Source organism: Planotetraspora phitsanulokensis (genome assembly GCF_016863295.1).
Taxonomy (GTDB): Bacteria; Actinomycetota; Actinomycetes; order Streptosporangiales; family Streptosporangiaceae; genus Planotetraspora; species Planotetraspora phitsanulokensis.
This window is the reverse complement of the sequence record NZ_BOOP01000008.1, coordinates 398,794-441,258: the sequence shown is the minus strand read 5'-3', so window position 1 is coordinate 441,258 and position 42,465 is coordinate 398,794. Positions and strand designations below refer to the sequence as shown.

35 protein-coding genes and 1 tRNA gene (1 of these 36 only partly in view) are annotated in these 42,465 nt (G+C 70.7%); 13 read left to right on the top strand and 23 right to left on the bottom strand.

The features are described from left to right. Nucleotides 1-529: 529 nt before the first annotated feature. Entirely contained in the window at nucleotides 530-931 is a 402-nt protein-coding gene (locus Pph01_RS11910) for a hypothetical protein (RefSeq protein WP_204073072.1), read from the top strand. 79 nt (nucleotides 932-1,010) lie between these two features. On the opposite strand, the gene Pph01_RS11905 is transcribed toward Pph01_RS11910, so the two are convergent. Continuing rightward, the gene (locus Pph01_RS11905; RefSeq protein WP_204073071.1) at nucleotides 1,011-2,606 is read right to left on the bottom strand and encodes an ABC transporter substrate-binding protein; all 1,596 of its coding nucleotides are present in this window, start codon (nucleotides 2,604-2,606) and stop codon (nucleotides 1,011-1,013) included. Nucleotides 2,607-2,789: 183 nt separating this feature from the next. On the opposite strand from Pph01_RS11905, the gene Pph01_RS11900 reads away from it, so the two are divergent. Beyond that, a complete protein-coding gene (locus tag Pph01_RS11900; protein ID WP_204073070.1) occupies nucleotides 2,790-4,799 on the top strand; it encodes a sensor histidine kinase in 2,010 nt (669 codons plus the stop codon). Further along, nucleotides 4,796-5,170 (top strand): DUF742 domain-containing protein, encoded by a 375-nt coding sequence (locus Pph01_RS11895; protein WP_204073069.1) that lies wholly within the window; start codon nucleotides 4,796-4,798, stop codon nucleotides 5,168-5,170. The genes Pph01_RS11900 and Pph01_RS11895 overlap by 4 nt, the downstream gene beginning before the upstream one ends. 109 nt (nucleotides 5,171-5,279) lie before the next feature. Here Pph01_RS11895 and Pph01_RS11890 read toward each other — a convergent pair whose 3' ends face one another. From Pph01_RS11890 to Pph01_RS11820, 15 genes are all read right to left on the bottom strand, one after another. Continuing rightward, nucleotides 5,280-6,998, bottom strand: coding sequence for a hydantoinase B/oxoprolinase family protein (locus tag Pph01_RS11890; RefSeq protein ID WP_204073068.1), 1,719 nt, complete (start codon nucleotides 6,996-6,998; stop codon nucleotides 5,280-5,282). Then, nucleotides 6,995-8,998 carry a hydantoinase/oxoprolinase family protein gene (locus Pph01_RS11885; RefSeq protein WP_204073067.1) on the bottom strand — a complete coding sequence of 668 codons (2,004 nt, stop codon included), beginning with the start codon at nucleotides 8,996-8,998 and terminating at the stop codon, nucleotides 6,995-6,997. The genes Pph01_RS11890 and Pph01_RS11885 overlap by 4 nt, the downstream gene beginning before the upstream one ends. Nucleotides 8,999-9,041: 43 nt before the next feature. Then, nucleotides 9,042-10,460, bottom strand: a complete 1,419-nt coding sequence (locus Pph01_RS11880) for a PucR family transcriptional regulator (RefSeq protein ID WP_204073066.1) — start codon at nucleotides 10,458-10,460, stop codon at nucleotides 9,042-9,044. Then, nucleotides 10,444-11,406: an ABC transporter ATP-binding protein gene (locus Pph01_RS11875; RefSeq protein ID WP_204073065.1), complete on the bottom strand. Its 963-nt coding sequence runs from the start codon at nucleotides 11,404-11,406 to the stop codon at nucleotides 10,444-10,446. The genes Pph01_RS11880 and Pph01_RS11875 overlap by 17 nt, the downstream gene beginning before the upstream one ends. Then, nucleotides 11,403-12,191, bottom strand: a complete 789-nt coding sequence (locus Pph01_RS11870) for an ATP-binding cassette domain-containing protein (RefSeq protein ID WP_204073064.1) — start codon at nucleotides 12,189-12,191, stop codon at nucleotides 11,403-11,405. Before Pph01_RS11870 ends, Pph01_RS11875 begins: the two co-directional genes overlap by 4 nt. After that, on the bottom strand, nucleotides 12,188-13,066 hold the full coding sequence (locus Pph01_RS11865) for an ABC transporter permease (RefSeq protein ID WP_239116619.1): 879 nt from the start codon (nucleotides 13,064-13,066) through the stop codon (nucleotides 12,188-12,190). The genes Pph01_RS11870 and Pph01_RS11865 overlap by 4 nt, the downstream gene beginning before the upstream one ends. Continuing rightward, on the bottom strand, nucleotides 13,063-14,079 hold the full coding sequence (locus Pph01_RS11860) for an ABC transporter permease (protein WP_204073063.1): 1,017 nt from the start codon (nucleotides 14,077-14,079) through the stop codon (nucleotides 13,063-13,065). The genes Pph01_RS11865 and Pph01_RS11860 overlap by 4 nt, the downstream gene beginning before the upstream one ends. A gap of 3 nt (nucleotides 14,080-14,082) precedes the next feature. Beyond that, nucleotides 14,083-15,699 (bottom strand): ABC transporter substrate-binding protein, encoded by a 1,617-nt coding sequence (locus Pph01_RS11855; RefSeq protein WP_204073062.1) that lies wholly within the window; start codon nucleotides 15,697-15,699, stop codon nucleotides 14,083-14,085. Nucleotides 15,700-15,728: 29 nt separating this feature from the next. After that, nucleotides 15,729-17,282 (bottom strand): hydantoinase/oxoprolinase N-terminal domain-containing protein, encoded by a 1,554-nt coding sequence (locus Pph01_RS11850; RefSeq protein WP_204073061.1) that lies wholly within the window; start codon nucleotides 17,280-17,282, stop codon nucleotides 15,729-15,731. Then, a complete protein-coding gene (locus Pph01_RS11845; protein WP_204073060.1) occupies nucleotides 17,279-18,349 on the bottom strand; it encodes an S-methyl thiohydantoin desulfurase family protein in 1,071 nt (356 codons plus the stop codon). The genes Pph01_RS11850 and Pph01_RS11845 overlap by 4 nt, the downstream gene beginning before the upstream one ends. Nucleotides 18,350-18,500: 151 nt before the next feature. Further along, a tRNA-Met gene (locus tag Pph01_RS11840) sits at nucleotides 18,501-18,574 on the bottom strand. A 49-nt stretch (nucleotides 18,575-18,623) separates the two neighbouring features. After that, the gene (locus Pph01_RS11835; protein ID WP_239116618.1) at nucleotides 18,624-21,536 is read right to left on the bottom strand and encodes a UPF0182 family membrane protein; all 2,913 of its coding nucleotides are present in this window, start codon (nucleotides 21,534-21,536) and stop codon (nucleotides 18,624-18,626) included. Between the two features lie 129 nt (nucleotides 21,537-21,665). Beyond that, nucleotides 21,666-22,712, bottom strand: a complete 1,047-nt coding sequence (locus Pph01_RS11830) for a YlbL family protein (protein ID WP_204073058.1) — start codon at nucleotides 22,710-22,712, stop codon at nucleotides 21,666-21,668. A gap of 28 nt (nucleotides 22,713-22,740) precedes the next feature. Then, nucleotides 22,741-23,166 (bottom strand): molybdenum cofactor biosynthesis protein MoaE, encoded by a 426-nt coding sequence (locus Pph01_RS11825; RefSeq protein ID WP_204073057.1) that lies wholly within the window; start codon nucleotides 23,164-23,166, stop codon nucleotides 22,741-22,743. A gap of 444 nt (nucleotides 23,167-23,610) precedes the next feature. Next, on the bottom strand, nucleotides 23,611-24,681 hold the full coding sequence (locus Pph01_RS11820) for an NAD-dependent epimerase/dehydratase family protein (RefSeq protein WP_239116617.1): 1,071 nt from the start codon (nucleotides 24,679-24,681) through the stop codon (nucleotides 23,611-23,613). Between the two features lie 82 nt (nucleotides 24,682-24,763). On the opposite strand from Pph01_RS11820, the gene Pph01_RS11815 reads away from it, so the two are divergent. From Pph01_RS11815 to Pph01_RS11805, 3 genes are all read left to right on the top strand, one after another. Then, nucleotides 24,764-26,074, top strand: a complete 1,311-nt coding sequence (locus Pph01_RS11815; RefSeq protein ID WP_373315651.1) for a zinc-dependent metalloprotease — start codon at nucleotides 24,764-24,766, stop codon at nucleotides 26,072-26,074. A 38-nt stretch (nucleotides 26,075-26,112) separates the two neighbouring features. After that, a complete protein-coding gene (locus Pph01_RS11810) occupies nucleotides 26,113-26,658 on the top strand; it encodes an NUDIX hydrolase (protein ID WP_204073055.1) in 546 nt (181 codons plus the stop codon). Nucleotides 26,659-26,728: 70 nt separating this feature from the next. After that, nucleotides 26,729-27,733 (top strand): endonuclease/exonuclease/phosphatase family protein, encoded by a 1,005-nt coding sequence (locus tag Pph01_RS11805; RefSeq protein ID WP_204073054.1) that lies wholly within the window; start codon nucleotides 26,729-26,731, stop codon nucleotides 27,731-27,733. On the opposite strand, the gene Pph01_RS11800 is transcribed toward Pph01_RS11805, so the two are convergent. Together Pph01_RS11800 and Pph01_RS11795 are read right to left on the bottom strand one after the other, a co-directional pair. Then, entirely contained in the window at nucleotides 27,726-28,301 is a 576-nt protein-coding gene (locus Pph01_RS11800) for a glycosyltransferase family protein (RefSeq protein WP_204073053.1), read from the bottom strand. The two genes, Pph01_RS11805 and Pph01_RS11800, sit on opposite strands and share 8 nt — an antisense overlap. Continuing rightward, nucleotides 28,298-28,813: a M48 metallopeptidase family protein gene (locus tag Pph01_RS11795; RefSeq protein WP_204073052.1), complete on the bottom strand. Its 516-nt coding sequence runs from the start codon at nucleotides 28,811-28,813 to the stop codon at nucleotides 28,298-28,300. The genes Pph01_RS11800 and Pph01_RS11795 overlap by 4 nt, the downstream gene beginning before the upstream one ends. Before the next feature lie 199 nt (nucleotides 28,814-29,012). On the opposite strand from Pph01_RS11795, the gene Pph01_RS11790 reads away from it, so the two are divergent. Beyond that, nucleotides 29,013-30,077, top strand: coding sequence for a ThiF family adenylyltransferase (locus Pph01_RS11790; protein WP_204073051.1), 1,065 nt, complete (start codon nucleotides 29,013-29,015; stop codon nucleotides 30,075-30,077). 20 nt (nucleotides 30,078-30,097) lie between these two features. Then, entirely contained in the window at nucleotides 30,098-31,417 is a 1,320-nt protein-coding gene (locus Pph01_RS11785; RefSeq protein WP_425570100.1) for an ABC1 kinase family protein, read from the top strand. A 440-nt stretch (nucleotides 31,418-31,857) separates the two neighbouring features. On the opposite strand, the gene Pph01_RS11780 is transcribed toward Pph01_RS11785, so the two are convergent. The 4 genes from Pph01_RS11780 to Pph01_RS11765 form a co-directional block, all read right to left on the bottom strand. Beyond that, nucleotides 31,858-32,121, bottom strand: coding sequence for a WhiB family transcriptional regulator (locus Pph01_RS11780; protein ID WP_203953879.1), 264 nt, complete (start codon nucleotides 32,119-32,121; stop codon nucleotides 31,858-31,860). Between the two features lie 120 nt (nucleotides 32,122-32,241). Then, on the bottom strand, nucleotides 32,242-32,532 hold the full coding sequence (locus Pph01_RS11775; RefSeq protein ID WP_204073049.1) for a hypothetical protein: 291 nt from the start codon (nucleotides 32,530-32,532) through the stop codon (nucleotides 32,242-32,244). A gap of 136 nt (nucleotides 32,533-32,668) precedes the next feature. Next, complete coding sequence (locus Pph01_RS11770; protein ID WP_204073048.1) at nucleotides 32,669-33,553, bottom strand: acyl-CoA thioesterase; 885 nt, start codon at nucleotides 33,551-33,553, stop codon at nucleotides 32,669-32,671. A gap of 26 nt (nucleotides 33,554-33,579) precedes the next feature. Continuing rightward, on the bottom strand, nucleotides 33,580-35,628 hold the full coding sequence (locus Pph01_RS11765) for an ATP-dependent DNA helicase UvrD2 (RefSeq protein ID WP_239116616.1): 2,049 nt from the start codon (nucleotides 35,626-35,628) through the stop codon (nucleotides 33,580-33,582). A gap of 114 nt (nucleotides 35,629-35,742) precedes the next feature. On the opposite strand from Pph01_RS11765, the gene Pph01_RS11760 reads away from it, so the two are divergent. Beyond that, entirely contained in the window at nucleotides 35,743-36,729 is a 987-nt protein-coding gene (locus tag Pph01_RS11760; protein ID WP_239116615.1) for an alpha/beta hydrolase, read from the top strand. A gap of 99 nt (nucleotides 36,730-36,828) precedes the next feature. Beyond that, a complete protein-coding gene (locus tag Pph01_RS11755) occupies nucleotides 36,829-37,068 on the top strand; it encodes a mycoredoxin (protein WP_204073047.1) in 240 nt (79 codons plus the stop codon). Nucleotides 37,069-37,071: 3 nt separating this feature from the next. Here Pph01_RS11755 and nudC read toward each other — a convergent pair whose 3' ends face one another. Then, nucleotides 37,072-37,974 carry an NAD(+) diphosphatase gene (nudC, locus tag Pph01_RS11750; protein WP_204073046.1) on the bottom strand — a complete coding sequence of 301 codons (903 nt, stop codon included), beginning with the start codon at nucleotides 37,972-37,974 and terminating at the stop codon, nucleotides 37,072-37,074. Nucleotides 37,975-38,097: 123 nt separating this feature from the next. On the opposite strand from nudC, the gene Pph01_RS11745 reads away from it, so the two are divergent. The 3 genes from Pph01_RS11745 to Pph01_RS11735 form a co-directional block, all read left to right on the top strand. Continuing rightward, nucleotides 38,098-39,321: an ATP-grasp domain-containing protein gene (locus tag Pph01_RS11745; protein WP_239116614.1), complete on the top strand. Its 1,224-nt coding sequence runs from the start codon at nucleotides 38,098-38,100 to the stop codon at nucleotides 39,319-39,321. Between the two features lie 5 nt (nucleotides 39,322-39,326). Next, complete coding sequence (locus tag Pph01_RS11740; protein WP_204073107.1) at nucleotides 39,327-40,925, top strand: IucA/IucC family protein; 1,599 nt, start codon at nucleotides 39,327-39,329, stop codon at nucleotides 40,923-40,925. Nucleotides 40,926-41,054: 129 nt separating this feature from the next. Continuing rightward, nucleotides 41,055-42,465: the 5' portion of an IucA/IucC family protein gene (locus Pph01_RS11735; protein ID WP_204073045.1), read on the top strand. It continues 314 nt past the right edge of the window; only the first 1,411 of its 1,725 coding nucleotides appear in the window; the start codon lies at nucleotides 41,055-41,057; its stop codon lies beyond the right edge, outside the window.

The following is a 42,465-nucleotide window of genomic DNA, read 5'->3' as shown; positions in this document are numbered from 1 at the left end:
GGAGTCACCGGCACCAGCCGGACGCACCCACAACACAACCACCGAAATGATCAGAAGGGGAGCGCCGAACCACGCCGACGACCACAAGATTAGCAGCCCTTGAGACCACCTTGATCCGATACGAGAGCACCCATCCGCATTGGGACGCTGTCCCCGGAGTTGCCCGCGATCGCTCGCTGTCGTCCTGCGACCGGCGGGCACTCGCGCGCACCCCTCTGAACCACCCCGGAAAGCCGTTCAAAGATGCAGGCTTCCAGGGACAACCGGATCGTTCTTTCAAGCATCTAAGTAGCGCGACGGCGAGCACGCCGGCGACGCGCAACGGATCGGGGAGAGGGACGGGCATGAGGGTCGAGGTGTCCACAACAGCGGGTTCGCTCGGGAGGGCCGCGCCCCGAAGCGAAGTCCCGGCCCCCGCGCAACCGGATGTCAAGTCGCCCGCAATCGCCTCGCGCTACGAAGAGGATGCGGGAGTCTTCACACGGCGGCAGCCAAGCCGCCTCTGCTCCCGCCGGTGGAGGTGGCCATCATGACGCGCTCGGAGTTCGACGACATTCGCGCACACATCGCGGCCGAGGACCCACGTTCGGGGGGTCTGCTGGAAATCGCCCGGGAGCTGCTCGACGACCTCGAGCAGGCGCGCATGCGCGAGTCGCTTCTGCGCACCTACTACTTAGGGTTGCTCACCGCCGCCCGCGCGACCGTGGCCGCGGACATGGCCGGCGACTCGTCACCGATGACGTTCCTGGAGCACGAGCTCGGCAAGCACGGGCAGATGCCGTCCGGCGAGCAGATCGAGCGAATCCTCTCGGACGCGCGCACCGCCCAGGCTCTCCTGGCCTGCCTCGGTGAGCCGGCCGCACCCCGGCGCTCCGTTCCGGCCCGCCTCGGCGGCCGCTGCGTGGGCGTCGCGCGCAAGCTGCGGGGCTGAGCGGGCTCAAGGCCTCCGAGGAGGCGCCAGGGGAACGACGGGGCCGGACCGGCCCCGTCCTCAGGGGGACAAGACCGGGTCATCCGCCAGGGATGAGGTCGTGCACGAACACCACGTTGGGATACGCCGGGTTGTCGGTGTATCCCTGGACGTTGCCGAGGTACGCCCGCTGGTAGTTCGACACCCAGGGAACCGCGACGACCGCGTTCTGGTCGATGAGCGTCCGCTGGAGTTCGAAGTACGCCTTCTCCGCGGCGGAACGATCCGTGGCCACGAGTGACGGCAGCTTGTCGATCTGGCTGTCCAGGGCCTTGCTCTTCAAGTAGGTGAGGTTGAACGACACCGGCTCGCCACTGTGGAAGACGTTGAGGAACCACGAGTACGCGTCGGCGTAGTCCGGCCACCAGTACATGACGAAGATGTCCTGGCGCTTGGTGGGATCCTTCGACTTGCCCTGGTCCCACTGCGCGTTCCACTGCATCGCCAGGGCGTTCACGTGGACGTTGAGCTGCCCGAGCGTCTGGGTGAGCTGGTCGACGAGCACCTGCTCGTCGTCGTCGCCCTGCGCGTAGGTCAGCGTCAGCTGGAGTTGCTTGCCGCCGGGTCCGTAGCCCGCCTGCTGGAGCAGTGCGGTCGCGCCGGGGATGTCCTGCTTGGGAGCGACCTTGCTGGAGTGACCGAGCAGACCCTCGGGCACCAGCCCGTTCGCGGTGGCTCCGGCGCCCTTGAGCGCCGTGATGAGGCCGTCGTAGTCGATCGCCTTCTGCACCGCCTGCCGGAGCCGTATGTCCTTGAGCGGACCCGACGCGGAGTTGAGGAGCACGAGCATGTTCTGGAATGAGGGGACCTGCAGCGTGCGCACTCCGGCCGTCATCTCGGCCTTGTGGTACAGGGCCGGGTTGAGCCGCTGCACGAAGCTCACCTCACCGCGCAGCAACTGCTGCCACGCCGTGTTGAGGTTGGGCGTGACGCGGAACTCGATGTTCTTGTAGTGCGCGCCGTCCCAGCCGCCCCAGTACCCCTCGAATGCGCGCAACGTGAGTTCGGTGCGCTGGCCCTTCTTCCACGTCCCGACCGTGTACGGCCCCGAGCCCGCGTCCTTGCCCTGCTGAAACCACTTCGTGAGGTCCCCCGAGCCGGCGGCCGCGGTGTCGTAGATGTAGGCGGAGTAGTCCGCCGAGGCGATCAGGTCGAGCGGGGCCGGGTACTTGAGCGTGAACTCGACCGTGAGCGGGTCCCGGACCGTGATGTTCTGCACGCAGTCCCAGATGTAGGCCGCGCCGCCCGCGAGCCGCTTGGTCCTCTCGATGGACGCCTTCACCGAGGCGGCGTCCACCGGCCTGCCGGTGTGGAACTTCACGCCGTCGCGCAGTGTGAAGGTCCAGGTCTTACCGTCCGACGACGATGTCCACCGGGTCGCGAGACGCGCTCCGGCGCGCTTGGTCACCGGGTTGTAGACCGTCAGCGAGTCGTAGACGTTCTGCATCGCGATCACCTCGTTGGAGTACGAGGTCGCGGGGTCCCAGTCGGTGATGACGTCCAGGTTGGACACGTAGACGAAGTTCGAGTCCTGGGGACTGGTGGTGGTTCCGGCGATGGTCTCGGCCACCGTTCCCCCACCGCAGCCGGTCAGGGCCAAGACGGCCACGAGGCCCAGGACGAGCAGACGGCGCATGCGGCGTGTGGTCCTTTCCACCATGAGCTACCATGATCGAAACTACCGCATGATCACGATTACCAACGATATTTCCTGACATCCCATCGCAGAACTCTCATTTGAAACATAGCGCTGATAATCTCTCCCCCTGTCTCACAAGAGATCAGCGGAAGCTCATCATCCCCATCGGGACGAGGTGCCATGAGTCCCCGTAGGCGTGACCGGTCGATCAGGTTCAGGCTCATCGGCCTGCTCGTGGTACCGCTCCTCTCGCTGGTGGCCCTGTGGGCCGTCACGGCCGGTGTCACCATCGGCGACAGTCTCCGGCTGCGGACCTACAACACCCTGTGGTCCACGCTCCGCCAGCCCGCCGACAAGCTGATCGTCGAACTCCAGCGGGAGCGGCTCGACTCCGCCCGCTATCTCGGGTCGGCCAATCACGCGGGCCGCTCCGACATGGAGGCGCAGCGGTTGCGCACCAACGCCGCCCGCGACTCGGTCCGGCGGCTCGCGCTCTCGGACTCCTCGCGCTCCGCGACGACGCCGGCCATGCGCGCCCAGGTGGACGAGATGCTGGGCGGACTGGGCCAGCTGGACGAGATCCGGGCGGAGATCGACGAGGGTCTGTCCGACCGCCTGCGTGCGATCGAGACCTACAACCTCGTCTCCGACTCGATCTACCGGATGCACTACAGCCTGGCGCTGATCGACGACATCCCGATCTACCAGCAGTCCCGCGTGGTCATCTCGCTCGGATACGCCAAGGAGCTGCTGACCCGAGAGCAGGCGATCGCCTCCGCCGCCGCTGCCTCCGGCACGATGACCGTCGAGGAGCGCAAGCTGTTCACCCAGCTCGTCGGCAACCGGCGCTTCCTCATCGACCAGGCCCTCCCCGAGCTGGACGAGGGCCTGCGGCAGATGAACGTCAACCTGATCACCACCCCGCTCTACCAGCGGCTCCGCCTGCAGGAAGAGAAGATCATCGCCGGCGGCGCACTCGGCCCCCGGACGGAACAGGTCTGGCAGACCACCTCCGACGACATCGCCGCGTCGTTCCAGCAGGCGCAGACGGACGCCGGCGCCAAGCTCACCGAGCGTGCGGCGCCCATCGCCGACTCGATCCTCACCCGAGCTGTCGTCGTAGGCGGCCTCGGACTGCTCGCGGTGATCGCCTCGATCCTCATCTCGATGCGCCTCGGCTCCCGCATCGCGCGTGAGCTGGCCACCCTGCGGCAGGCCGCGCTCGACCTCGCCAACGTACGGCTGCCGCGCGTGCTGGAGAAGCTCAAGAAGGGCGAGGACGTCGACATCGCCACCGAGGCTCCGCCGATGCCGGCCATCGGCGAGACCGCGGAGATCCAGGACGTCGGCCACGCCTTCTCGACCGTGCAGCAGACCGCCGTCGAGGCCGCGGTCGGGCAGGCCAAGCTCCAGAGGGGCGTCGGGCAGGTCTTCCTCAACCTGGCCAGGCGCAGCCAGACGCTGCTGCACCGGCAGCGCACCCAACTCGACGGCATGCAGCGCCGCACGACCGAGCCGGAGACCCTCGAGGACCTGTTCCGCCTCGACCACCTGACGACTCGCATGCGCCGCCACGCGGAAGGCCTGATCATCTTGTCGGGCTCGGTCCCCGGCCGGGCCTGGCGCAAGCCGGTCCCCCTGTACGACGTCGTACGCGGCGCGGCCGCCGAGGTCGAGGACTACGCGCGGGTGACCGTGTTCCCGATGGAGGAGCACCGGCTCGACGGCACGGTCGTGGCCGACGCCATCCACCTCATCGCCGAACTGATCGAGAACGCGACGATCTTCTCGCCGCCGCACACGTCGGTCTCGGTCCGCGGAGAGCTCGTGGGCAACGGCTTCGTGGTGGAGATCGAGGACCGCGGCCTGGGCATGACCCCCGAGCGGCTGGACGAGCTCAACGAGCGCCTGGCCAACCCGCCGGAGTTCGATCTCGCCGACACCGACCGGATGGGCCTGTTCGTGGTCTCCAGACTCGCCGCACGACGCGAGATCTCCGTGACGCTCCGGCCCTCGCCGTACGGGGGGACGACGGCGATCGTGCTCCTCCCGACGACGCTGATCGACTCTCCGAAGGATCCCGACCTCGCGCGCCTGGCGAATGACGAGGTCACGCCGGAGGACATCATTCTTGCCTCGCTGAGCCGGGGAACCCAAGACAACCAGGAGCCCGGCGAGGAGAGGTCATGACCGAGCGCACCCACCACGACCAGTGGCTGGACGAGGAGGCGGGGCCGCTCGTCCCTGCGTACGCCCTGACCCGCGGGCGAGTGCTGCCCGCGAACAAGGCGATCGACCTGGTTGCCATCGTGACCGCCACGGGCGGGCCGACCCCGGTCAGCCTCGGCCCGGAGCAGTGGATGATCCTCAGCCTCTGCGCCCGGGCGACCCCTCTGGCGGACATCGCGGCGGCGATCGACCTTCCCCTGGGCGTCGTGCGCGTGCTCGTCGGCGACCTGCACGAGCAGGGACTGGTCCAGGTGCGCCCGCCTGCGAGCGTTTCCCAGTTGCCGAGCGCGAGCATCCTGACCGAGGTGATCCACGGGCTTCGCGCCCTGTGACCCGGACGGCCGCGCGACCCGCTGGAAAAACACGGCACTGAAGACACGGCGCTGAAGACCGCTCGAAGGGGCCCACGCCATCAGTGGCGCCGGCCCCTCTGTCGCAGAACTAGAACGCGTGGGGGTAGTGCCGCCTCGCGTGCTCTTCGGTGATGTAGCCCTCCCGCAGATCAGTCTGGACGGCCTCGGGGTCCCGCTCGGACGGCGGGCCGTACCCGCCGCCCGACCCGGTGCGCAGATGCACGACCGCGTCCTTGGGCAGGAAGATCCGGGTCTTCAGGGAGAAGTCCTCCTCGCGCCCGTCGGGGTATTCGACGGTGAGCCGGTTGGGCCGTCCCGTCAGGCCGCCGGACAGGCCCCACGGCTCCAGGGCCGTCCTGGCCAGACCAGCGGTCAGGTACTGGTCCTCGAGCACGCGGAAGGACAGGTCCAGCCCCAGCCCGCCCCGGTAGGTCCCGGGGCCGCCCGAGTCCTCCGCCAGGGCGAGCCGCTCGATCCGCCAGGGGTTGCGTGCCTCCCAGATCTCGGCGGGCGTCAGGCGGGTGGCCGACTCGGAGATGTACATCAGCGCGCTGGCGCCGTCCGCGGTCGGTGAGGCGCCCTGCCCGACCGGGTGCGGCGCCCCGTCGGCCCAGGGTTCGCCGGTCGCCTCCCTGTTGCCCCACCACACCAGGGCGTTGATGTCGCCACCGCTCGCCGCCGGCACCGATCCGGGCACGGCGTCGGCCAGCGCGCGGATGATGAGCTCGATGGCGTGGTCGGACGGGATCCCGTACATGAAGCAGGGGGCCGGCCGTACGGGATGGAAGAGCGAGCCCCGCCTCGTGATCAGCTCGAGCGGCCGGAAGTGCCCTTCGTTGGGCTGCTCGCCCGAACCCGCGAGGAAGGCCACGGCGATCCGGACGGCTGCCACCGTCGAGGGGAGCGGGCAGTTGACCGGGCCGCCCACCTGGTCGGGGCTGTCGGTGAGGTCGACGGTCACCGACGAGCCGCTGATCGACACCTGGACGCCGAAGCGGATCGGCAGGCCGTTCACCCCGTCGGAGTCGATCGTGCTCTCCGCCGTGTAGACGCCGTCGGGCAGCTGCTCGAACCAGCCGCGCACCAGCGCCTCGCCGTGGGCGTACATGCGGGCCACGCATCGGCGGAAGGTGTCCAGGCCGTAGCGGCGCACGAGCGCGGCGAGCGCCTCGGCCCCCGTCCTTGCCCCGGCGACCATGGCGTTGATGTCCCCGATGACCATCTCCGGCATCCGGCTGTTGGCCAGGATCATCCGGTAGACGTCACTCACCAGGCGCCCTGCGTCGTAGAGCTTGACGCCGGGGAAGATGGTGCCCTCCTGGTGCACGTCGACGGTGTCGGTGCAGTAAGGGTCCTTGCCGCCGATGTCGAGCCAGTGCGCCTTGATCACCGCGTAGCCGACGAGGACCTCCCCCTCGCCCGCGAAGACCGGCACGACCATCGCGGCGTCCTGCGGGTGCGAGCCGGTCCCGTAGGGGTCGTTGTACAGGATCACGTCACCCGGGCTCAGGGCTCCCGCCCCGCCGACGGCCTCCACCGCCTCCTGCACGCAGAAGCCCAGCGTGCCCATGAACGCGGGCAGGGTCGGCGCCTGGGAGAGCATGCACAGGTCGACGTCGTAGAACGCGACGGCGAAGTCCAGCGCCTCGTAGATGATCGGCGAGAACGCGGTGCGGATCAGCGACTGCTTCATCTGCTCGGCGGCGGCGTTGAGCCCCTGGCGGATGATCTCCGTGGTCACCGGGTCGGCTCCGTCGCCGAGCCCGGGGTTCACCTCGGTGTAGCGGGTGCGGACGATGCTCGTCATCGGTCGCCGTCCTTCCGTGTGATCAGCAGACAGCCGCTGGGATGCGCCTCCGCGGTGAAGCCCGCGTCCACATAGGTCGTCGCGGTGGGTTCCACCACCAGGAGCGGGCCCTCCGCGGGCCCGGAGAATCCCTCTCTCGGCACGACCTGGGCGTCGGTCCAGGCGCGCCGGCTGAACGACCACAGCCGGGTCGTCGCCCCGGTGGACGCGCCCGACGGCGGCGCGGGCACCAGCGGGCGCGCCGCGTCGAGCACGATCCTCGTGGTCGCCCTGACGGTGACCACCTCCAGCGGGTCGGGCAGCTGGTGGCCGAACGTTCGGCGGTAGGCCTCGGAGAACCGGTCCGCGACGGCCGCGACGTCGTCCTCGCCCAGGCGCAGGGGGATCGTCAGCGTGTGCTCCTGGCCGCGGTGGCGCAGGTCCAGGTCGACTTCCCGTACGGCTCCCGCGGTGGAGAGCCGTTCGAACAGCGCGCCGGCCATCGCCTCGATCGCCGGCAGCGCCTCCTCGTCGAGGGGCCGGACCATTGTCCGGGCCGCAGAGCGCACGATGTCGGCCTGGACAAGCCCGACGGCCGAGAAGTTGCCCGCGTTCGGCGGGACCACGACCGTGTCGACGTCGAGTTCGACCGCGAGGAGGCAGCCGAACAGCGGGCCCGCGCCGCCGAAGGCCACGATGGCCGCGCCGCGCGGGTCGACGCCCCGTTCGACCGTCACGCCGCGCACCGCCTGGGCCATGTTCGCCGCGGCGATCCTGATGACACCCTCGGCCACGCCGTCGGTGCCGGCGATCCCCGTCGGCTCCGCCAGCGGCGCAAGGACCTCGGCGGCCTTCTCCGGGGAAAGGGAGATCCCGCCGGAGATGTGACCCGCGGTGATCATGCCGAGGTGCAGGGCGGCGTCGGTGACCGTCGGCTCCGTGCCGCCGCGCAGGTACGACGCGGGGCCGGGCACGGCGCCCGCGCTGCGCGGGCCAACGCGGAGCAGGCCGCCCGCGTCGGCGACCGCGACGGACCCGCCGCCCGCGCCCACCGACCGGACGTCGACCCAGGGGCTCTGCAGCGGAAGCCCGACGACCTCGCCCTGGAACAGCAGGGGAAGCCTGCCGTCCTCGATCAGGGCAGTGTCGAAGCTGGTGCCGCCGACGTCGGCGGCAACGGCCGTGCGGAGGCCGAGGGTCTGCGACAGCCTCGCGGTGGCGACAGCCCCGGCGACCGGTCCCGACAGGATGGTCTCGAACGGCCGCGCGGCCGCCTCCGCGAGGGTGAGCGCGCCGCCGCCCGACCTGGTCACGAGAAGTTCGCCGGCGAATCCGCGCTCGCGCAGTTCACGCTCGAGATTGTGCAGGTAGGGGCCCATCCGATGGCGGACGAAGGCGTCCACGACCGTGGTGCACGTCCGCTCGTACTCCCGGTACTCCCCCGACACGTCGTGCGACAGCGAGATCGGCCCGTCGAACCCCGCCTCGCGGAGCAGCTCGCCCGCCAGCACCTCGTGGGCCGGGTTGGCGTAGGAGTTCATCAACACGATCGCCACGGCGTCGACTCCCTCGGCCGCGAACAGCCGGGCCGCCTGCCGTACGCTCTCGGGATCGAGCTCCCGGACCACCGTGCCGTCCGCGGCGACGCGCTCGGCGGCTTCGGCCCGCAGGCGTCGCGGGACGAGGGGCGGGGGCGGCGTCCAGAACAGGTCATAGGGGTCGTCGCGGTCGCCGCGCCGGAGCTCCAGCACGTCGCGGAACCCTGCCGTGGTGATCAGACCCACCGTCGCGCCGCGGCGTTCGAGCAGCGCGTTCAGGCCGACGGTGGTTCCGTGGACGAAGTGGCCGCTGCGGGCCAGAAGTTCGGGAGGCACCGCCGCGTCCACCGCGGCCAGCACTCCGAGCTCGGGCGCGGCCGGCGTGGTGGGCTGCTTGGCCACCCTGATCTCGCCTGTCGCCGCGTCGTGAAGCACGAGGTCCGTGAAGGTTCCGCCGACGTCCACTCCGATGACCGTTGCCATGACTGGCAACGTAGGACCACGGTGAGGCCCCGTCGATGTGGCCTCACAACGACGAGACGGCGTCCGTTGTGCCGGGGAGACATTCCCGATCGAGAACGACGTGGCAGGCCACGTGGAGCGCGAACCGGGTCTGCGCGTCCGACAGGTCGGCGCCGAGCGCCTCACTGATGCGCCTGATCCGGTGGGCCACCGCGTTCGGGTGCAGATTGAGCAGCTCGGCGGCCCTGGTCCGCGATCCCCAGCTGTCCAGGTACGCCTTGAGAGTGGGCACCGCGTGATCCGCGAGCACGCCGAGGCCGTCCAGGGGGGCCAGCATGTCCCGCGCGGCGACCAGCGCGCTGTCGCTGCCGCCCAGCTCCGCGAGGATCGCGTGGACCCCCAGCCGGTCGAATCGCGCCGCTTCGCCCGCGGCCGCCCGGGCGGCCGCCGCCCTCGCCTGCGACGCCGTACGGCGCAGCCCGTCCGGGCCGGGCTGGCAGGTGCCGATCCCGGCGGTCAGCCGGGGCCAGGCGTCGGCCGGCAGGTCGCCGGTGGTCCGCTCGTCCGTCGTCAGGAGAACGAGGATGCCGTCCTGCCAGCGGGTGACGACCGGAGCCCCGGCGAGGTCCTCGTCCCAGGACGCCGTGGCCACCGCTCTGCGCACCCGCCGGGTCACGGCCTCGGCAGGGCCTGCGGGGGACGCGGGATCACGCAGGAAGACCGCCACGTGCCAGCCTTCCACCGGAACGCCCTCGTGCCGCGCGCGGCGGCCGGCCGTCCGGACCTCCTTCACCCCGGCGCGCAACAGGGTGAGCACCGCCTGCTCGCGGGCGCCCTCGGCGGCGCGCGCGGACGCGCGGACGCGGCCGAGGGTGGTGGCGACGACTCCCGCGACGATGGCGGCGGCGGGGTCCTCCCCGTCCCAGCACACGTAGCCGTCAGGGCGGCCGTCGACCCGGATCACCGCGGAGTTGGCGGACGGCCCGGCGACCTCCGCCACGCCGTACACCACGCCTATCGCTCCCGACGCCGCCCGGAGGATGTCGTCCTCCCCGGCCCCCTCGATGGCGCCGAGCCCTTCGATCGCGTCACGGGTGCGTCGCAGCAGGAGGCTGGGGTCGGCTCGCAGCACCGCGCTGAGCCCGAGGACGGTCTCCGAGAGCGGCTGGTCGGAGGCGCCCGCCAGCAGCGCGACTCCGGCCCTGCGCGCCGCGCCGACGATGTCCGGCGAGGTGCCCGACGGGCCGGGCACCACGATCGCGGCCAGTTCCCTGCGGCCGGCGACGGTCAGCGCCTCGAGGACGCCCGCTCCGTGCATGGCGTGGCGGGACAGGATGGCGAGCGCCCCCCGTGCGGCCGACTCCAGTTCGCGCATCTCGTCGACCAGGATGACGCTCTCGACCGGCCGGGCGTCCCAGGGGCCCGCGACGAGCGTCAGGCGCCGACCCGCGGGCGTCCGAAGCAGGTCACTTACGTGGTGCATGGGGGACCTCACCTTCGGCCAGCACGTCCTCGGCGCGATGACATGCCACCATACGCCCCTGTACGTCCCGGATCTGCGGTGCCTCCTTCCCACACACGTCCACGGCGAACGGGCACCGCAACCGGAACGGGCAACCCGACTCGGCCGGCGTCGCCTCGGTCCGCCCTGCCGGGCGGGGCGGCTCCCCGCCCAGCCGCGGGACGGCGTCGCGCAACGCCAGGGTGTACGGGTGGGCGGGACGGGTGAGCAGGTCCGTCGTCGGACCCGACTCCACCACCCTGCCGGCGAACAACACGTGCGACGTACGGCAGAGCCGATCGACGACGCCGAGGTTGTGCGTGATGAGCAGGTACCCGAGGCCGTGCTCCGCCGCGAGCCGCTCCAGAAGGTCGAGGATCCTCGCCTGGACGGTCACGTCGAGCGCGCTCGTCGGCTCGTCGAGCACGAGCAGGCGGGGCTCAACGGCCAGGGCGCGGGCGATCGCGACCCGCTGCCGCTGGCCGCCCGACATCTGGTGGGGCTTGCGCGCGGTCAGGGCCGGATCGAGGCCGACGTCGGTCAGGAGTTCGGCCACCTTCGCGCGGCGGTCGGCCTTCGTCATCCGGTGGTGCGTCGTCAGCGCCTCGCCGATCGACGCCTCCACGGTCATCCGGGGATCGAGCGCCTCGCTGCCGTCCTGGAAGACGGGCTGCACGTCGCTGCGGAACCGGGCCCGCTCCTTGCGGTCGAGCGACGTCAGGTCGCGCGAGCCGTACGTGATCGTGCCGGAGCGCGGGCGCAGCAGGCCCAGCAGGGCGCGGGCGAGCGTGGTCTTGCCCGAGCCGCTCTCGCCGATGAGGCCGATCCCGCCCTCGCCGATCGACAGGCTGACATCGTGGACGACGGCCGTGTGCCCGTAGGCCAGGGTGACCGCCTCGGCGCCCAGCACGGCGGGCCGCTCGCTCATGTCTCCTCCTCGCCCTGCCGCTCACCGGCGTGACCGGGGAGCCGGGGAACCGCCGCGATCAGCTCGCGCGTGTAGGCGTCACTCGGCCGGCTGAAGACGGCGTCGGCGTGGCCGCTCTCCACCACGGCGCCCTCCTTCATGACCACGACCCGGTCCGCGATCGTGGAGACGAGGGCCAGGTCGTGGGAGACGAACAGCACGGCGAGGCCGCGCTCGTCGCGCAGCCGCCGCAGCACGGCGACGACCTCGGCCTGCACGGTCACGTCGAGCGCGCTCGTCGGCTCGTCGGCCAGGATCACCTCGGCGCCGAGCGCCAGTGCCAGCGCGATGGCGAACCGTTGCGCCTGCCCTCCGGACACCTGGTGCGGATAGCGCCGGAGGATGAGGGGATCGAGCAGCACCGCCGCGACCGCCTCCTCCGCCCGGCGTCGCGCCTCGCCGCCCTTGACCCCGTGCCGGGCGAGCGCGCGGCGCATCAGCGTGCCGAGCCGCATCGTGGGGTTGAGCGCGGCCTGGGGGCTCTGCATGACGAGCGCGGCCCGCGAGCCGCGGATCCGCAGGAGGTCGGCGGGTGCGGCCGTGAGCACGTCGACGTCTCCGACACGGACCTCTCCGGAGACGGCCGCGCCCTCCACCAGGCCGAGCGTGGCGAGCAGCGTCGTCGTCTTGCCCGACCCGCTCTCACCGACGATGGCCACGCACTCTCCGGCGGCCACGTCGAGTTCGGGGACGGACGCGATCACCCGGTCGCCGATTCTGACGGCGAGGTTCCTGATCCTGATCATCGCGCCAGCCTCGCCCTCAGCCCCTCGCCGAGCACGTTGAAGGCGAAGGCCGTGATGAGGATGGCCACGCCGGGACAGGTGACGACCCACCAGTCGGTGGTGAACAGCGACTGGCCCTGCTGGACCATGAGCCCCCATTCGGAGGTCGGCTCGTGGGCGCCCAGGCCCAGATAGGACAGGGCGGCCGCGGTGAGGATGACGCCGCCGCCGTCGAGCGACAACTGCACGAGGACGGGCGTCAGGGAGTTCGGCAGGACGTGCCGGAAGACGATGACCGGCGCCGGGACCCCCAGGCAGCGTGCGGAGTCGACGAACCCGCGGGTGGACACCGAGGCCGCCACCGAGGCGGTGAGCCTGGCGTACCACGGCCACCAGGTGACGGAGATGGCCACGATCACCGTCGTGACACTCGGCTGGAGCACCACGGCGAGGGCGAGCGAGAGCAGCAGCGCGGGGAACGCGAGGAAGACGTCGGTGACGCGCATGATCACGTCGCGCACCCAGCCCCCGGCGTATCCCGCCACGACGCCGAGGACGACCCCGACCACGCCGGCGATCACCAGCACGGCCACCGCGATCAGCAGCGACGTCCGCGCGCCGTACAGGACCCGGCTGAGCACGTCGCGGCCGACCTGGTCGGTCCCGAACCAGTGCGCTCCGCTCGGCGGCAGCAGCGCCTCCAGCGGGTGCGTGGCCGAGCCGCCGTCGTCCGGGTACGGCGCGATCAGCGGGGCCAGCAGCGCGGCGAGCACGATGACCGCGAGCAGCACCGCGCCCACGGTGGCCAGCCGGTCCATCCCCGCGAGGCCGCGCAGTGCCGTACGGCGAAGCTGCGGCTGGAGCGTTGGAGCCCCGGCCGGGCCTGAGATGGTCATCGTGACCTCACCCTCGGGTCGATCACGCCCTGGACCAGGTCCACGGCCAGGTTGGCGACGACGTACAGGATCGCGACCAGCAGGGTGACCCCGGCGATCGACGGGGTGTCCAGCGAGCGGATGGAGTCGGCGGCGTAGCGGCCGAGCCCCGGCCAGTTGAACACGGCCTCGACGAGGAAGCCGTTCACGATCGAGTACGCGAAGACGAGGGCGATGAGCGACAACACCGGGTTCAGCGCCGGGCGAAGGGCGAAGCGGGTGAGCACCGAGGTCTCGCCGAAGCCGAGGGCGCGTTCGAGCCGGGCGTGGTCGCGGGACGACTCCTCGATCAGGGCGGCACGGGTCATCTGGGCGATGACGCCGGACGGGTAGGCCGCGATCACCAGAGCGGGCAGCACGAGGTGCGCGAGTGTGCTGCCCAGGATCGGCCAGTTGCCGGTGAACAGCGCGTCCACGGCGGTGATGTTCGTGTAGACGTGCAGGGGGCTCGTGTTGTCGAGGTTCGCGTCGTACTCCCCCGCGACCGGGAACCAGCCCAGGCCGCTGGCGAAGAGGGTCTGCAGGGCGAGGGCGAGCCAGAACACGGGCACGGAGACGGCCAGCATCGAGGAGACCCGAATCGAAAGATCCGGAAATTTCCCCTTATAGCGGGCGGCTGCGACCCCCAGTGGGATTCCCACCACGATGGCGACGACCAGCGCGGCGCCGACCAGCTCCAAGGACGCGGGGAACGCCTGGAACAGGTCGTCGCGGACCGGCTGCCGGGTGTGCAGGCTCACACCCCAGTCCCCGCCGAGCAGGTCGCGCACGTAGTTCCAGAGCTGGACCGGCAGCGAGTCGTCCAGCCCGAACCGAGCGCGCGCCGCGGCGAGCTCCGCCGGAGACGCCCTCGGCCCCGCGTACGCCACGGCCGGATCCCCGGGGACCAGCCGCATGATGACGAACGTGAGGATGACCACACCGGCCACGACCAGGACAGCCTGGCCGAGCCGGCGGGTCAGATAACGGAGCATGCCTCAGGCACCGGGCTTGAGGTCGTAGACGAACACCACGTTGGGGTAGGCGGGGTTGTCCGCGTACCCCTGGACCGACTTGGCGTAGGCCCGCTGGTAGTTCTGCACGTACGGCACCGCCACCGCGGCCTGCTCGCCGATGATCTTCGTCTGGAGGTCGGCGTACGCCTGCTCCGCTCCCGCCTTGTCGATCGCGGTGAGCTCGGGAAGCTTGTCGATCTCCTTGTCGATCCCGTCGTTCTTCATGTAGGAGAGGTTGAACGAGATCGGGTCCGCGCTGCGGAAGACGTTCACGAACCACGAGTAGGCGTCGGCGTAGTCCGGGTACCAGTACATGACGAAGATGTCCTGGCGCTTGGACGTGTCCTTCGACTTGCCCTGGTCCCACTGCGTGGTCCACTGCAGCGGCTTGGCCGTCAGCTTGACGTTGAGCTTGTCGAGGGCCGACGTCAGCAGGGTGACGAGCACCTCCTGGTCGCTGTCGCCCTGGGCGTAGGTCAGGGTGAGGTCGAGCGGCTTGCCGCCCGGCCCGTACCCGGCCTCCTTGAGCAGGGCCTCGGCGCCCGGGAGGTCCTGCTTGGGCGCCTGGCCCGCCGTGAAGCCGAGCAGGCCGTCCGGCACCAGGCCGCTGGCCTGCTCGCCGGCGCCCTTCAGCGCGGCGACGAGACCGTCGTAGTCGATGGCCTTCTGCACCGCCTGCCGGAGCCTGACGTCCTTGAGCGGGCCGCTCTCGGTGTTGAACAGCGCCAGCAGGTTCTGGAACGAAGGCGTCTGCGAGGTCTGCACGTTGGCGGTGCCGCTCGCCTGCTGGAACAGCTGCGAGTTGAGGCGCTGGACGAAGCTGACCTCGCCCCGCTGCAGCAGCTGCCACGCGGTCGTGAGCTCGGGGGTGACCCGGAAGGCGATCTTGGAGTAGTGCTGGCCGCTCCAGCCGCCCCAGTAGCCGTCGAACTTCTTCAGCGTGAGCTCGGTCTCCTGGCCCTTCTGCCAGGAGTCGATCGTGTACGGCCCGGAGCCGGCGTCGTGTCCCTCGTTGAACCACTTGCCCAGGTCGCCCGTGGCGGCGGTGGTGTCGTAGATGTAGGACGCGTATCCGGCGGAGGCGACCAGGTCGAGCGCCGTCGGGTACTTCAGCTTGAACACCACCGTGGTGGCGTCCTTGGCCTCGATCGTGTCGACCGCGCCCCAGATATAGGCGGCGCCCTGGCCGACCTTGATGGTGCGCTCGATGGAGGCCTTCACCGCGGCGGCGTCGACCGGCTTGCCGGTGTGGAACTGCACGCCCGGCCGGAGCGTGAAGGTCCACTCCTTGCCGTCCGGCGAGCTGGTCCAGGACGTCGCGAGGCGGGGCTCCGCCTTCTTGGTCTGCGGGTTGTACCTCGTCAGCGACTCATAGACGTTCTCCATCGCGATGATCTCGTTGGAGTACGAGCTCGCGGGGTCCCAGTCCGTGACGACGTCGAGGTTGGGGACATATGTGAAAGTGGCGTCAGCCGCGCTCTGAGACGTGCCCGGCTGCGGGGAGTCCTCGGCGCCGCGGACCTTGCCACCACCGCACGCGGAGGTGAGGGCCACGACGGCCACGGCTCCCGCCGCGAGCAGACGCTTGTGCCAGCGCATTTGTGGGGGTTCCTTTCGTTTCCGCCGGCCTACCGGCTGAGTGGGCCGGCAGCCTTTACCTGCAGGCGCACAGCAGGCTCCGGCAGGTAGCTGAGGGGGATCTCGCTGAGCTCCACGATCTGGACCGACGCCGGATCGGCCCCGGCGGCGACGGCTCTCGCGGCCGCCTCCTCCTTGGCCTTCTCGATCAAAGCAGCACGGGCGTTTCCGTCGTTTCCGGTCGGCACGATCGTTTCCAGCCGGCCGCTCGCGAGCGCGATCGCCGCGCCGACCGCGTTGGCGACCTCCGCGTGGCGCGGCCGGATCACCTCGCTCGCCCCCGGAATGTGCTCCGCCAGCAGCAACGCTCCTCCGCCCACCGCGATGAGCGGCCGGTCGGCCTTCCCCAGCGCCACCCGGTCGACCGCGTCCGCGACGAGCTCGTCGGCACGAGCCACGGCCTCCGCCAGCCGGTCGCGCCACTGGTCCGGAATGCCGTGGGTGCCGACGACTCCCCTGCCGGCCGCCACCGCGGCGTCGGTCATCGTCGGGGTCGGCCCGCCGAACACCAGGGCCTCCTGCCCGATCCGGTACCCCACCGACCGCGGCTCCGCGCCGACCATCGTGCCCCCGCCGAGGGCGATCGACAGGATGTCGGGCATCCGGAAGTTGGTCGTGACGCCGCCGATCTCCACAGCCGCGGCGGACTCCCGGGGGAACCCGCCGACCAGGACGCCGAGATCCGTCGAGGTGCCGCCGACGTCGGCGACGATCGCGTCCTCGACCCCGGACAGGTAGGCCGCGCCCCGCAGGGAGTTGGCCGGGCCCGAGCCGATCGTCAGCACGGGATAGCGGGCGGCGTAGTCGACGGCCATCAGCGTGCCGTCGTTCTGGGCGAAGAAGGTCTCCACCTTCAGCCCGCGCGACTCCAGCGCGTCCTGGAGCGCGGTGGTGACGTCACGCGCGACGCCGTACAGGGCGGCGTTGAGCACCGTGGCGTTCTCCCGCTCGAGCAGCCCGAGCGAGCCGATCTCGTGGCTCAGGCTGACCGCGACGTCACCGAGCTCGGCACGGATGATCTCGGCGACCTGGTTCTCCTGGTCCGCGCTGCCCGGGCTGAAGACGCCGGCGACGGCGATGGCGTCGGCCCCGCTCCCCACCTCGGCGAGGAACCGCTTGACCCCGTCCGTGTCGAGCGGCGCGATCGGCCGCCCGTCGACGAAGTGCCCGCCGCGCACGATCGCCGTGCCCGCCGCCACCACGGCCTTGAGATCTTCGGGCCAGTCGCTCAGCGGAGGCACGGACGTCGTCGCGGGCGCGCCCAGCCGCAGTACGGCGACCCGTCCGAGCGCACGGCGCTCCAGGATGGCGTTGGTCGCGTGGGTCGTGCCCAGCATGACTCGGGTCACCAGCGAGGGATCGTCGAGCTCGCCGAGGACGGCGTCCAGCGCGGCGCGCAGGCCCTCGGTCACGTCGGGGCTGGTGGGCCGCTTGGCGGTGGCCACGACGGCGTCGGTCTCGTCGAGCACCACGGCGTCGGTGTTGGTGCCGCCCACGTCGATTCCGACGCGGAGGCGACGGCGCTGGTCAGGTCGCTCGCTCATGGCGCGATCTTTTCGACGGGGAGGTAGTCGAGGTCGTAACCGAAGGCGCGCGGACCGGCCGTCTCCAGGCCCTTGGGCGTGCGCCACAGCGGGTCACAGGGCCACGCGAGCACGGTCACCCGCTGACCATAGCGGAGGCCTTCCGTCTGGATGGCGGTGGCCGCCTGAGTATCCACAACTGTGATCAAATCGGGCACCATCGCTCTCACGTGGCCGTCCTCCACGGCCACCAGGTTCTCGTTCTGGATCTCCAGGCCGAGCGTCCTGCCGCGGTCGTCGCCGGTCCCCTCGATCGTCACCGTGCCCCGCGCGAACCCGCCTGTGGTCCGCCGGTCCAGATCGGCGATCTTGCCGGTGATGAGCCGTACGGCGCCGAGTTCGTCCTGAAGTGCGGCCAGCGGGTCCTGTGCGCCCTCGGTGGCCTTGCCGACGGCGATGGCCCGGCTCACGGTCCCCTCGATCACCGCCCCCTGGCACTCGGCCGCCGTGATGACATAGTCGGCCATCAGCGCGCTGGAGCCGGACGCCACGGCGACGGCCCGGGCGATCTGCTCCGACCAGAGGCCGTCGACCGGGCGGATCGTCACGACGTTGCCGACGACGTCGGACATGATCACGAGATTGGCCGGCAGCCCGGCCACGTACATCGACACCATCTGGACTTCGGGGAACGCGCGTCCCATCGCGTCGGCGTCCAGAAGCGGCAGGCCGAGCCTGGCCGCCCACGCCACCGGGGCCACTCCGTTCCCACCGCCGATCTCCGATGACATCACGGCCGCCGGAGGCCGTCCGAAGATCCGCTCGACCTCGTCGCGGATCCGCACGGGCTCGTCCTCGGCGTGGATCATCTCGTGGCTCACGGTCGGCGCGCCGATGCCGGACAGCGGGAGGACCAGGGCGTCGTCAGGGAGATCTTCGAGCCGGACGAGCGGGACCTCTCCGTACTCGAGGATGGCTCGGCGTGCGGCCAGTCCCCCTGCGCGGACGTCACCGCCGCCCCCCGTCCCCAGAACTGCGCAACCACGGGCCAGGGCGGGCACGTCGTCAGTTGATATGCGGGCCTGCATGGCGGGAGCCTTCACCACTCACCGGCCCGAACTCAATGTCACCCTTCGACACCACTCCGACATACGTTGTCGTATCACGACAAAAGGCATATCGACCGGCGCAAACGCAGAAGGCCCGGACTCCTGAGGAGCCCGGGCCTTCTGATCTTTGTAGCGGGGACAGGATTTGAACCTGCGACCTCTGGGTTATGAGCCCAGCGAGCTACCGAGCTGCTCCACCCCGCGTCGGTGGTTGAAGATTATCCGGTGCGGGGCGGAGTGGCAAATCAGCGGCTCATCCGCTCGGCGAGGCGCTCGGACTCGCCGGAGGCGGCGCGGACGCCGTGGCCGTGGCCGTGGCCGTGGCGGTCGGTGTGGGAGTCGCGGTGGCCTCCCGGCCCTGGATCTTGTTCAGCTGGTCCAGGGCGTCCCTCAGCTGGGCCTGCGCGGTGCCGTAGGCGGTCCAGTCCGGCGGGTTCGCCGACAGCGCCTTCTGCGCGTCGTCGTACGCCTTCTGCGCCTGCGTGATGACGCTCGCCAGCGTGTCCACGTTCGTGGGCGTCTCCGCGGGCGGGCTCTCCGGGTTGGTCGCCTCACCGGTGCCGAAGACCTGGTTCAGGGCCTCCTTCAGCGTGTCCGCGGACCCCACCTTGTCGCCGAACATCACCAGCACACGCCGGAGGATGGGATAGGGCTCCTGCCCCGCTCCCGCGGCCGTCTGGACGTAGACCGGCTCGACGTACACCAACCCCCCGGCGAACGGCAACGTGAGCAGGTTGCCGTACAGGATCTGGGCCTTGCCCAGCCCCAGGACGTTGAGCTCGCCGGAGAACCGGTTGGTGAAGGTGTTCTGCACCTGCCCCGGTCCGGCGATGGTCGTGCTGGCCGGCATCCGCAGGATCTGCAGCTCGCCGTAGCCGCTGCCGGGCGTCGCGTTCACCGCCATGAAGGCCGCCAGGTTCGGGCCCTGGCGGGGCACGAACGTGGAGGTCAGCGAGAACGACGACTGCGTGCCGGGCATCTTGACCGACAGGTAGTACGGAGGCTGCTTGATGTTCTTCTCGCCGGACGACGGGTCGTCGGGGACGTTCCAGAAGTCCTGACCGCTGTAGAAGGCCTTCGCGTCGGTGATGTGGTAGCGGGACAACACGTCACGCTGCACCTTGAACAGGTCCTCGGGGTAGCGCAGGTGCTCCTTGAGCTGCGGGCTCATCTCCGACTGCGGCCGGACGATCCCCGGGAACGCCTTCTCCCAGGACTTCAGGATCGGGTCCTGGGCGTCCCACTCGTACAGCTTCACGGTGCCGTCGTAGGCGTCCACCGTGGCCTTCACCGAGTTGCGAATGTAGTTGATCTGGTCGCGCGGCTGCGGCGCGATCGCCCGCGGGTCCGTCGCGGTGTCCCGGATCATGTCGGAGAAACTCTTGCTCTCCGAGTACGGGAACTCGTTCGCCGTCGTGTAGGCGTCGATGATCCACACGACCCGGCCGTCGACCACCGCCGGATAGGGGTCGGAGTCGAGGTTGAGGAACGGGGCGACCTTCGCGACGCGCTGGGCCGGGTCACGGTCGTACAGGATCCGGGACTGCGAGTTGATGTCGCCCGACAACAGCAGGTTCTTCTCGCCGTACTTGACGGCGTAGAGCAGGCGGTTGAAGAACGAGCCGACCGGCACGCCGCCGGTGCCGGTGTAGGTGTTGTTCGCCTGGCCGGTGCCGCCGCTCGCCGGGTAGTCCAGCTCCTGCTTGGCGCCGTCGGCCGAGCCGCCCACGATCACGTAGTCGGAGCCGCCCTCGCCGAAGTAGATGCGGGGCTCCTTCAGCCCGGCGTCCGTGACGAGCGACCCGGCGACCGGCATGTCCTTGGCGTCGAAGTCCGGCAGGCCCTCGGAGTCGACCTCGTTGCCCGGCGCGGCGACGAATCCGTAGCCGTGGGTGTAGACGAGGTGCCGGTTGATCCAGTTGTCCTGCTCCGGCGGGGGCCCCGTGAGCTCGCGGACCGCCACGATGTGGTCGCGGACGGTGCCGTCCGCTCCCTTGTAACGGTCGACGTCGAGCGGGTCGGCGAAGTCGTAGAAGCCGCGGATCCGCTGCTTCTGCTGGAAGGTCTTGGCCACCAGCACGGGGTCGAGGAGCCGGACGCCGGACACGGTCTCGTCGGTGGTGGCCTGCCCCTCCTCGGGTGTGCCCTGGGCCTGATAGGGAATGATCTTGGACTTGTCCACCCCGTACGCCGCGCGGGTCTCATCGATGTTCCGCTTGATGTACGGCTCTTCCTTGCCCTGCTGGTTGGGCTTGACCTGGAACTGCTCGACCAGGACCGGGTAGACGGTGCCGATGAGGATCGCCGACAGGACGAGAAGGCCGAACGCGACGCCCGGCCACATCCCTCCGGGCCGGATCACGCCGGCGAAGAAGATCAGGGCGCAGATCAGCGCGATGCCGGCGAGGATGCCCTTCGCGGGGAGCACGGCGTTGACGTCGGTGTAGGAGGCGCCGTAGACGAAGCCGCGGTTGGAGAAGACCAGCTCGTAACGGTCGAGCCAGTAGGCCGCGGCCTTCAGCAGGACGAAGACGCCCAGCAGCACCGACAGGTGGCTACGGGCGGCCCGCGAGGCGCTCACTCCGCCGGGCGACTGGACCCGGAACCCGCCGTACAGATAGTGGACGATCGCCGCGAGGATGATCGACAGGATGACGGCCGTGAACAGGAACGTCAGCACCATCCGCAGGAACGGGAAGGTGAACATGAAGAACGACACGTCCACCTTGAACTGCGGGTCCTTGCGACCGAACGGCGTGGCGTTCACGAAGAGCAGCCAGGTCTTCCACTGGCCCGCGATCGACGAGCCGGTGAACAGAGCGAGCACGCCCATGCCGATCAGGAAGACCAGGCGCCGGTGCGGGTCGACCGCCAGCCGGTACCGGTCGGCGCCCTGCGGCGTCCCGAACATGCCGGGCCCGAACATCGGGCGCATGCGGTGGGCGAGCACCATGTTGCCGCCCACGATGCCCACCATCAGCGCGGCGCCGACGATGAACAGCAGTATCTGGGTGAGCAGCATCGTCGAGAACACCGACGAGAAGTTCACCGAGTCGAACCACAGGAAGTCCGTGTAGATCCCGTCGAAGATCAGAAGTAACACCACGAGGGCTACGAGGGCGATCGTGACGGGAATGAGAAGTCTCGGCCGTCTGGGCAAGCGCATCGCCCGTCCGGCTCCGGGGCTCCGGAAGCTCAACGCCATCCCCTTGTCTCAGAGCAACGGTCCGTGCCTGGAAACCTACACCGCGAAATCGAAGGGTGTGTGATCCAGAAAGCGGGGGTGCTCCCCAGGCTAGCCCGCGGTGCAGGCGGGTACGTCGCCGGAACCCGCGCGGAGCGTGTCCAGCGCCTTGATCGCACTCGAAAGGGTGTCGACCTTGACGAGCCGAAGGCCCTTCGGAGCGGCCTTCACGGCGTCCGAGCAGTTCTCCGCGGGCGTGAGGAAGATCGTGGCGCCGGCGGACCTCGCGCCGACCATCTTCTGCTCGATCCCGCCGATGGGCCCGACGTTCCCCGCGGGGTCGATCGTCCCGGTGCCGGCCACCGACTTGCCCCCGGTGATCGAGCCGGGGGTCAGCTTGTCGTAGATGCCCAGGGAGAACATGAGACCCGCGCTCGGGCCTCCCACGTCGCCCACGCTGATGTCGACCTTGAACGGGAACGTGTACGTCGTCTGCATCCGCACGCCCACCACGGTCCTGCCGTCGTCCGCCTTGCCCGCGGTGACCGTGACGTCAGTCGAAGATCCCCCGCGCCGTACGGTGAACCTGACCGGCTCCCCGGCCTTGTGCTTCTGCACGGCGGCCGCCACCGCGTCGAGCTCGGTGACCTGCGTGCCGTCGACCGCGGTGATCACGTCGCCCGGCTTGAGCTTCCCGTCGGCGGGCGCGCCCTTGTCGGTCTGCGCCACGGAGATCGACTCCTGGATCGGGACCTTCAGGGCGTTGAGCGCCGCCGCGGTCGCCGACTGCTGGGAGTCGGTCATCTCCTGGGTGTTCTCCTGCTCGACCTGCTGCAGCGACGAGGTCCTGGGGAAGATCGCCTCTTCGGGCACCACGGCGATCGACGGGTTGGCCCAGCCGCGAAGCGCGGTCAGAAGGTCGAGCCGGTTGTCAGGACCCCCCTGGTAGGCGACGGTGACCAGGCTGAGCTTCCCGTCGGTGGGATAGGTCTGGTGCCCGTCGATGGTGATCACCGGCTTGCCGTTGGCGTCCCCGATCGTGTTCTCCGTCGGTCCTGGGCTCAGCGCGACGTACGGCACGGGCAGCATGGCGCCGAACAGTGCGAGCGCGACCGTCAGGAACCCTGCCACCATCAGGGCCAAAGCGCGTCGGGACATGGACGAACTCTATGCGCTCGCCGGGACGCTAATCACAGGCGCCGACCCACTCGGCGTCTCCGTCGGTGAACTCCTGGTGCTTCCAGATCGGGACCTCCTGCTTGAGATCGTCGATCAGGCGCCTGCAGGCCTCGAAGGCCTCCCCCCGATGAGGGCAGGCCACCGCGACGATCACCGCGATGTCGCCCAGGTGGAGGTCTCCCACACGATGCACCGCGGCCAGGGCCGCGACCGGGTAGTCGGCGGCCACCTTCTCCGCGACGCGCCTGAGCACGTCGGCCGCCGACGGATGGGCGGAGTAGGACAGCAGCCGCACCGGCCTGCCGTGATCCTGCTCCCGCACCGTGCCGACGAACAGCGCCGTCCCTCCCGCCGCGTGATCGCCGACGGCGCCCAGCACCTCGTCGACGGACAGCGGGGTGTCACGAATCCCCAGCAACCGGATGACGTCCACCCCATGAGGTTAGTACGCCCCCGCCCTCCGAGCCGATGATGAGGGGGACCCAACTCGAGGAGCCGCGGCCGTGTACGGACCCGGGATACGGAGCCCAGCCCCCACGCGAGTGGCGCGGCCATGCCTGAGCGAGGGTACGGAGCCCGGCCGTCACGCGAGGGGCGCAGCCGGGATCTGGACCCGGGATACGGAGCCCAGCCCCCACGCGAGTGGCGCGGCCATGCCTGAGCGAGGGTACGGAGCCCGGCCGTCACGCGAGGGGCGCAGCCGTGTCCGGACCCGGGATCCGGAGCCCAGCCGTCACGCGAGGGGCGCGGCCGGGATCTGGACTGAGGAACGCCCGCAGCGAGGAACGAGCGAGGACGTGACGAGGGAAGACCCGGCCTCAAAGGCGCCCCGAGCACGCGCGAGCGAAGCGAGCGCAATCAAACACAGGCGAGGCCATTACACGCGCCGCTTTCTGCGGGCGGCGCGGACGATCGCGGCGGTGCCGATGACGGCCACCGTCGCGCCGGCGGCGGTGATCGTGGCGTCCTTGCCGGACAGGCGCCGGCCCACGACGGCGTGCCTCCCCTCCCGCAGTTCCAGCAGTTCCTGAAGCGCCGCCTCGTTCGTCCAGGCGGGTTTCCAGCCGGCCTCGCGGAGCGCGGCGGCGTCGACCACCCAGGGGTAGACGACGTAGTGCAGGTCGGTGGCGGGGGCGGGCGTGATCCCCAGCCGGTGGAGCCGCTGCGCGGTGCCGAAGGTCAGCCCGGCGGGCAGTTCCAGGCGGCGCAACCCGGAGATCTCCTCCACCTGGTCGGTCTCCAGCCAACCGTCGGAGCCGACGGCCACCACGCCGCTCACCTGGCCGAGAGCGGCGGCCTCCAGGGCGGAGACCAGGTCGTCGACGTGGCAGAACTGCCAGCGGGGCAGGCAGCCCTTGACCGTCAGCAGCCGGGGGGCCTCGAAGTGCCGGGTGACGACGGTGTCGACGCCCTGCCCGACGAGCGCGGCAGGCCGAAGGACGGTCACCTCCAGGCCGGGGTGGGAGCGCGACGAGCGCCGGATGAGCGACTCGATCTCCAGGAAGTCGCCGACCAGCCCGGTGTCGGGTTCGGCCGCGACGGGGGCGTCCTCGGGCAGCGGCACGTCGTTGTCGGCCGCGGCGCCGTACACCATGGCGCTGGTGACCAGCACCACCCGGCGCACCCGGGCCGCCGCGCAGGCGGTGAGCACGGTCTGGGCGGCCCTGACGTTGTAGCGGCGGCGTTCGGCGGCGTCGGAGTCCAGCGACATGTCCGTGCCCAGATGGACCAGGACGTCCACGTCGGAGATGCGGTTCGCCAAGAGCGGATCCCGGATGTCCAGGACCCGCCAGGTGACGTCTGGCACGTCGCCGCGGTGTTCGTCGATGGCCACGACGCGGCGGAAATCCGCAGACGAGGCCACTTTTGAGAGGAACGCCCTGCCTATACCGGAGGCGCCGCCGGTGACGGCGACGACGGGCGGACGGAGGCGTTTCGAGGTAGGCACGAGGTCCTCACTTTGCACTGATCCGCCCCGTGGCGGATAACGTGGCGGATGTGGACTACTCCATCCTGCACGAGGTGGCGCGGTGACTGACCTGCCAGGTCGCGAAAACGACCCCAACGAGAACCCGTTCGCCATGTTCGGCAGTCCGGAGCAGATCGCCGCTGCCATGCGGCAGTTCGCGGACATGTTGTCCGCCTCGCCGGACGCCGGCCCGGTCAACTGGGATATGGCGAAGAACATTGCCCGACATGTCGTGGCCGCCGAAGGTGACCCGAGCGTAATGGAGGGCGAGCGCCGTCAGATCGTCGACTCGCTCAATCTGGCCGATCTGTGGCTGAACGAGGTGACTGCCCTTCCGAGCGGAGTGGTGAATCCTCAGGCCTGGAGCCGGTCGGAGTGGATCGAGAAGACGGTGCCGGTCTGGAAACAGCTGTGCGACCCGGTCGCGGCCCGCATGGTCGAGACCATGGGCGGCACGCTGGGCGCCTCCGGGCTGCCGGCTGAGGCGCAGGCCATGGCGGGGCCGCTCATGGGCATGCTGAAGCAGATGGGCGGCATGATGGTCGGCCAGCAGATCGGGCAGGCCCTCGGGACGCTCGCGCGCGAGGTCGTGGGGTCCTCCGACATCGGCCTGCCGCTATCGGACACGGCCGCGCTGCTGCCTGGCGGGATCGCCTCGTTCAGCGCGGGGCTGGAGACGCCGTCGGAGGAGATCCGGCTCTACCTGGCGCTGCGCGAGGCCGCGCACCACCGGCTGTTCCAGCATGTCCCGTGGCTGCGGGCGCATCTGCTCGGGGCGGTCGAGGAGTACGCCAGGGGCATCACCGTGGACGTCTCCGCGCTGGAGGAGAAGCTTCAGGGGCTCGACCTCAGCAACCCGGAGCGGATCCAGGAGATCCTGGGCGGCGGTGAGCTGCTCAAGCCCGAGGAGACCGAACGCCAGAAGGCCGCGCTCGTCCGGCTGGAGACCGCGCTCGCGCTGGTCGAGGGCTGGGTCGCCACCGTGGTCGACGCGGCCGCCGAGGGCAAGTTGCCGTCCGCCGCGGCCCTGGCCGAGACGGTCCGGCGGCGGCGCGCCACCGGAGGACCCGCGGAGCGGACCTTCGCGACCCTGGTCGGCCTGGAGTTGCGCCCGAGGACGCTGCGCGAGGCGGCGGCCCTGTGGAGGGCGCTGGGCGACGAACGGGGCGTCGACGGCAGGGATGCCGTTTGGGGCCACCCCGACCTGATGCCCACGGCGGACGACCTGGACGCTCCGGAGAGCTTCGTCAAGGGTGAGGCCGCGTTCGACATGTCCCTGTTCGAGGAGGACGCGAAGGGCCCGGACGCGGACGGCACGGGCGAGGGCGACGGCCAGAGCGGCGGCGAGGACGGCCCCGACTCCTCCCGGTGACGACGGCGAAGGGCGTCCGCCGCCGGTAGGCTGCCGCGGTGAGTCTGCATCGTGACGCCCGAGCCGTACTGGAGGGGTGGTCGGCCCCCTCCGCCGACGAGGAGGTGCTGCGCGGGGAGTTCCTCGAGCACCTGCGGGCCCACGATGACGCGATGTGGCGCGAATGCGTTCCGGGCCACCTGACGGCGACGACCGCGGTCCTGTCGCACGACGGCACGCGAGTGCTGCTCACCCTGCATCCCAAGGCCGGGATGTGGCTCCCCATGGGCGGGCACTGCGAGAGGTCGGACACGTCCCTCGGCCGGGTCGCCCTGCGCGAGGCGGTGGAGGAGTCCGGCATCCCCGGGCTGACCCTGCTCGACGGGCCGCTCGCTCTGGACCGGCACAAGGTGTGGTGCCATCCGCCGCACAGCTGGCACCTCGACGTGGAGTACGGCGCCGTGGCGCCGGCCGAGGCCGAGGCCGTGATCAGTGACGAGTCGCTCGACCTGCGGTGGTTCCCGGTCGACGAGATCCCGGAGCTGAGCGACGAGGCGACCCGGCGCCTGGTCCGCAGGGCCCGTGCGAGGCTTGCCACCGCTTGATGATGTTTCGCACCCAATCCTCAGGTTCGGCATACGCGCGGTTTCACCTTCGCTCGTTAGGGTCGGCTGCATGACGAAGGTGGACGTGGGGGGCATGATCTCGTCTCCTGACCGTCGACGGTTGCGGGTGTCGCCCGCCCTCGCGTGGTTCGCGGTGGCCCCGTTCGTCCTCTGGACGGCCGGGCGGCTGACCGGCGTCGACCGCCGGCCGTTGATCGTCGAGCTCATGACGGTCACGCCGTACGTGGCGGCCGCGTCGCTGGGCGCGGTGCTGATCGCGCTGGCCTCCCGCAGCCGGGCCGCCATCGCCGTGTCGGCGGCCACGTCCACGCTCCTGGCGACGATGGTGCTGCCCCGGGCCTTCGCCACGGCGCCCACGGCCACCGGGGCGACGCTGAAGATCCTCACGACCAACATGTACTTCGGCGGAGCCGATGCCCGGACGATCGTCGATCTGGTCCGGCGGCTCAAGCCCGACATCCTCAGCACCCAGGAGCTCACCCCGGCCGCCGTCGAGGCCCTGGACGCCGCGGGCCTGGAGGAGTCGCTGCCGTACTCCCACAACCAGGCCGCGTTCGGCGCGTACGGCAGCGGCCTGTGGTCGCGCTATCCCCTCACCCCGGTGCGGGACTTCGCCCTCCCGGAAAGCCGCAACATGCCCCGCGCCCGTGTCGCGGTGCCCGGCGCCCCGCCTGTGGAGATCGTCGACGTGCACACCGTCTCCCCGGTGAACGGCGACGTCTACGAGTGGCTGGCGGACATGGAGTCGCTGCCCGCGCCGTCCTCCGACGTGATCAGGATCCTCGCCGGCGACTTCAACGCCAGCCTCGACCATTCGCCGCTGCGGGCGGTGATCGCCGGAGGGTACGCGGACGCGGGCGACGCGACCGGGACGGGCCTGAACACCACCTGGCCCGCCGACTGGCGGATCCCTCCCGTGATCACCATCGATCACGTCCTGTACGACGAGCGGGCCTCCGCGGTGGCCGCCGACGTGCACACCGTGCCCGGCACAGACCACAGGGCGCTGTTCGCCGAGCTACGCCTGCCGAAGGAGATCGGACGGCTCAGCTGAGCAGCGCGCGGGTGTTGTCCCATCCTTCGAGGCCGGGATCGAGGCGGGCGACGTCCGCGGGCTTGCGGAGGCGGTGCCAGCCGGGGCCGGTCGCGACCATGCGGCGTCCGGGGGCCCGGCGGCGGAGCGCCGCGACCACGTCGGGCTCGTCGAAGTCGGGAACCGCCCAGTCCGGCAGCGGCAGGCGGGAGGCGACGGCCACCGCTCCCCCGCCCTCGGCGGGGCAAACGGCGAGCTGGGCCCGTCCCAGCTCCCGGAAGAGCTTGCCCACCAGGAGCGGCGGCAGGTCGGGGGCGTCGGCACTGATCACCACGGCCTCGGTGCCGTGCGGCAGGGCCGAGAACGCCTCGGACGGGGACGTGATGGAGATCACCGGAGTGCCCGGCCAGGCGATGGCGTCGAGATCGGGGACTCCGGCGGACAGGATCACCGGCTCGACGAGTTCGAGGCCGGCGACCATCTCGTAGGTGTCCTCCGCCATGGCGAGAAGGAACTCCTCCGGATCGACGCCCGGAGGCGAGGCGTCCGTCATCCCCGGTGTGACGAGGACCGCCGCGATTCGGGTCAACACTCCTCCGCGGAGCCGTTTGCCCCCATGGAGAACCCCTCGAGGAACCCTCTGGCGCGTTCCGCCCGCGGATATCGCTCGACCAGCTCCCAGAAGCGCGGGCCGTGGCTCGGGACCAGCAGGTGGACCAGCTCATGCATGATCACGTAGTCGACGACCCAGGCCGGCATCCCCCGGAGCCGGGTGGACAGCCGGATCGTCCCGTGGTCGGGGGTGCAGGAGCCCCACCGATGGCGCTGGTTCTCGACCCACCTGACGCTGGTCGGGGTCGCCTTGTCGTCCAGATAACGGGTCGCCAGATCCGTCGCTCGGTCGAGCAGATCGTCGTCGCTCGGCCTCCGTCGCTGCTCTTTGGCGGCGAGCCGGTCGAGCATGCGGCGTACCCATTGCTCCTCGTCGGTCAGGCTCAGGCCTGCCGGGAGCAACACGATGGTCTTGTCTCCATCGCGGTATGCGGAAACGGTTCGCCGCCGACGTGTGCTCCGACGAACCTCGACTGTCTCGGGGGGCACATATGAAAGGTAGCCGACACGCGCGGATTTCCACAGGGGGGGAGTTACGTTCCCCCTGGTCAATCGAGCAAACGTGACCTTGCGAGCACGAAAACGTCCGTCCTCGCGTAGTTCACCCGCCACATTCACCCCGGTAATTATCCACAACCCCCAAGATTCCGGCCGCACCCGGGGCGGCGTGTGGCAGGGTCTGGCGACTATGAGACCCCGCCTGAAGCCAGTTCTGCGCCGCGTCGATCGCGATGAACGTACCCTCCAGCTCGGCGTCCATCCTCACCGGGCCGTCGTCCTGACCGGAGTGGAGCCCGCCGTCCGCCGCCTGATCGACAGCCTGGACGGCACCCGGACCCTCTCCCAGGCGGTGGCCGAGAGCGATCTCGACGAGGCGTCGGCCCGTGAGGTGATCGCCCTGCTGGCGGCGCGCGGCGTGCTCGACGACGCGGCCGTGCGTCCCGCGCCCCTGACCGGTCTGACCAGGGCCGAGCGTGATCGGCTCCGCCCCGACGTCGACGTCCTGGCGCTCGCGTCGCCGGACGGCGGGATGGGGGCGGTCGAACGCCGGAGATCGGCACAGGTCCGCGTGCACGGGGCGGGCCGGGTGGGCGCCCAGATCGCCGTCCTGCTGGCCGCCTCGGGCATCGGCCACCTCTGCGTCGTCGATTCCGGTACGGCACGGCGGGAGGACGTCGTCCCCGGCGGCCTGGGCTGGCCGCAGGTGGGCGCAGCCCGCGAGGAGGGGGCGGTCGCCCTCGCCCGCGAGATCGCGCCCGCCGTCAACGCCTGGAGCGGCCGATCGGCGTCGAGGCTCAGCGATCACGGCTCCCGTCCCGATCTCGTGATCCTGGCACCCGTCGGGCCGCTCGACCCGGTGCTGGTCCGCGAGCTCGGCGCCGAGGAGATCCCCCATCTGCTCGCCACGGCCTTCGAGGGATGCGGCCTCGTGGGACCGCTGGTGATCCCGGGAGTCACCGCCTGTCTCAACTGTCTCGATCTGACCCGGCGCGATCGCGACCCCTCCTGGCCCGCCGTAAGAGCCCGCCTCGGCGGCTATCCCGCGGGTGAGTCCGCCTGTGACACGACCTTGTCGTCGCTGGTCGCGGCCCAGGCCGCCGGGCACGCGATCGCCTTCGTCGACGGGGCCGACACGCCCGCCGGGAGCCTCGACATCCTGCCCGATCGGCGCTGGCGGCACCGGTCGTGGGAGCGTCATTCACAATGTCAATGTGGTCGAAACGACCCAAATTCGCTAACAATGGTCGCGTGACCGACCTTCCCCATCGTGCTGTGACTCGCTCAGCCAAGCTGGCCTCGCTCCCTCTCGGGTTCGCCGGCAGGACCGCGATCGGGCTCGGCAGGCGGCTCGGCGGCGCATCCGCGGAGATCGTCACCAGGGAGATCCAGCAGCGAACGGCCGACCAGATCTTCAAGGTGCTCGGCGAGCTCAAGGGCGGGGCGATGAAGCTCGGCCAGGCCCTGTCCATCTTCGAGGCGGCGCTGCCGCCCGAATTCACCGAGCCGTACCGCGCGACGCTGACCAGGCTGCAGGACGCCGCTCCTCCGCTGCCCGCGGCGACCGTCCACCGGGTCCTCGCTGAGCAACTCGGCGACGACTGGCGGGACAACTTCACGGAGTTCGACGACCGCCCGACGGCCGCCGCCTCCATCGGCCAGGTGCACCGGGCGGTCTGGCACGACGGGCGCACCGTCGCGGTCAAGATCCAGTACCCGGGGGCGGGAAAGGCCCTGCTCTCCGACTTCAACCAGCTCTCGCGGCTCGGCAAGCTCTTCGGCGTGATGCTGCCCGGCCTGGACATCAAGCCGTTGCTGGGCGAGCTCAAGGAGCGGGTGGCCGAGGAACTCGACTATCTGCACGAGGCCGAGGCCCAGCACGCGTTCGCGCAGGAGTTCGCGAACGACCCGGACTTCTGCATACCCGACGTCATCGCGGCGAACGAGCAGATCCTCGTCACCGAGTGGATGGACGGCACCCCGCTCTCCAAGATCATCACCGACGGCTCTCAGGAGGACCGGGACCAGGCGGGTCTGCGCCTGGTCCGGTTCCTGTTCTGTTCCCCGGCGCGGGTCGGACTGCTGCACGCCGATCCGCATCCGGGCAACTTCCGGGTGCTGGAGGACGGCCGCCTGGGGGTGCTCGACTTCGGGGCGGTCAACCGCCTGCCGGAGGGCTACCCTCCGGTGTTCGGCGCGCTCACGAGGATCTTCAACCAGGGCGACATGGAGTCGGTGGTGCGCGGGCTGCGCGACGAGGGATTCATCCGGCCGCACATCGAGGTGGACGTCGACGCGCTGCGCTCGTTCCTCGCTCCATATATCGAGCCGACGCAGGTGGAGGAGTTCACCTTCACCCGGGAGTGGCTGCGGCACCAGGCGACGGCCGTCGCCGACCTTCGCCCGACCAATGTGGTGCGCCAGCTCAACCTGCCGCCCTCGTACGTGCTGATCCACCGGGTGCACGCCGCCGGGGTGGGGGTGCTGTGCCAGTTGGGCACGACCGCCCGGTTTCGCGACGAGGCAATCCGGTGGGTTCCCGGTTTCGCCGACGATCCCGGCGAGCCGGAGGAGGGCACGGCGCTCGCCGTCTGAACGACAACACTCGCCGACACCGCCCGGCACGCCCGCCGCCGTCTGGAGACACTCGCCACCCGGCGACCCGCTCGCCGACACCGTGCAGCCGCCCTCGGCACGCCCGACGTCGACACGCGCAGCCGTCCGCGCGAGCACTCCCCAGGTTCGGCACATGGGGAAGGCCCCGGTCCGCATCGGACCGGGGCCTTCATGTCGTCAGGCACGTCGTGCCGTCACACCCGCGATAACGCGGAGCTCAGCCGGCGCGAAGCGCGCTCCATCTGCCGGCGGGCCTTGCGCACGCTGTTGACCCGGCTCGCGAGCCGTTCCGCCTCCGCCTCCTGGTGGAGGGTTCGTATTCGCTCATGAGCCAGTTCTTGGTGGAGATACAACGAGGCGCTCGGGGAGATGTTCATTTCGAGTGGTTCCTTTCGAATCTGCTGCTGTGAAATCGCTGGTCAGGCTGCTACAGGGGCCTTCCTGGGGCGCCCCCTCGGGCGCTTGCGGGGCACGACGACCCCCCTCAGGATGAGCTCGCCGCCCCAGACGCCCCACGGCTCCTCGCGCTCCAGCGCGCGGGCCAGGCAGGCCTTCTGGATCGGGCAGCCTCCGCAGAGCGCCTTGGCGAACTCGACGTCCTCGGGAGACTCGGCGAACCACAGGTCGGGCTCGGTACGGCAGGGGATTTCGGCTTCGATCAGGTCCATGACCGGGGCCGCCATCTGCGTCACCTCTTCGTTCGGTTTGGTCTGGTTGTCCTCGTGGGTGGGCGGGAACGTGGCCGGACAATAAGAAAGGCCGCGGATCCTTTGCGGATCCGCGGCCTGGAGAGTGGAGACCGGTCAGGGTATGACTGGTTCTCTCCAGGCGTATCGCGGACCCTGCGCCTCACCATTGGCGGTGCGGTCGGTCTGCTCATCGCTCATCGGCCGGCCCACAGGGATCCGGACATACGAGCGGGTGCGGTGGCTGGCCAGGCCGGCAAGGGCGCCGAAGGCCGACGTCCCAAGCGCTCCGACGATCAGAGCCTGGGTACGCACGGCCTTGCCGACCGGCAGTTCGATCTGCACGATGACGGCGGCCAGGCATGCGAAAGCGAGCCACGTGGCCAAGAACATGGTCGTGTTCTCCACGGGACTCACCTCCACTCGAGTGCGATCGGCCGGACGGACCGTCCGGCGGTTTCCTTCGACCTCATGACTGATGAGATCAGTCATGACCCTAAACGCGAACCGCAGGGGCGGGCAACCTATTTTCTACCTGCGATTTTCACGACTTCATGACATCTTCGCTGACGCGGATCATGCACTCCTGAACCACTGACACCGCCAGGTCCCCGGAGGGCGTGAACATCTCCCCGCGGGCGAGGCCGCGGGCGCCTCCGGACCAGGGCGACTCCTGCGCGTAGAGCAGCCAGTCGTCGACGCGGAACGGCCGGTGGAACCACATCGCGTGGTCGAGTGACGCTCCCTTGACGTTCGAGGCGCCCCACGCCAGGCCGTGCGCCAGCAGCACCGTGTCCACGAGGGTGAAGTCGGAGGCGTAGGCGGCGAGCACCACGTGCAGCAGCGGATCGTCGGGCAGGTCCGCGTCGTAGCGGAACCACACGTGGTTCTTCGCGCTGATCAGGCTGGGGTCCTTCTGCGCCTCCCAGGTCAGCGCGTTCACGTAGCGGGCGTCGACCGGGCGCGGCCTGGCCAGCCAGTCGCGCCAGGCCGGATCGTCCCCGACGACGTTGAACATGCGCTCCTGGAAGGTCGGCACGGTCTCGGGGTCGGGCACCTGCGGCATGGTGACCGCCTGGTGAGAAACCCCTTCCTCGAGGATGTGGAAGGACACCGACATCGTGAATATCGCCTTGCCGTGCTGCACCGCCACCACGCGCCGGGTCGTGAACGAGCGCCCGTCCCTGACCCTCTCGACGTTGTAGACGATCGGGATGGCGGGGTCGCCGGGACGGATGAAGTAGGCGTGCAGCGAGTGGACCATGCGGTCGGAGGAGACCGTGCGGCCGGCCGCGACGAGCGCCTGCGCGGCGACCTGACCGCCGAAGACCCGCTGGATGCGCTCCTCGGGGCTGCGGCCCCGGAAGATGTCCAGCTCGATCTGCTCGAGGTCGAGCAGATCCAGCACTTCCTTGAGCGCCGAATTCACGGGGCCTCCATCACACGGGGGATTTATTACTCGCCGGTAACACTAGTGGCGGCACGGCACAGATCCAGAACGGCGTCGCCGTACCGGTCAAGTTTGACGCGTCCGATCCCCGCGATGGCGAGCAGGTCCTCCTCCGACGTCGGAACCCGCTCCGCGATGGCCTGAAGGGTCACATCGGTGAACACGACGTAGGCGGGGACCTTCGTCTCCTTGGCCATCGCCGACCGCCAGGACCTCAGGCTCTCCAGGAGTGCCTCGTCGTAGTCGGCGGGGCAGGTCGCGCAGCGGCCCAGCTTCTGCTCGGCCGCCACGGCCAGGGTCTTGCCGCAGATCCGGCAGTGCAGCGGGGCCGCCGCCTTCTTGGCGCCGCCGGAGGTCCGCTCCACCCGGCTCACGACCGGGGTGCGCGGCGACAGGCCGTCGAGGAAGCGGGAGGGGCGGCGGGAGCGGCGGCCCCCGGGCGAGCGGGCCAGCGCCCACGACAGGTGCAGGTGCTCGCGGGCGCGGGTGACCCCCACGTACAGCAGGCGCCGCTCCTCCTCGACCTGCTCGGGGGTCTCCGCGTAGATGATCGGCAACATGCCCTCGGTGAGCCCGATGAGGAAGACCGCGTCCCACTCCAGGCCCTTGGCCGCGTGGAGCGAGGCGAGGGTCACCCCCTCGACCGGGGGCGCGTGCTGCTCGGCCGCCCTGCGCTCGAGCTCGGCGACGAAGGCGGCCAGATTCGCGCCTTCGGCCGCGAGGTCCTCCGCCAGGTCGGCGAGGGCCTTCAACGACTCCCACTTCTCCCTCGCCTTGCCGCCGCTGGGCGGCTCGGCGGTCAGCCCGATGCCGGACAGGATGGCGTGCACCCCAGGGGCCAGAGGCTCCTCGTCGTTCGCCGATCGGGCGGCGCCCCTCAGCAGCACGACGGCCTGCCGTACCTCGGGGCGCTCGAAGAACCGTTCGGCTCCCCGCAGCAGATACGGGACGCCGGCCTCGGTGAACGCCTGCTCGTAGGCCTCGGACTGGGCGTTGATGCGGAACAGCACCGCGATCTCCCGGGTGGGGACACCGTCGGCGATCAGCTTCTTGACCGTCAGCGCCACCCCCAGCGCCTCGGCCGGCTCGTCGTCGTACTCGGTGAAGACGGGCTCGGGCCCCTCCGGCCGCTGGGCGATCAGTTCCATCCGGTGCACCGACCGCGCGATCACCCGGTTGGCGAGCGTGACCACCTGCGGGGTCGACCGGTAGTCGCGGATCAGCCTGATCACGCTGGCGGACGGGTGCTCGACGGCGAAGTTCGTGAGGTAGTGGGGGGTCGCCCCGGTGAAGGAGTAGATGGTCTGGTTCGGGTCGCCCACGACGCACAGGTCGTCGCGCCCGCCGAGCCAGGTGTCGAGCAGGAGTTTCTGGAGCGGGTTGACGTCCTGGAACTCGTCCACCACGAAGTAGCGGTACTGCTGCCGGATCTGCGTGGCGACCTCGCGGTGCTCGGTCATGACGGCCGCGGTGAGCTCGAGGATCGTCTCGAAGTCGATCAGGTTGCGCTGGCGGCGCAGGCTCTCGTAGCCCTCGTAGAGCCGGGCCACCTCCTCGGGCGCGACGGGAGGCGTGCGCCGGGCCTTCGCCGCGGCCGCGGGGTAGTCCTCCGGCGCGACCTGGGTGACCTTCGCCCACTCGATCTCACTGGCGACGTCCCGCAGTTCGCCGCGGTCGGGATTCTTCCGCAGACGGCGGCAGGCCTCGATCAGCAGCGGCAGCTTCGACTCGACCACCTGGGGCGGATCGCCGCCGATGACGCGCGGCCAGAAGTAGCTCAGCTGGCGCAGCGCCGCGGCGTGGAACGTCCGCGCCTGGACGCCGGGGGCGCCGAGGTGGCGCAGCCGCTGCCTGAGCTCGGCCGCCGCCCGGGTGGTGAAGGTCACCGCGAGGACGCCCTGCGGATCCACGACCCCGCTCTGCACGGCGTAGGCGATGCGGTGGGTGATGGCGCGCGTCTTGCCCGTGCCCGCACCCGCGAGCACGCAGACGGGGCCGCGCACCGCTTCGACGACCTCGCGCTGTTCGGGATCAAGGCCCTCAAGGACGTCCAAATGGGCTCCCAATATGCGATGCGAGCGGATGTACTGGCATCATCCTTCCAGCAGCCGCCCTGGCGTGTCCTGAGACCGGGTCGGCACACGGTACCAGCGGGGAGGAACCAGCCCGTGCGGAAAGCCGTGGGCGCGGCGATCGGGGCCGGAGCGCTCGCCCTCGTAGCGATCCTGTTCGTCTTCCCCGGACAGAAGGCGGCGCCCAAGAAGGCCGGGACCCCGGCTGCGGCCGCGACCAAGCCCACTCCCGCCGCGTCGCGCACTCCGACGCCCACGCCGACACCCACGCTGTCCCCCGTGGCCCACCCGCTCGCCTCCGCGTCCGACATCAGGGTCCGCACGGTCGCGTACGGCGACGGCGCCCGGCAGCGGATGGACGTCTGGTGGCACACGAAGGGGCCGCGACGCCCGGTGGTGTTCGTCATCCACGGCGGCTGGTGGTCGGGCGGCGACAAGAAGACCATGACGACCGTCAGCAGGTCCTACGCCCGCCTGGGCTACACCGTGGTCAACCTCGACTACCGGCTCTCGGGGGACGCCCCCTGGCCTGCCCAGCGGACCGACACGATCGCCGCGATCACCACCGCGCGCGAACGCGCCACGAAGTACAACACCGACCCCGACCGGTACGTCCTCGTCGGGTTCTCTGCGGGCGGCCACATCGCGGCCGCGGTCGGCACCTACGGAGACGGCCTGCCCGGACTGCGCGGGGTCGTCGGCGTCTCCCCCGTGATCTCACCGCTGACGTCCTACGCCGACGGGGGCACGGGCGGCAGCTTTGAGCAGCGCAAGCTCCGCAGAACCGCGACCGCGCTCGCCGGGGGATGCGCTCCCTCGGAGTGCCCCGACGTCTGGGCGAGCATGGAGGTCGCCGACCACGCCTCGGCCGGCGACGCGCCGATGCTCGACGTGCACTCGAAGGACGAGTTCGTCCCGCCGTACCAGAGCGAGTTGCTCCAGCAGGCACTGAAGACGTACGGCGTGCCGATGTCGATCAAGGTCATGCCGGGCACCCAGCACAGTGCGCCGCTCTACCGCGAGAAGGGCGTGGCCAAGGCCGTCGAGGACTGGATCACGGCGAGGCTCGAGTCCGACAAATGATCACCGAACAAGATTCGGGAAAAGTGCCGCGACAGGGAACACCGCGCGGATCCGGCGTGTTCATCGTGATTACTCGGCTTCGCGCACGGAAGGACGATCATGTCGCTCACGGTTTACACGACCAGCTGGTGCGGCCCCTGTAAGCGGCTCAAGAGCCAGCTGACCCGGGAGGGCATCTCGTACAACGAGGTCGACATCGAACGGCACCCCGACGCGGCCGAGTTCGTGATGAGCGTGAACAACGGCAACCAGGTCGTCCCCACGGTCGTGACCGACTGCCACACGATGACCAACCCCTCGGTCGCCGAGGTCAAGCGTCACCTTCAGGGAGCGTGCTGAGCGTCACCAGTCACCGGGGATGGGCTTGCCGTACCAGGTCTCGATGAGCCGGCGGGCGATCGAGACCTGGCCGGGCAGGCGAAGCCGGCCGGACTCGACCTGGGCGGACAGCTCGTCCCGCGACAACCACCGCGCCTCGGCGATCTCGGCGGGATCCATGACGATGTCGGTCGTGGTCGCGCGGGCGACGAAACCGAGCATCAGACTGCGGGGGAACGGCCACGGCTGGCTCCCCATGTAACGAGGCGCGGCGACGGAGACGCCGACCTCCTCCAGCACCTCGCGCACCACAGCGTGCTCCAGCGACTCGCCGGGCTCGACGAACCCCGCCAGGACCGACATCCGTCCCTCGGGCCACTCCGGGCCGCGGGCCAGCAGCACGCGATCCTCGTCGTCGTGGATCAGCATGATCACCGCGGGGTCCACCCGGGGAAAGTGCTGACTCCCGTCCTTGGGGCAGACCCGCATGTGGCCGGAGGCCGTGATCGTCGTACGGCTTCCGCAACGCGGGCAGAACTCGTGAGTCGTGTGCCAGGCCTCGAGCGCGACCGCGTAGACGAGGAGCCCCGCGTCGCGATCGTCGAGCAGGGCACCCGTCTGCCGCAGCCCGGCCGCCTCACCGGGCGGGAGCGGAGCCTGGACCGCGAAGTACGCCACACCGTCCGGGTCGAGACCGAGGAGGTAGCGGGGGCCTTCCGGCGCGTCCAGCGGAGACAGGAACACGACGGCGGCGCCGTCGGTGAACCTGCGGATGACGGTCTGGCCGTCGTGGATGACCAGGACCCGCGTCTTCTCGTCGGCCCACGCGCCGGCCAGCCACTCCTCGTCGCCGCGGAGCGCCGCCGACCGGTCGATGGCGTTCCGGGCCAGCAGCAACGGCCCGAGCAGGCCTTCCGAGATCTCCACGGCGTCATCCTTCCACGGGTGCCTCCACAACACGCGGCCGCCGCCGCCGATTCCCGGCACGAACCGATCCGACCTGACTAGGATGCGACGGGTTAGGTTAGGCTTACCTACGGAGGATCCCGCGTGCGGCTCTACCTCACGGCGCTCAACCCGACCGACTCCGTGATGGACGGCTTCCTGCCCGCCGCCGCCGCGCTGGGGTGGGACGTCACGGTCCTGACCGACCAGCCGGACGGATATCCCGGCCACGAGGTCATCGAGACCGACGTGCGCGACCCCCGCGCGGTGATCGACGTCATCGCCGCGCACCACCGGCCCGACGTCGTGTTCTCCAACTCCGACCATCTCCAGGCCGAGACCGCGCTGGCCGCCGGTTACTTCGGCCTTCCCGGCAAGGACTGGCGCTCCTGCGTCACCGCCAAGAACAAATCGCTCATGCGCCGCCGCCTCACCCCGGTGGAGGCCGTCCGGTCCGTACGGCTCCCGCCCGGGGCCGAGCTTCCGGAGGCCGTGCCGTACCCGGTCGTCGTCAAGCCGGCGGCGGGCGTGGCGAGCGAGGACGTCGTGCTCGCCGCGGACGTCCACGAACTCGCCGCGGCGGTCTCCGAAATCAGGAAGCGGCGGCCCTCCGACGTCCTGGTGGCCGAGGAGTTCCTCGACGGCCGCCTCCACACGCTGGAGACCCTGGGTGACGGGCGGACGCTCCACGTCCTCGGCGGCTTCCGCACCACGCTGGGCCCGCTGCCCCACTTCGTCGAGGAGCGCCTGGACTGGCACCCCGACCCCGGCGGCGTGGAGGTGGCGCACGTGACCGCGGCCCTCGACGCGATCGGCGCCGGCTTCGGGGTGTGCCACACCGAATACATGGTCACGAGGGACGGGCCCCGCATCGTCGAGATCAACTACCGGCTGATCGGGGACAACTGCGACTTCCTGCTCGCCGACCTCCTCGGCGCCCCGCTGCACGAGTGGGTCCTGCGCGTCCACGCGGGCGAACCCCTGAATGCTCTCGGCGTCGGGGACGAGCCGCGGGGGGACGTGTTCGGCACGGCCGTCAGCCTAATCGCCGACAGGCCGGGCGTCGTGACGGCGGCGCCGCCGTCGGTGTCCCCGTCCGTGTCCCCGTCCGTGTCCCCGCTCGTGTCCCCGTCCCCGGACGGGCCGTCCGGGGATCCGTCGGGCGTGCGCCTCTGGCACCGGCCGCTGCGCGCGGTCGGCGACCGCGTCGAGGTGACCCACACGAACCGGGACTACCTCGGCATCGTCCGGGCGATCGGTCCCGACCAGACGGCCGTGGACGCCGCCGTCGACTCCTTCCGCGCGCTCCGGCCCTGGACGATCGCGTGACGGACATGCGCGAGCGGGAGGCCTATCTGGCGGTCCGCGTCCTCGACGGCCTGCTCAGGGAGGACTACGGGTCGATCGCGTCTCTCATGACGAGCGACAAGGACGGCGTCGCCGTGGTCCTCGCCTCAGGCAGGCGGGTCCGGCTGGCGACCGGTTCCCCGTTCCAGGACTTCGCCGTCGCGGAGCCGAGGACGGGCGTGAGCCTCGCGGAGGTGCTGGACACCCTGGCGGTGATCGCCGACCCGGCCGACGGCGCGGGGGTCGCGGCCTTCACCAGGGAATGCCATGAGGCGCTGGCCGCCCTGGAACTCCACGACCGCCACGGCGCGGACGTGGCAGCCCGGCTTCGCGGCCGCGAGGGCACGCTCGTGTTCTACGAGGCGCTGGCCGCGGCCGTCGACCATCCGATCTATCCGACGGCCCGGTGCCGTCTCGGCGTACCCGAGGCGGGCCTCGTCGCCCACGCGCCCGAGTTCGCCCCGTCATTCGAGCTGGCCTGGGCGGTGGTCCGGAGCGAGCGCGTCACGCTGTCCGGCGCCGGGCTGCCGGACTGGTGGCCGACGCCGGGCGACATCGGCCTGCCCGGGCGGTTCGCCGGCACCCACGTGCCGTTCCCCGTCCATCCGCTGACCGTGCCCGTGGCGGAGGGGCTTCCCGGTGTCGTCATGGGGGCGAAGCCGTATCTGACGGTGCGCCCGACCCTCTCCATGCGGACGGTCGAGGTCGACGAGCGGACCCACCTCAAGATGCCGCTGACGACGAGCACGCTGGGCCTGCTCAACCGGCGGTCGATCAAGCCCGGCACGCTCCGGGACGGGGCGCTCGCCGAGTCGCTCCTGCTCGAGGTGCTCGCCCGGGAACCCGCCGCCCGGGTCACGGTGGCCGGCGAGCAGAGCTACGGCCACGCCGGGCACGAGTACCTCGGCTGGCTGGTCCGGACCCTGCCCGAGGGCGAGATCGTGCCCGTGGCGGCCCTCCTGGCCCCCTGGCCGGACGGCGACGGCACCCGGCTCGTGGTCCACCAGGTCGCCGACCGCCACTATGACGGGGACGTGCGCGCGCTGCTGCGCGACTACCTGTCGGTGCTCCTGTCCTGGAACACCCGCCTGTTCGTCCGGTACGGCACGGCGCTGGAGGCCCACCAGCAGAACCTGGCGCTCGTCTTCGGCGACGGGCCGATGCGACTGCTGGTGAAGGACAACGACGGCCTTCTCGCGTCCCCCGGCCTCCTGGGCGCGGCCGGGATCGAGCCCCCGGCCTTCTCCGACCACCGCATGCTCACCGGCGATCCGCACGCGCTCGCCGACGTCTTCGTGACCATCACGCTGCACCTCGCCGCCGCCGCGATCGTGTTCCCCGCCCTGGGCGCGGGCCGTCCCGAGGCCTCAGCAGCCGCGCTGATCAGGGATGAGCTGTCCGCGGCGCTCGAACCCTTCGGCGACGACCCGATGGCTCGGGTGCTGCGGGCCAGGACCCTCGAGTCGGCCCGGCTGGTCGGCAAGTCGATGGTCGTCGCCGGAACCCTCGTGGACAAGCGGAGATCCGGAGCCGCCGACATCAACAAGTTCTACGGAGTCACCGGCCCCAACTACCTCCGCGCGTGATCATGCACAGATTCGCGATCACGCTCGCCGACCTGCGACGACTCCGGTCGTGATCATGCACGAATTCGGCGGCTTGCCGCCTGACCCGGCCTCCCTCGATCCGTGACCATGCAAAGGGGCACATCACTCATGGACCGCCTCCTGCTCGACCCGCACGTCTCCAGGGCCGAGGAGGTCACGCTGGGCGCGCTGCTGCGATGTTGCATCCGGGAGCTCGGCGGGCCGCGCGGCCAGGTGGGGCCGGCCGAGCCGTACCTGCTGCTGGAGGTCGCGGGGACCCTGATCCGCGTGCGCGCGCACGGCGGGATCGCGCTGCGTTTCGAGGGCAGGCCCGAATGGTTGTCAGACGGATCGTGGCTGCCGCTGACCTCCGAACTGCTCGTCGAGCTCGCCGAGCGCGAGCTGCGCGGAGCCGAACGCGAGATCGGCGGCGCAGGAGACCGCGTGCCCGGTCAGACGGCGGGCCACGCACCCAGCCACGCGTCGGACCGCACGCTCGGGCAGGCGGCGGACTCCGCGTCGGGCCTGGGGACCAACGACGAGTTCGGCGCGCAGATCGCCGCCAGCCGCGACGCCATCGCGGCACTCCTCGCCGCCCGCGCGCGGACCCGCCCGCCGTCGGACCCGTGGCTGACGTCCGAGCAGTCGCTCGTCGACGGCCACCCCTTCCATCCGTCGCCGAAGGCACACACCGGGTCCGGACTGACCAGGTACGCCCCGGAGGCGCGGGCCGAGTTCCCGTTGCGGCTGCTCGGCGTCCGGGCCGACCTCGTGGCGGAGCAGGGCGACACCACGCCGCTCGACGGGCTCGGCGCCGCGCCCCGCGGGTACACGCTCCTGCCCGCCCACCCCTGGCAAGTGGAACTCGTCGCCGACGACCTGCGCGCGCCCCTCGCCGACGGACGGCTCCTCGATCTCGGGTACGGCTCGCATGCGGTGACGCCCACGTCGTCGGTCCGCACGGTGTACGACCCCGTCACCGAGAACTGCCTGAAGTTCAGCCTCGACGTGCGGATCACCAACTGCGTACGCAAGAACGCCTGGTACGAGCTGATCGGAGCCGTGGAGCTCACAGACCGGCTCCGCCCGGTCTTCGGACGGCTGGCCGGAGACTTCCCCGGCACACGCTGGCTGCCCGAACCCGGCTACCGTTCGGCGGCGCTCGGGACCCGGTTGTTCGAGGCGCTCGGGGTGATCCTCCGTTCCGGCCCGTGGCGGGAGTGCGGGCCCGGAGTGACCCCGATCCTCGCCGGGGCGCTCGCCGCCACCACGTCCGAGCTGCCCGAGGCTGTGACCGCCCGCCGGTGGGAGGACCCGCACGGCTGGTGGAGGGCCTACGTGGAGCGGGTGGCGCCCCCGGTGCTCGACGCGTACTTCACCCACGGGGTCGTCCTCGAACCCCATGTGCAGAACGTCCTCGTCGGCTTCGGCGCCGACGGCCTCCCCGCGGAGGCGATATTCCGCGACCTGGAGGGGACCAAGCTCGTCGCCGGCCGCCACGACCTGGCGGGTCTGCCGGACCGGGTGGCGCAGGCGGCGA

Bases quoted from the DNA above. Each gene is read 5' to 3' on its own strand.
- Pph01_RS11830 (WP_204073058.1), bottom strand. From the start codon at position 22,712: ATGTCCCGACGCGCTTTGGCCCTGATGGTGGCAGGGTTCCTGACGGTC.
- Pph01_RS11895 (WP_204073069.1), top strand. From the start codon at position 4,796: ATGACCGAGCGCACCCACCACGACCAGTGGCTGGACGAGGAGGCGGGG.
- Pph01_RS11900 (WP_204073070.1), top strand. From the start codon at position 2,790: ATGAGTCCCCGTAGGCGTGACCGGTCGATCAGGTTCAGGCTCATCGGC.
- Pph01_RS11885 (WP_204073067.1), bottom strand. From the start codon at position 8,998: ATGGCAACGGTCATCGGAGTGGACGTCGGCGGAACCTTCACGGACCTC.
- Pph01_RS11850 (WP_204073061.1), bottom strand. From the start codon at position 17,282: ATGAGCGAGCGACCTGACCAGCGCCGTCGCCTCCGCGTCGGAATCGAC.
- Pph01_RS11845 (WP_204073060.1), bottom strand. From the start codon at position 18,349: ATGCAGGCCCGCATATCAACTGACGACGTGCCCGCCCTGGCCCGTGGT.
- Pph01_RS11870 (WP_204073064.1), bottom strand. From the start codon at position 12,191: ATGATCAGGATCAGGAACCTCGCCGTCAGAATCGGCGACCGGGTGATC.
- Pph01_RS11875 (WP_204073065.1), bottom strand. From the start codon at position 11,406: ATGAGCGAGCGGCCCGCCGTGCTGGGCGCCGAGGCGGTCACCCTGGCC.
- Pph01_RS11805 (WP_204073054.1), top strand. From the start codon at position 26,729: ATGACGAAGGTGGACGTGGGGGGCATGATCTCGTCTCCTGACCGTCGA.
- Pph01_RS11835 (WP_239116618.1), bottom strand. From the start codon at position 21,536: ATGCGCTTGCCCAGACGGCCGAGACTTCTCATTCCCGTCACGATCGCC.
- Pph01_RS11740 (WP_204073107.1), top strand. From the start codon at position 39,327: ATGCGCGAGCGGGAGGCCTATCTGGCGGTCCGCGTCCTCGACGGCCTG.
- Pph01_RS11755 (WP_204073047.1), top strand. From the start codon at position 36,829: ATGTCGCTCACGGTTTACACGACCAGCTGGTGCGGCCCCTGTAAGCGG.
- Pph01_RS11890 (WP_204073068.1), bottom strand. From the start codon at position 6,998: ATGACGAGCATCGTCCGCACCCGCTACACCGAGGTGAACCCCGGGCTC.
- Pph01_RS11860 (WP_204073063.1), bottom strand. From the start codon at position 14,079: ATGCTCCGTTATCTGACCCGCCGGCTCGGCCAGGCTGTCCTGGTCGTG.
- Pph01_RS11780 (WP_203953879.1), bottom strand. From the start codon at position 32,121: ATGGCGGCCCCGGTCATGGACCTGATCGAAGCCGAAATCCCCTGCCGT.
- Pph01_RS11905 (WP_204073071.1), bottom strand. From the start codon at position 2,606: ATGCGCCGTCTGCTCGTCCTGGGCCTCGTGGCCGTCTTGGCCCTGACC.
- Pph01_RS11855 (WP_204073062.1), bottom strand. From the start codon at position 15,699: ATGCGCTGGCACAAGCGTCTGCTCGCGGCGGGAGCCGTGGCCGTCGTG.
- Pph01_RS11880 (WP_204073066.1), bottom strand. From the start codon at position 10,460: ATGCACCACGTAAGTGACCTGCTTCGGACGCCCGCGGGTCGGCGCCTG.
- Pph01_RS11910 (WP_204073072.1), top strand. From the start codon at position 530: ATGACGCGCTCGGAGTTCGACGACATTCGCGCACACATCGCGGCCGAG.
- Pph01_RS11865 (WP_239116619.1), bottom strand. From the start codon at position 13,066: ATGACCATCTCAGGCCCGGCCGGGGCTCCAACGCTCCAGCCGCAGCTT.
- Pph01_RS11790 (WP_204073051.1), top strand. From the start codon at position 29,013: ATGAGACCCCGCCTGAAGCCAGTTCTGCGCCGCGTCGATCGCGATGAA.